We start from the raw sequence: 57,671 nt of genomic DNA, 5'->3' as shown, positions 1-57,671 counted from the left end.
GGCCTGCGAGTCAACCCGCAAGTCAGCAGTTCCGATTATCTGCTCGCCGACCCGGCGCGTCCGTTCAGCCGTCTCGGCGAATGGGACCCGGTGAAGATCGAAGGCGTTATCGATCAGATATCCGGCTTCATGTTCCACAATAACTGTGAGAACGGCGACTTCGGTCTGTTCGACCAAATGCTCTGCACCATCGAAGAACGCTTCGGTGAGCTGCTGCACAAGGTCAGCTGGGTCAGCCTGGGCGGCGGTATTCACTTCACCGGTGAAGGCTATGCGCTGGATGCTTTCTGTGCGCGGTTGAAGGCGTTTTCGCAAAAGTACGGCGTGCAGGTCTACCTGGAGCCCGGCGAAGCGGCGATCACCAACAGTGCCTCGCTGGAAGTGACGGTGCTCGACACCCTCTACAACGGCAAGCACCTGGCAGTGGTGGACAGCTCCATTGAAGCCCATTTGCTTGACCTGCTGATTTATCGCCTCAACGCCAAACTGGCACCGAGCGACGGTGAACACACCTACATGGTGTGCGGCAAGTCGTGCCTGGCCGGGGACATCTTCGGCGAGTACCAATTTGAACGTCCGCTGGCCATCGGCGATCGACTGTCATTCATCGATACCGCGGGTTACACCATGGTCAAGAAAAACTGGTTCAACGGCCTGAAAATGCCATCCATCGTGGTGAAGCAACTCGACGGAACGGTCGAAGTGGTGCGCCAATTTGGTTATGAAGACTACCTGTCCAGCCTTTCGTAAACGGACAGATAAAGGAGAGTAAAAGCAATTGAAAAAGAACGTTCTTATCATTGGTGCAGGAGGTGTCGCTAAGGTGGTGGCCCACAAGTGCGCACAGCATAACGATGAACTCGGTCGTATCGCTATCGCGTCGCGCAACATCTCCAAATGCCAGGCCATCATCGATAGCGTCAAGGCCAAGGGTAGCCTCAAACAACCCGCCGACATCAAAGCCTTCTCGCTGAATGCGCTGGATGTCGAGGCGACCAAGTCGCTGATCCGCGAAACCGGATCACAGATCGTCATCAACGTCGGTTCCGCGTTCCTCAACATGTCGGTACTGCGTGCCTGTATCGATACCGGCGTAGCCTACCTGGACACTGCCATTCACGAGGAGCCGGGCAAAATCTGCGAGACGCCGCCCTGGTACGGCAACTACGAGTGGAATCACCTCGAAGAGTGTAAAGAAAAGAACATCACTGCCATTCTCGGTGTGGGTTTCGACCCAGGCGTGGTCAACGCCTATGCTGCACTTGCGCAGCAACAGTATTTCGACCGAATTGAATCGATCGATATTCTCGACGTCAATGCCGGTTCCCATGGCAAGTATTTCGCCACCAATTTCGATCCGGAAATCAATTTCCGTGAGTTCACCGGACAGGTGTGGAGCTGGCAGAACAGCCAGTGGACCAGTAACACCATGTTCGAAGTCAAGCGCACCGACGACCTGCCAGTCGTAGGGTCGCAGAATCTGTACCTGACCGGTCACGATGAAGTGCACTCGCTGTCGAAGAATCTGGACGTGCCCAACGTGCGCTTCTGGATGAGCTTCGGCGAGCACTACATCAACGTGTTCACCGTACTCAAGAACCTCGGCCTGCTGTCCGAGCAACCGGTCAAGACCGCCGAAGGCCTGGAGGTTGTGCCGCTGAAAGTGGTCAAGGCCGTGCTGCCTGATCCGAGTTCGCTGGCGCCCGGCTACACCGGCAAGACCTGCATCGGTGATCTGGTCAAAGGCACCAAGGATGGCCAGCCGCGTGAAGTGTTCATCTACAACGTGGCCGACCACGAGGAAGCCTTTGCCGAAACCGACAGCCAGGGCATTTCCTATACCGCCGGCGTACCACCAGTCGCTGCTGCCCTGCTGGTCGCCCGCGGCGAGTGGGATGTGCAGCGTATGGCCAACGTCGAGGAGCTGCCGGCTGAGCCGTTCCTCAAGGCACTGGATGTAATGGGTCTGCCGACCCGCATCAAGGACGAGAATGGAGACCGCCCCTGGAACGGCGACGCCTAAGGCTCGCAACATTCAGGGGTGCTTCACTGCCTGCTCCGAAAACGCCGCTCATTGAGCGGCGTTTTTGTATGTATTTCTGAACATTATTGCGCTGGCTTCTTGTTCCTGACCGGTGACCCGACCTGTCGCCTCAACACTGCGTGAACTCAAGCCTTGGCTATTTCCGGCGTCAAAAGCCATTCGGCGCTGTCGTTCCAGACATCCATGTGGGTGATCTTGCCGTTGCGCACTTCGAAGCGATCCAGATAGCGATTACCGGAAAAACTGCGGCCATCGGACCACTCGCCATACAAGGTACCGTTGGAATACACCACGGTGTGATCACCGCGATCCATCCAGTCGAAGTTGCCCAAGGCTTTTTTTACCCAGGCATAACGGGAACCGTTGAACGCCGTGATGGCCTGTGGGTCAGGCATGACCCGGCCGCCGGTGAAAGTGATCTTCACATCGGCACTCATGAAGGTTGCGGCCCTGACGGGATCGGGCGCCATGGAGGCCTCGAGAAAGCTGCTAACAATCTGCACGTCTGTATTTGCCTGCGACATCGTCGAATCTCCTGACTGACAATTGATAAGCACTGGATCGACGCCTCTGCTTAGTGCAGGGCGCGTTAATTTGGCGCGTTTAGTTCAAGTTATTTGTGCCCCGTCACCCGGTTTTACTGGGGCGGCTGACTGGCATCCTACTTGCTAGCAATAATTATGCAAATGCTAGCAATCAGGAGAACGATCAATGGCCTTCCCGCTTTTAAACCTGCAGCGTCTTGTGTTTCCCGTGGCTGCCGCAGTCACGCTCAATGTGGCTTTGTTTGGTGGTGCCCAGGCGGCCGAGCCTCCGATCAAGGTTGGTCTGGTCGCAGCCCTTTCGGGTCAGTCGGCGAAGTCCGGCGAGGCGCTGACTCGCGGCCTGACCATCGCCATCGAGGAGGTCAATGCCAAAGGTGGCGTGCTCGGCCGACCACTCGAGCTGGTGCGCCGCGACGACGAAAGTAATCCGTCCAAAGGCATGCTGGCGGCGCGCGAGTTGGTTCAGCGCGAGAAAGTCACCGTGCTCTTCGGTGGGCTGGACACCCCGGTTTCACTGGCCATCGTGCCTTTGGCCAACCAGCTGAAAGTGCCCTTCATGGGCATCTGGGCCGCCGGCACGAAAATCACCGAAAACGGTGCTGCGGATAACTATGTGTTCCGCGTCTCTGCCGTCGACGAACTGGTGGACGAAGCGCTGGTGAAATACGGCGTCGAGAAAGGAATGAAGAAGCCGGGGATGATCCTCATCAATAACCCGTGGGGCGAATCCAATGAAGCGGGCTTCAAGCGCGCCCTGGAGAAACGCGGTCTGGCCAATGCCGGCGTCGAGCGTATCCAGGACAGCGATCTCGATGTGGTGCCTCAGCTCACTCGCCTTAAAAACGCCGGCGCCGACACCCTGCTGATGGTCGGCAACGTCGGCCCATCGGCGCAAGTGGTCAAGTCTCTGGATCGCATGGGGTGGGACGTGCCGGTGGTTTCACACTGGGGCCCGGCCGGTGGCCGCTTCGGTGAATTGGCTGGCCCGAACGCTTCGCGGGTCCACTTCGTCCAGACCTACGTGTTCACAGAACACAACAGCGCCAAGGGCGATGCAGTGCTCGCCGCACTGAAAAAAACTTATCCGCAGATCAAAGGCCTGGCCGACGTCACGCCCGCCGTGGGCATTGCCAATGCTTACGACGCTCTGCACTTGAGTGCTCTGGCCATTGAAAAGGCAGGCAATACCGATGGCCCTGCCGTGCGCAACGGCTTCTATGCGATCGAGGGCTATGACGGCCTGATCAAACAGTACCAGCAGCCGTTTACGGCACAAAAACATGACGCGCTGGGGCCGGACGACTATCTGTTCACTCATTTCGTCGACGGTCAGATCGTTCCACTCAAGCCCTGAGGAGTTCGCCATGTTCACCGCCGCCATCGTCACCGGCCTTGGGCTAGGTAGTATGTACGCCCTGCTGGCGCTGGGTTTTCACCTGACCTACGTGGTTTCACGCACCGTCAACTTCGCTCAAGGCAGCGCCATGATGGTCGGCGCCGTGCTGGGTTACACCTTTTGCATCACCTGGGGATGGTCGATGTGGCTGGCACTGCCGGCAACGCTGATCCTCAGTGCGCTGTATGGCCTGGTGATCGAGCGCTGGCTGGTGCGGCCGTTTCACAGTCGTGGTTCTCAGGCTTGGCTGATGGCAACGGTGGCCGGCGGCATTCTGGTCGATAACCTGGCGTTGTTCACCTTCGGCAAGGAGCCTCGGCAATTCACCAGCAGTCTGCTCAACGTCAATGTCGAGCTGGCAGGCGCCAGTGTTGGCGCGCTGCAACTGCTGATCCCCTTGGCCGGCGCAACCATCGCGCTCGCGCTATTTCTGGTGCGGCGCTATACCCGGTTGGGCAAGGTGCTGGAGGCCTGCGTGCAAAATCCACGTGCGGCCATGCTGATGGGTATCAACGTCAATCGGGTGGTTGCCATCGCGTTTGCCATCTCAACCGTCTTCGCGGCCCTGGCGGGTCTGCTGATTGCGCCCCTGTTCAGCGTCAATGCCGAGATGGGTTTGCTGTTCGGCCTCAAGGCGTTCGCCGTGGCGATCCTTGGCGGGATTACCAGCGCCGGAGGGGTCTTTGCCGCCGGCTTGATATTCGGTCTCTCGGAAGCGCTGATCACCCTGTATTTCGGCTCGGCCTTCACGCAGATATTGACCTTCGCCCTAGTGATTCTGGCGTTGGCGATCCGTCCAAACGGCCTGTTCGGCAGTCAGGCACTGGTGAAAGTATGAATGACTTCAAAACGCTGCTCGGCCCGGTGTTCATCGCGTTGTTGGCGCTGCTATGCGTTGTCATGGCGTTCACGCTAGACAGCTATTCCCTGTTGGTCTTCACCCTCTGCGCGCTGGCGGCAGTGGTCGGTGTAGGGCTGAATATATTGATTGGCCTGAGTGGCCAGATCTCCTTCGGCCATATCGCGTTTTATGCCATTGGCGCCTATGTTTCGGCACTGCTGACCATCGCGGGCTGGCCGTTGTGGCTGGCGATGCCGGTGACGGCTGTCGTCACTGGGCTGATCGGCGCCTTGCTGGCGATTCCTGCGTTGCGTGTCAGCGGTCCTTATCTGGCGATGATTACCATCGCTTTTGCCTTCATCGTCCATCACAGCCTGATCGAATGGCGTGACGTTACCGGCGGTTCCAACGGTTTGATGGGCATTCCGTTACCGCAGTTCGCCGGACTCGATCCGGCCATCCTCCTGGCACTGCTGGCCACTGCCTTGATGATCGGCGCCCTTGCGTTTTATCAGCGTCTGCGCCACAGCGGTTGTGGCAAAGCCATGCTCGCCGTCAAGGCATCGGAGATTGCCGCCCGCTCGCTGGGGTTCAATCCGGTTCTGAGCAAGACCCTGGCCTTCGCCCTGTCGGCCGCGCTGACCGGTCTGGCGGGAGCTGTGCTGGCGCCACTGTTGATGTTTATCAACCCCGAATCCTTTCCGTTCTCGCAATCGATCCTGTTCGTGCTGGCCGTCATTGTCGGTGGCAGCGGGACATTGTTCGGCCCTTTACTGGGGGCGTTGCTGATTGTGCTGGTGCCGGAATTACTTTCGGATTTCGCCGAATACCGCCTGTTGATTTTCTCGACCTTGCTTCTGGTGGTGTTGTGGATCGCCCCCAACGGCTTATTGGGTGCGCTCGCTCGTCGCTGGATCAAACCCACGCACTTGGTGCCACCAAACACGATCAATCAAGCGAGGCTGGCCGCGCATCTGCAAAGTCGAGGGGCTTCGAGCGGTTTACGCGTCACCGACATCGGCATTCGCTTCGGCGGCGTCCAGGCCGCGCAGCACGTCAATCTGCATGCCCCCGCCGCCAGCATCACCAGCATTATCGGGCCCAACGGTGCAGGCAAAACCACGGTGCTGAACATGATCAGTGGCTTCTATACGCCTGACAGTGGCCAGATCGAACTGCAAACCGCCCTCGCTGGTTTACCCGCCTGGAAAACGGCCCGCGCCGGGATTGCGCGCACTTACCAAACCACTCAGTTATTCGGCGATATGTCGGTGCTCGACAATCTGCTGGTGGCCATGCAGAAAGGCCGCCTCGGATCACCGTTCAGGCTGTGCAGTGCCGAGCAGCGCGACCTTGCGCTGGATCTGCTGGCATTGGTCGGCTATCGCGGCGCGGTCAACATCGCCGCCGAGGACTTGCCCCACGTGGATCGTCGTCTGGTGGAAATTGCCCGGGCATTGGCGACCGCGCCGGCGGTGCTGCTCCTCGACGAACCCGCCGCTGGCCTGAGCCGACGTGACACCGATGACCTGGCGCTGCTGCTGCGCAAACTGGCGGATTTCGGCTTGACGGTCATTCTGGTCGAGCACGACATGGCGTTGGTCATGTCGGTGTCCGAACGCCTGCTGGTGCTGGACGCGGGCAAGCCCATCGCCTTCGGTACACCGGCCGAAATCCGCCAGAACAAACAGGTCATCGCTGCTTATCTGGGCGGGACCGACTATCAGGCGACGCCCCGTGAACAGACTTGGGATGGCAGTCGCGACGCACGCTTGTACGTCAAAGATCTGGTGATCGATTACGGCGCAGCGCCGGTGGTCAACAAGGTCAACCTCGTGGTCAATCCCGGTGAGATGGTGGCGATCCTTGGCGCCAACGGCGCGGGTAAATCGAGTATCTTGCAGTGCCTGGCCGGGCTGCATCGGGCCGCCAGCGGCAGCATCCTGCTGGACAACGAAAACATTGAGATGGCCAGCGCCAGTGGCATCGCCGGTAAAGGTCTGGCACTGGTTCCGGAAGGTCGCCAGGTATTCCCGTACCTGACAGTGCGCGACAACCTGTTGCTGGGTGGTTATTCGCGGCGCGAAGCGTTCGACGCCGATGCCGAAATCGAGGCGATCCTGCGGCGCTTTCCGCGTTTGCGCGACCGCATCGACAGCCCGGCGGGCCTGTTGTCCGGTGGCGAACAACAGATGGTTGCCGTGGGACGCGGCTTGATGGCCAAACCCAAAATACTGCTGCTCGACGAACCGTCGCTGGGCCTCTCCCCTGCCATGATCGGCGAGCTGTACGACGCCTTGGCAGCCCTACGCGACGATGGTGTGACCTTGTTGCTGGTGGACCAAATGGCCAACCTTGCTTTGCAAGTCGCCGATCGGGCGTACGTGCTGGAAACCGGCTGCATCGTCAAATGCGGGAGCGCCGCACAGTTGCGCGGCGACGACGAACTGGCCGCCGCGTATCTGGGCGAAGGAGTCAGCGCATGAGTGCCCTGAAAATCATCAATGCACGCGTCGGCGAAAAGACCTCTGCGGACGCGGTGTTGTACATCGAGAATGGCTGTTTCGTCCCGGCCTTTCACCCGGCCACTACCGCATGGGAAACCCTCGACCTGCAGGGCCGCCTGTTGCTACCGGGGCTGGTCGAAACCCATATCCATCTGGACAAGGCGTGCATCATGCAGCGCTGCCATTTGCAGCAAGGCACGCTGGCCGAAGCAATTGCCCAGACTCGGGCGGCGAAAGCCGAATTCACCGAGCAAGACATCTATCTGCGCGGTGCACAGGTGCTGGACAAGGCGATTCTGCAGGGCACCACCTTCATGCGCACCCACGTCGAACTTGACCCGCAAATAGGACTGATCGGCTTCAATGCGATTCGACGCCTGCAGACCGATTACGCCTGGGCGATCACGCTCCAGATCTGCGTATTTCCTCAAGAGGGACTGCTCAACAACCCGGGCACCGAAGCCCTGCTCTGCCAGGCGCTGGAGTGTGGCGCCACGGTGCTTGGTGGCTGCCCCTACATGGACAGTGATCCTCTCGGGCAGATTCAGCGCCTGTTCGAACTGGCTGTAACTTACGATTGCGATCTGGATTTGCACCTGGATTTCGATCTGAATCCTGACGGCATGACCGTCATGGAAGTTGCCCGCTGTACGCAACTGCATGGCTGGGGCGGTCGAGTGACCATCGGCCATGTCACCAAACTGTCGACGTTGCCTCGCGAACAGTTGATGGAGTTGGGCCGGCAGTTGGCGGACGTTGGCGTGCAGGTCACTTGCCTGCCCAGCACCGATCTGTTCCTGATGGGGCGCGATGCCTTTCATAACAAACCACGCGGTCTTGCACCCTTGGCTCAACTGCATGCCTGCGGGGTGACCTGCTCGGTCTCGACCAACAACATCGGCAACCCGTTCACGCCCTATGGTGACGCTTCGCTGATTCGCCAGGCCAATCTGTTCGCCAACGTCAGTCAGATGGGCACTGTGCCGGAGTTGCTGCAATGCCTGTCATGGGTGTCCAGTGAATCGGCGCGCCTGCTCCGCCTGACGGATTACGGCCTTCTACCTGGTTGCCGTGCAGATTTCATCGTCTTCGACGCGCCTTCACCGGCAGCGGTGATTGCCGAGATCAGCCCGCCGTTAATGGGCTACAAGGCTGGGCGCCAAACGTTCAGCAGGCCAGCAGGGGTATTACTCAAGCCATAGCGTGGCTTGCGGCAATATTTCAGTCGCTCAACGCCTGCTTGAGGTTGAACTCTTCAGGCGCTGATTCTTCCAGAGCCAGTTGCCCTTCCAGCTCGTCCAGGTGTTCGATCATGACCTTGACTGCCTTGGCGTTATCGCCCGCTTCCAGCGCCGTGATGATTTCCTGGTGCTCATCGGACGCGCAGGACGGTACGTCGTTACGCTGATACAGCGCGACGATCAACGAACTGCGCACCATCAGGTTGGCGAGGATATCGCTGAGCACGGTATTGCCGCAGAGCTCGCCCAGCATCAAGTGAAACTCACTCAATTCCCTGACGATGGCGCGGCGGTCGGTGTCGTTGGTGGCTTTGCGTTCGTTGTTCATGTGACTGGCCACGCGCTGGCGCTGTTTGCGCATGACCGCCGGGGTGATCGCTTCGACAATGGCCCGCTCGATGGCCCGCCGAGCGCTGAATATATCCTTCGCCTCGCGCGCGGTTGGCTGAGCCACCATGGCGCCTCGGTTGGCTTCGATGGTCACGACTTTTTGCATGGCCAGACGCTGCAATGCGACCTGCACATGATTGCGGTTGGCTTGCAGCGTTTCGACGATCTGCGCTTCGATCAATCGCGTGCCAGGCGGCAGACGATGCTGGGCGATGGCCTTGTACAACGCATCGACGATGCGCTGGACCTCAAGCTGTTTGGCGGTGACTGTGGTCAAGCCCATCCTTTCCTCTTTTTCAAAAAAGGCCTCATCCCGTCGCGCAAAACGGCTGACGGTAAGTAATGGGCGGCATTATCCGCCAGCCGCCCGGGCGGCGGCAAACCTTGTGACCGGCAGCTCAGCTCGATTGACCGAGGCTGACGCCCTCCCCCCGGGGATCGTGCATGGCACTGCGGTGATCATCGGCGCCAATCGCGATGATCCCGGCGTGGCCGGTCATGGCGCTAAGTGCCGGAATCACTTCCACCTCGTGGCCCAGTGCGGCGAGTCCTGTGATCGTCGACTCGTGGATATCGCCTTCCAGCTTGAGGTTGTCGGTGCTGTCGAAAAAGCTGCGGCCGAGCAGAAAGCGTGGCGTCTGCAGTGCAAGGTCAATGGGTTGCTGATAGTCAATCAACTGCGTCGCCAGGACCATTTGCGTCTGTGGCTGGCCATCGCCTCCTTGCGTCCCGAAAAACCAGCGACGCCCGTCGTCGGCCAGGTAGCAGGAAGGGTTCAGGGTATGCGCCGGCCGCTTGCCCGGCGCCCAGCCGTTGACATGACTGGCGTCGGCATTGAACCCGGCGGCACGGTTCTGCCACAACACGCCGGTATCGCCCATAACGCAGCCGGAGCCGAAATCATGAAACAGGCTCTGGATCAGGCATGCAGTACGCCCTTGCTCATCGGTTGCGGCCATCCAGACGGTGTCGGCGGGACGACCGGGTTCGTTCCAGGGCGCCGCACGCTGATCATCAATCGCCTCCGCATAGGCTTGAATCTGCGCCGCGTGCAGGCTTGAGGTGAAATCCCGCTCAGACGTCAGCGGATCGCACAATTGCGCATTGCGGCGCAGCAGACTTTGTTTGATCGCTTCAACCAGGTAGTGATAGTAGAGCGCGCTGCCATTGCCGACGTCGGCCAGTGGCTTGTGTTGCAGCGCGGCCATGGCTTGCAAGGTATAGAGTCCCTGACAGGGCGGCGCGACGTTGTACAGCGTGCCCTGGCGATAACGCACGGAAATCGGTGCGGCTTCAAGGGCTCGGGTCTGAGCCAGGTCGGCGGCCGTCAAGCCGCAACCCAAGCGGTCAAATGCAGCGCCGAAGGCTTGCGCGAGTTCGCCGTGATAAAAGTCTTCAACACCGTGCCGCCCGAGATGGCGAAGGGTATTGGCCAGTTCTGGCTGGCGCAGAATGTCGCCCTCACGCAACCAGCGACCCTCGGTCTTGCACAGGTGATGGAGACCCGGTAGTTGCTCGATCAGCGGCTGGCGCAGGGTCTGCCAGAACAATTGCGATTGTGAGACGGGCGTGCCCCGCCCGGCCATGAATGCCGCGTCCTCCAGCAAATCGGCCCAGCCCAGTTTCGAGCCCCACTCATGCCGACTGATAGTCGCCGCTGTCTGCCAGCTGGCCAGGGCACCCGCCGTCGTGGCGACCGAAGCCGGTCCACGCAGGCTGATCTTGCCGGCCTCTGGCAAGCGCTGCCCGGCCTGCCCGATCCCTACAATGGTGCGTACCTGACGATCATGGATCATCCACAGCGCATCGCCGCCCAGCCCGGTCATGTGCGGAAAAACCGCTGCAAGCATGGCGCTGGCCGACAACATCGCGTCGATCGCGGTGCCTCCCGCGTCGAGAACCCGCATGCCGGCAGCACTGGCTTCAGCATGAGGTGTACAGATAACCGCGCGGCGCGACGTGGCAATCATAATCAAAGGCCTCTCATATTTTGCTAGCTATAAGTCAATTTATTGCTAGAAAAGCAATAAATGTGCCGGCTTAGCGAGCCTGAAAATGATGCAGCCGCCGCGATGTTCAAGCCTGGAACGGTCTTAACCGTCAGACTCAAACCTGATAGTAATCTCGATACCACTTCACAAATTGCGCCACCCCTGCTTCAACCTCCACCTGCGGAGAAAAACCGATCCATTCTGCCAGCGCCGAAACATCGGCCCAGGTATTGATGACATCGCCCGCTTGCATCGGCATAAAGTTGCGCTGAGCCTTTGTGCCCAATGCCGTCTCCAGGCAATCGACAAAATCCAGCAGCGCAACCGGGCTGCCGCGCCCTATGTTGAAGATCCGGTTGACGCCTTTGCCCTCCTTGTCGGCTACCGGAGGTTTCGGACACAGCCGCACGATGCTTTCAACAATGTCATCGACGTAGGTAAAGTCCCGCGCCATTTGACCATGGTTGTAAATATCGATCGGACGGCCCTGCAGGATCGCTTCGGTGAACTTGAATAGCGCCATGTCCGGTCGGCCCCATGGCCCGTAAACGGTAAAAAAACGCAGCCCGCTGGCCTTCAGCCCGTAGAGATGGCAGTAACTGTGGGCAAGTAATTCATTGGCGCGTTTGGTGGCGGCGTACAGGGAAACCGGTTGCTCGACCGCGTCGTCGACACTGTAAGGCTGCTTGCTGTTGGCACCGTACACCGAGCTGCTCGACGCGTAGATCAGATGCGCAGGCTGGTAATGTCGACAGGCTTCCAGCACATTCAAAAATCCCACCAGATTCGATTGCGCGTAGGCATCCGGGTTATCCAGTGAGTAGCGAACACCCGCCTGGGCGGCCAGGTGGACGACCTCGGTGAAACTGTGCTCATCGAACAGCGCCATCAAGGACGGCTTATCGACAATATCCATCGTGTGGAAACGGAAACCTTGCAGCTCGCTCAACTGCTTGAGGCGCGCCTGTTTGAGCGCCACGCTGTAATAATCGTTGAGGTTGTCGATGCCTATTACTGTGTGGCCGTCCAGAGTCAATCGTTTGACCGTGTGATATCCAATAAAGCCCGCAGCACCTGTCACAAGAACGGTCATAGTCCCTGCTCCAATCAACTCAATAGGTGATTACTTATAGCGTTGATCGGGAAACGCAGTCCAGACTTTATAATAACCCCCAACTATGGGGATTCGTCTGTTGATCTTGCCTATTAGCCTTCACCTTGAAAGACGAAAAAATTCCGAGCCATCCGTCAGAAATAAATACTCAATAAAAACAACATGATGTAATCGGCCGAATTCACTATTGGATCAATGGCGTGTTTTTTGACAAGGAACGTTTGACAGACCGTGAAGACTGGCCGATAACTACCAAGGTCTCGTCGAACAAGGCGCGAGCGCTAATTTACTCGACAGCTGACATTTTAGAGACAACTACTTAGCTACCTATCATAAACGCTGCGATATGCAGACCGTGCGGTAGCTTTGTCTCTGGAAAAGTTAGACGGTTAATCGCTCCTAGTGCGCTGCACAATATAGCGTCACGCCCTGACGTCACGCACTTTAATGAAACCTTATGTGATTCATTATTGAAACACCCTTGCGTTACATCATAATAAAAACACTCTTCTGCCAACGGTCTCTTCTTAGCCCACCATTGAGCTACTGCCTGCATAAACTTTCGATCATTACAGAGTTTACCAGCATGCCAGCAACCAGCTCAGATCGACCTAATTGGTACTTATTGCAATGCAAACCACGTCAGGATGAACGTGCCCACCTCAACCTCCTGCAACAGAATTATGTGGTCTACCACCCCCAGCTAGTCAGTGAACGCGTCATTCGCGGGAAACGACAGCGGGTGTTGGAATCCCTCTTCCCCGGATATTTGTTTATCCAACTCAGCCGCAACGACAATTGGGCGCCCTTGCGTTCCACTCGCGGTGTCAGTCGCATTGTCGAATTCAACCATGGTCCTGCGACGGTGGCAGAGCATGTCATCGAGCATTTGCGTGGGCGCTGTCTTGAATCAGAGTCGGACGCGGACGAAGCGCTCAAACCCGGCGAGCATTTACAGATCATCAGCGGCCCACTGTCGCCACTCGAGGGCGTGTTCGTTGCTGCGCACGGTACCGACCGGGTGATGATCCTTCTGCAGTTTCTCAACCGGGAACAATCTGTCTGCTTGCCACTCAGCGTTCTTGAACGTCAACAACCCAGCTATCAAACCTACAACTAGCTGCCTGCCTTTATATGCCTTTTCCTCAGGAGCTATAACATGGCCTTGATGTCACGTTGCCCTGTTGTACTGATGACGGCCTCTCTTTATTCCGGAATGGTCTGGAGTATTGAACCGCAAGCGATAAATGTTTACGGATTCGACTTTACTCCGACTTTTTTGTTTTCAGAAAGTTATGACGACAACTTTCGCGAGTTGGAAAACAATACGCAGTCTTCCATGATCACCAAGTTGGCGCCCTCCTTCGAACTCAAAGCCGAAGATCGCAACAGCGCCACTCGGCTGATCTGGCAGCCCACTCGCTACATCTATCACGACGAAACGGATGCCTCGAACACGGCACAACGCGTGCGTGCGGACAGCGTCATGGAGTTCACCGACCGGCATCGGCTGAAACTCGAAGCCGAATATCGGAAATGGGAGCGCACGGAATCGACGGCAGTCGAAGGCGTCAACGACAAGCTCAACAACAAAAAGGTCGGTGGCCTCTACACCTTCGGCGCGAAGAGCGCTGACAATCAACTCGAGTTCGGGGCCAATTACGCCGAACTGCGTTACGACAATGCCGATGGCATCAACGACGACAAAGAACGTAATACCACCGCACTCACCAGCACCTGGTACCACCGCATCGGCAGTAATACCCGAGGCCTGCTGGAATATGACCACACCAACTTTGATTACCAGCAAGCCAACAGTCCGCGCAGCAGTAAATCAGATGCCGTGTTGGCCGGTGCCGTATGGGATTTCACGGCTCGCACCACGGGCAAAGTCCGCCTCGGTTATGAGCGAAAGAACTTCGACAGCGACGAATCCAATGACCTCAACAACCCCACCTGGCAAGTGGATTTGCAATGGAAGCCGCGAACTTACTCGACGTTTACCTTTGTCGCTCGCCAAGCCCTCGCCGAAGGCGACGATGGCGCTGAAGCCGTGAAGTCGACGTTCACCCAGGTGGGTTGGCGTCATGGCTGGACGGAACGCATCACTACGGTGGCACAAGCCGGGGTTGGGCGTTATGTCTACGAAGGTCAAGACCGAACCGACAATCTTCAGGACTACAACCTGGCGGTGGTGTACGCGATGCGCCGATGGCTGGATATCGAACTCGGTTATCGCTTCCGCGACAACGATTCTGATGCCGACAATGAAAGCTTCAGCCGCAACGTGTTTCAGATCAGCTTCAACGTCAGCCTTTAAGAGGGTCTCGACATGAACACACACACCTTTGTCTTGTTGTTCGCGCTGGTTTTTGTCCCTTCTGCGTATGCAGCAGACCCCAGCACTCAATACAAACTGGCTGCTGGTGATGTCTTGCGCATCATCGTGTTCGGTGAGCCGGAGTTGAGCCTGAAAAAGATCCGTCTCAGCGACGCTGGCACCTTTTCCTATCCTTTTCTGGGCGAGATTTCCGCCAAGGGACTCACCCCCGGCCAAGTCGAAAAAATCATTGTGGACGGGCTTAAACAGGGTTACCTGATCGACCCGAAAGTCAGCCTGAGCCAGATCGAATACCGTTCGTTCTACATCAATGGCGAAGTGAAAAAACCCGGCAGCTATCCATTCGTGCCAGGCCTGACGCTAGAGAAAGCCATCGCATTGGGCGGTGGCTTGACCGAGCGGGCCTCAATCAAGCGCGTGACCATTTTGCGCGGTGACGGTGGTTCGACCCTCACCGATGACGTTACGCGAAACACCACGATTGCCCCCGGCGACACCATTTCCATTGCACAAGGCTTTTTCTAATCATGGACAACAGCCCTAGCACCTACGTCGAACGTCCTCTTCAAGCGCATCTGCATCAGCAGTACAGCGAAGACAAGGACACCATTGATCTTTTAAAGCTCTGGAGGGTGATCTGGCGTGCCAAATGGAGCATCGGATGGCTGGTTCTGGTGAGCGGTCTGCTGGCGGCCGTGGTGGTCTCGACCATCACCCCGCAATACATCGGCAGTACCACGTTGCTGTTCAACGATAAAACGCCTCCGCTGATGTCCTTCCAGCAAGTCAAGGATTCAGGCGGCAACGCCACGGATTACTTGCAGACCCAGCAAGCGCTCCTGCAATCGCGGGATCTTGCCGAACGCGCGGTGAAAAAACTCGGCCTGACGACTCACCCGGTCACCGACCCGCGCCAGCAACCGAAGCCCTGGTTCACTCCGCGCCAATGGCTGACCAATCTTGATCTCGAGCAGTGGGTTCCGGGGCTGGGCATGTTGATGCCGCTCAAAGATGTGCTGACCGAAGAAGACGTCTTCAATCAGGTCACGCAGAACCTCATGCTGCACACCAGCGTCAAGTTCGTCGGCAAGAGCCAATTGCTCGAAATCGAGGTCGAGCTGCCCGACCCTGATCTGGCGGCCGCAGCAGCCAATGCGCTGGCCCAGGGTTTTACCGACAGCCAGCTCGACACCAGCGAGAAGTCGTCGCAAACCACCACGGCGTGGATGAACACAAGGCTGGTCAAGCTGCGTGACAACTTGCGTGCGGCCGAGAAAAAGCTTCAGGGCTACCGCGAAGAGCAAGGTCTGGTCGACGTTGGTGGGGTTGCCACTATCAGCGCCAACGAACTGGAAATGACCGGTAATCGCATGGTTGACGCCCGTCGTAATCGCGCTGAAGCCGAGAGCGAGTACCGCCAGGCGAAGTCTCTGAGCAATGGCGATCTAAGTCGGCTCTCCAGCGTACCGGCCGTCTTGAGCAACCCTTTGGTGCAGAAATTTCAGGCGGACCGCGCCTTGGCCCAGGCCAAGGTTGATGAACTGGCGGGACGCTATGGTCCAAAACACCCGAGCCTGGTGTCTGCGCAGTCCGAATTGCGCACCGCCACCACCAGCCTGCAATTGCAAGTCCAGCAAGTGGTGGCCGGTATTGAACGGCAATACCAGCTCGCGACGGCCAGTGAAGCTTCGCTGCGCCAATCCTTCAACAGCAACAAGGCGCAAATCCAGGACATCGCTCGCAAAGAGTTCCAGTTACGCGAGTTCCAGCGTGAGGTCGACAGCTCCCGCGCGCTCTATGAAACGTTCGTCACCCGTTTGAAAGAGACCACGGCCACCGCCGACATGGACTCGACCAAAGTGCGCATCGTTGACCCGGCCATTGTTCCAGTTGAAGCGAGCAAGCCCCGTAAAACTTTGATTGTCGGGATCGTCGGGTTGATCGCTGCGGTGATCGGCGTTGCTTTGGCGCTGCTCTTCGAGAGCCTGAGCAATACCTTCAAAACCGACGAATCGATCGAAAGCGCACTTAACATTCCGCTGCTCAGCGTCGTGCCGTTGGTAACGAAGAAAACTCGCCGGCAACTGGCGCGCTTGTTCGAAGACAACGACAACCCGCGTTTTTCCGAGACCATTCGCAATCTGCGCACCTGGCTGATGTTGCAAAGCAGCGAAATGCCCTCGCAGGTGGTACTGGTGACGTCGACCGTTGCCGGTGAGGGAAAAAGCACCATTGCCAACAACCTGGCCAGTTCACTGAGTTCGCTGGAGCGGGTGCTGTTGATCGATGCTGACATGCGTCAGCCAACCCTGGCGCTGAACTTCGACTTCCCACCGGACAGTCCGGGACTGGCGAACGTCATTGCAGGCACCGCCAGGCTCGAAGACTGCATCGTTTCGGTGGGCAACCTGGACATGCTGCCGGCCGGGAAGGTTCTGCCGCCTTCGCTGGATATGTTCGCCGCGCCGCGCCTGCCTTCCCCTGCCACTTCACCGAACGCGTTGCAGCCGCCACCACAGGATTTGCTCAGCTCGCCGCGCATGGCGCGCATGCTTGAGGTACTCAGATCGCGTTACCGCCACATCATCATCGACTCACCCCCTGCGGAGATGATCAGCGACGCGTTGTTGCTGGCCAAGCACTCGGATGCGGTGATCTATGTAGTCAAGGCCGACAGCACGCCCATTAGCCAAGTGCAAAGGGGCCTTGCCATGTTGCAACAGAGCCATGTGCCGGTATTTGGCACCGTGCTCAATCAGGTGGACCTGCGCAAGGCGCGCAAGTATGGCCACCACCACTCCCGGGCGTTCTATAACTACGACTTCGCGCCCAGGTAACGTCGGGCGAACAAGCCTGCCGTTGCCCCCGTTCTGCCATCACACAACCGCTTCACCTCTGCCGAACTACGGAACAGCCTTCAGGAGACACCTCGTGTCTGCCTGATTAGCGCTGATGGATGACTGTTGCCTGAGGTTAAGCCGATGACACCGCTCTATACCGCTCATATGACGCAACGCCGTGGCCTGACATTCTGGGGCCAGTGGCTGTGTGCGCTGTCGCTGGTGACTTCGCTGCTGATGCTGCTCGTGTATTGGCGCGTCGGCAGTCTGACCAGCGAATACCGCATCCTGATCATTCTGACGGTGCTCGGTTCAGTGCCGATTTACAGCCTGATGAGGGTCTACCACAAACGCCATGGCCTGCTGGTCGGGCTCGGCAGATTGCTCGCCGGCTGGTTGATCCTGCTGGCCGTGCTCGCGGCGATTGCCTTCATCACCCAGACCAGTGCGACGTTTTCGCGCCAGGTGATCATTGTCTGGGCGGTGCTGGGTTTCGTGGTGCAGGCGGCGAGTTTTCTGCCCCTTCATTATTTGGCCCGACTGCACTCGCGCAAGGTCTGTAACGAGCGTCGTTCAGTGATCATCGGCACCTGCCCGACGGCCCATGAGTTGGCGAAAAAACTCTCCAGGCCGAATCGCGCGCTGGTACTGGGTTTCATCGCCGCCGCCGATAACAGCGGCCCGGCCCCGAGCATTCTGCCGCTGCTCGGTCACGTTGACGCGATCCGCGAAATCATCACGCGCCTGGAAGTGCGCCGCGTCTACGTCGTGCTGACCATGGCGCATGCCGCCACCATCGAAGCGCTCTACATCGACCTGCTGGACATGAATGTCGACGTGGTGTGGATCCCGGATTTCGGCAGCATGGTGTTGCTCAACCATTCGATCTCGGAAATCGAGCGGATGCCGGCCATCTACCTCAATGAAAGCCTGATCAGCTCGCATCCGGCCAGCCTGTTTTGCAAAGACTTGTTCGAGCGCAGCCTGGCCACCGTGGCGATTATTCTGCTCAGCCCATTGCTGTTGGTGGTGGCGGCAGCGGTCAAGCTGACCTCCGCAGGCCCGGTGCTGTTCAAGCAGAACCGCCACGGTTGCAACGGTGAAGTGATCAAGGTCTGGAAGTTTCGCTCGATGCGCGTCCACGACGACCACGAGGTGCGCCAAGCCACCCGTGACGATGACCGCATCACCCCGATCGGACGCTTGCTGCGCCGCAGTTCCATCGACGAATTGCCCCAGCTGTTCAATGTCCTGTCCGGGCAGATGGCCCTGGTCGGCCCGCGCCCGCATGCCGTCACTCACAACATTTACTACACCGGCAAAGTCCGCGCCTACATGGCCCGCCATCGTCTCAAGCCGGGCATCACCGGGTTGGCCCAGATCACCGGGCATCGCGGCGAAACCGAGACGGTGGAAAAGATGCAGCTGCGCGTCGCCCAAGACCTCAACTACATCAACCAATGGTCGCTGTGGCTCGACATAAAAATCCTCATCAAGACGCCCTTCACGCTGTTTTCGAAAAACATCTACTGACCCCTGCCCCAGCTCTACAGCCCCCCCTGCCCTGCGTTGACAACCGTCACGACGACCTGAGGTTTGACCATGAATGTGAGCGTATTCGGTATTGGTTACGTGGGCCTTGTTCAAGGCGCCGCACTGGCCGAGGTTGGGCATAACGTGCTCTGCGTCGATGTCGACGCTGCCAGGGTCGAGGCGCTGAAGGAAGGCGCGCTGCCCATCTACGAGCCGGGTCTGAAAAACCTTGTGCGGGACAACTATCAAAGTGGCCGGCTGCGCTTCGGCACTGATCTCGCCGAGGCCGTTCACCATGGCGATGTGCTGTTGATTGCCGTCGGCACACCGCCAGACGAAGACGGTTCGGCAGACCTCAAATACGTGTTGAGCGTGGCGCAAACCATCGCGTTGAACATGGATCGGCACCACATCATCGTCAACAAATCCACGGTGCCGGTCGGCACTGGGGACGTGGTGCGTGAGCGTGTCGAGCAGGTACTGGCCGACAACAATCGCAGCGACCTGACGTTCGACGTGGTCTCCAATCCGGAATTTCTCAAGGAAGGATGCGCGGTCGAAGACTGCATGCGGCCCGACCGGATCATCATCGGCACCGACAGCCCGCGTGCCGAAGAAGTCATGCGCGAGCTGTATGAACCGTTCAATCGCAGCCGCGAAAAAATCATTGTCATGGACGTTCGCAGCGCCGAACTGACCAAGTACGCCGCCAACTGCATGCTGGCGACGAAGATCAGCTTCATGAACGAAATGGCCTGCCTCGCCGAAAAACTCGGTGCCGACATCGAGAATGTCCGCCACGGCATCGGCTCCGACCCACGCATCGGTTATCAATTTATCTACCCCGGCCTCGGCTACGGCGGCTCGTGCTTTCCCAAAGACGTGAAAGCGCTGATACATGCCGCCACCAGCGTCGACATTGACGCTCGGGTACTCAAGGCCGTCGAGGCGCGCAACCAGGAACAGAAAACCAGCCTGTACAGCAAAGTGTTCAATCACTTCGACGGTCACCTTCGCGGCAAGACCTTTGCCCTCTGGGGGCTGAGTTTCAAACCCAACACCGACGACATGCGCGAAGCCCCCAGCCGGGTATTGATGGAGGCCCTGTGGCAGGCCGGCGCCAACGTTCAGGCGTTTGATCCCAAAGCCATGGAAGAAGCCCAACGCATTTATGGCTCGCGCGATGACCTGACGTTGGCAGGCACCAAGGAAGCGGCACTGAAAAATGCCGACGCGCTGATCATCGTCACCGAGTGGCAATCGTTTCGGGCACCGGACTTCGACCTGCTCAGTCAGCGGCTCAAACAGCCGTTGATCTTCGACGGACGCAATCTGTTCGATCCACAGCGTTTGAGCAAACGCGGCTTCACCTACGTTTCCGTGGGGCGGCAGACCCCCTCAGTCATCTGAAAGGAGCCGCGCCATGTTCAAGCTGGAATTAGTCGGGCAGTACTCACCGAAATTACTGGAGGCCAACCAGGCCTACTCCTTCATCAACTTCGCCTCCATCGGCAGCGTGTTCGGGCAGACCCCAAGCACCATCAACTATTTTTGCGACGGCATGCTGATGTCGACCTTCATGTCTCGCGTAACCGGCAAGACGATCGGCCGGGTCAGCTTTGACTTCACCTCGATTGCCGATCTTGTACTCGGCAGCGCTGAGCAACTGGGCAAGCGCGTGTATTTCGTCGGCGCTCGGCAAGTTGAACTGGATCTGTTCATCAGCAAGATCAAGAGCCTCTACCCGCAACTGGCCATCGCCGGTTATCACAACGGCTACTTTGATACCTCGCAGGCCGAGGCCATTCAGGCCGACATTTGCCACAGCGAAGCGGACATCCTGATCGTTGGCCTGGGCGCGGGACTGCAAGAACAGTTCGAACAGGATGCGTTGCGCGCAGGCTTTCGCGGTGTCGCCTTCACCTGTGGCGGGTTCATTCGCCAGGAAGCGCTGGCCACGCGGCAGTACTACCCGGCGATGATCAATCGCCTGCACCTGCGCGCGTTTTATCGAATGTATCGCGAGCCTCATACGATCAAACGCTACCTTATCGATTACCCCAGCAACTTTGTGCACCTGTTGACGATGCTCGCTCGGCACAAAGTCGCCATCAGCGTTGGGGAATGACTATGCACATCCTGTTCATTCTCAAAGATTTCAAGACCGGCGGCGGCGTCGAGCGGGTACAGCAACGGTTATCCGAGCAGTTTCACAAGGATGGAAAGCGGGTGAGCTTTTTCGTCATGAACGGTGAAACGCCGGACACTGACGGCGATCAACGCCACAACAGCGGCGGTGGCAACGGCATCGTCGGGCTGCTCAAATCAATCGTCCTGTTGCGTCGGCTCATTCGTCGCGAGGGCGTCACTCACCTGATTTCCGCCAAGGAACAGGCCAACGTCTGCACCTGGTTCGCCACCTTGGGCAGTGCCTGCAAAGTCATCTATAGCCGGCACGTCACGCTCGATTGCACTGAGCAGAAAACCAGCCCTTCAAGCCTGCGCCTGCTCTATGCCTTGTACTTGTGTGGCAGCGGAAAAGTGGTGACGGTCTCCACGGCATTGCGCCAGTCTCTGGCCGACTTACTGCCATGGGGTCAGCAGCGTGTTTGCTATTGCCCCAACGCGGTCATCACCGAGCAACTGTTTCAAGCCTCACACGCGCCGCTGCCCGCCGGGTTACCCGACGACTACTGGTTGGGTCTGGGCCGGTTGACGGAACAGAAAGGTTTTCACCTGCTGCTCGATGCCTACGCCATGGCGCTGCACCGCCAGGCGCTACCCGATCTGGTGATCGCTGGCGACGGGCCGTTGCGCGGCGCACTGATCGCTCAGGCGCAGCGGCTGGGCATCGCCCACCGGGTGCACTTTACCGGTTTCCTGAGCAACCCCTATTCACTGCTCAGGCAAGCACGCCTGTTCATTCTGAGTTCCCTTCACGAAGGCATGCCGACCGTATTGATCGAGGCGTTGGCGTTGGGGACTCCCGTGCTGGCATGCGACTGCGAGACGGGTCCCAGAGAACTGCTGGACAACGGCCAGCTCGGCCAACTGGTCAAGGTCAACGACATCCCGGCATTGGCCGATGGAATGCTGCGAAGCCTGACATCAACCGATCACGTGGCTCCCAGCGAAAAAATGGTCACTGACGCCCTCCGCCAGTACACCAGCCAGCACGCGGCGCAGGCGTATTACCAGGTGTGGAACCAATGAAAAAATTGCTGATTATCCTGCATGACCTCAGCGCGGGCGGGGCTGAAAAAATGATGACGCGCCTGGCCGGAGCATTGGTCGACGCCGGCAATGACGTGACGCTGTTGATGCTCACCGGCGGCGGCATCAATGCAGCGCACCTCGACCCACGCGTCAAAAAGGTTGAACTGCGCAGTCCGCGCAGCTCTCGTGCGGTGCCGGCGCTCGCGCGATTTCTTCGTGCCAATCGCTTTGACGCGCAACTGGCGGCGCTCACACACGTCAACGTCGTGGCGATCGCCGCTGCCATGCTGTCCGGCACGCTGGCGCGGCTGCACGTCAGCGAGCGCAATGCCTTTTCCCATGACAAACACGTTAATCCCGACTTCATGGTGCGGGCCGCCTATCTGGTGGCCCCGCTGCTCTATCGGCTTATTCCCAACCCGGTGATTTGCGTGTCGCGCGGTGTCGCCCAGGATCTGGTCGATACCACCATCGCGCGCCGCCAGGACGTAACCATTGCCGACAACCCGGTGCTCGACAACAACTTCCGCGAGAAGCCACCGGGCCTGCCAAGTCACCGCTGGCTGCTGGAAAAGTCTGGCGCGGTGATTGTCGCCGTGGGTCGCCTGGCGTCGCAAAAAGGTTTCGACACCTTGATTAAAGCGTTCGCCGCGTTGCCGGATACCGACGTACGCCTGATCATTTTTGGTGAAGGCGCACTCAGACTTCGACTGCTTGAACTCGCACGCACATTGGGCGTCGCCGATCGCGTCGACCTGCCGGGTTACACCAGTGATCCCTTGGCAGAAGTGGCGGCGGCCGATTGCTTTGTGCTGTCGTCGCGCTTCGAGGGCAGTCCCAATGCGCTGGTAGAAGCCTTGTCCACGGGCACGCCGGTGGTAGCGACCCGCTGCCCCCATGGCCCCCAGGATATTTTGATCGGCGGCCTGGTGGCACCGCTCGTCGCTGTCGACGACCCGCTCGAGCTGGCGCAGGCGATTGCCTTGCAACTCGCTACACCGCGGGATCTACAGCGCCATTCGCGCCTTGAAGCAGCCGCCCGTTTCATGAATGCCAGCGCGGTGCAGACTTACCTCGACGCGTTGCTCGGGAGCCCAACATCATGAGCACACTGGCGATCAGATACTCGACGTTACGCGATGGCTTCACCCTGTTCGGCGTGCTGTTTTACATCCAGGTGATCACGTTTGTCCTTGGGCTGGGCGGCGCATTCAGTTTCGGTGACGTCGATAAAGACCTCGAAGGCAGCGTCGCCAACCAGGTCTGCGGCCTCATCACGCTGCTGGTGCCGTTGTTCTTCTTCATCCGCAACAAGGTCTTCCTCAGCAAAACCTTTTACCGCAGTAACTTCTTTCTGCTGGTGTTCATGGCTTGTGTGATCGCCTCTATTGGCTGGTCCTACGACCCGATGCTGACGTTCAAGCGGGTTATCGCGATGCTCAGCGTGGTCTTTTTTGCCGGTTTCATTGCCTATAACTACCCCCTCGAAAAAATCACCTACATGCTCGGTTGTGCCATCGGCGTGGCGGCGTTGGTTGGCTTGATACTCGCCGTGGTCAGGCCTGACCTCGCGTTCTTGTCCGGTGGTATTCGCGACGGCGCCTTCAAGGGGATTTTTGCCGAAAAAAATGCCGGTGCACGGCTCAACGCGATCGCCATCCTGCTGTTGCTGCCGATGATCCGCCAGGGCAACCGCTGGGCCCTCTTCTGCTCGTTTTCTTCGCTGATCGCCATCCTGCTCGCCCAATCGGCGACCGGCGTAGCACTGATAGTGTCTGGCACGGTGAGCTACTGGTACTTCCTCACTCTGATTCGCTTGCGTATCAATCGCTCGCAGTGGCTGTTCTTCGGTTGCACGCTGGTGTTTCTGCTGGTTTGTCTGTTGCTGTACAACCACCTTGCGTGGCTGCTGGAAATCGCCGGTCGCGATCCTTCTCTCACTGATCGCACGTTGATCTGGGAGCTGCTGGCGCCATTTATCGACCAGCAGTGGCTCAAGGGTTACGGCTTCGGCGCCTTCTGGGCCAGCCCCGACGCGGATGCTTTCATCACTCGCTGGGGCTACATCGGCAACGCCCACAGCGGCTACATGGAGACGCTGCTCAACGGTGGTTTTATCCAGTTGACTGCGCTGGTGCTGCTGCTGGGCGAAGCGTTATTCAAACAATACCGCGCTGTGACGGCGAACCAGTCCGCACAGTTTCGTGCCAGCGCTTTGGTGATCATCGGCTTGTTCGCCGTCACCAATTATGTGGCGTACGTGATCCCCAACTACCGCTCCGCCGAGTTTTTGGTGTTCTGCACCCTGGCGCTGTCCTTCCGACATCACTGCGCGATATTTCCCGAGTTATCACCGGCCACCCTGCGTCAGCGTCCGTCTGGCAGGGCATTACCGCGTGATTCAGCCAAGGCGTAACAGAAGGAGAAACACCCGTGATAAACCAAGCCTCCCCTTCACCGCATACCGTGTGCGTCGTGATCCCGATGTACAACGGCGCCGACAGCATTGAGCAAACGCTGGTATCCCTGGCCGAGCAAACCCGACTGCCCGATCACGTCATCGTTATTGACGATGGTTCCACCGATGACGGGCCACAACGGGTCAAAGACTTCGCGGCGCCGTTTCGCCTGACGCTGTTGCAGCAAGCCAACGAAGGTCAGGCCAGCGCCCGCAACCATGGGATTCGGCACTCTCAAGAGACGTTTGTGGCGATGCTCGATGCCGATGACCAATGGCGCCCGCAAAAGCTGGAGCTGCAACTGGCGCTGTATGACGAGCTCAGTCTTCAGGGACGGCCGGTGGGGCTGATCGACTGCTACTGCCAGGTCAACTACAGCGACGGCAGGCGGCAACTGGACAACATCCGCAAGAGCGGCATGCACTTCTACGATTTCATCCACGCCAACGTCCTCAACGGCGTATCCGCCGCGCTGGTCAAGCGCGACGTGATGATGCAACTCGGCTGCTTCGATGCCGGCCTGCGTTATTGCGAGGATCGCTTCATGTGGACCCGAATCGCTGAACACTGGGAGATCCACACGGTGCCGCAGGTGTTGCTGGAGCGCACGATCAACAGCGGCAACATGACCGCGCAACCGAAAAAGCACTACCAGAACAAGATCAAGTTCGTCGAAGTCTATCTCGCCCGCTATGGCGCGCAGCTCAGCAAGCAGCAACAGATCGATTTCGTGCTGGCCAACCACACCGACTTTCTCAATACCTTTTCCCGAGGCGGCTGGCATGGCGAGGTGATCGATGTGTACCAGCGAATGCTCAAGCATTCCTGGCAAACGCTGTTCTTCGACCACGGCAAACCAACCCTGCGTTACCTCTATGCCCGCGCCAGATCCTTGCGCAAGCCAACGGTGTCAACCACCGCTCATTGAACCGGTATCCGCCATGGCCAATCGACGCCTCATTTCCCTGGGCTGGATCTTCACCGAAAAATTCGGCCTGATTTTCCTGTCGATGATTACCTTTGTCGTGTATGCCAGGCTGCTGTCGCCCGCCGAACTGGGGGTCGGCACGATCATCATTGCCATCGTCGAGTTGGTCGGTCTCATCTACTCCTCGGTGCTGGAAGATCCGCTGGTACGGCTTGAACGACTGGAAGATAAACACATCTCTACCGCGTTCTGGGCCTCGGTACTGGTCAGCCTGGTCTCCATCGTCGTCATCTCGGGCGCGGTGATGCTGTATACGCCCGACCCGATGCTGCAAGCGATGACGGCGGTGGCCTCGGTGAAAATCCTCTTCACCATGATGGCGCGTGTCTATGTGGCGCAAATGCGCCGCAGCGGCAACTTCAAGACGCTGGCGTCGCGCACGTTACTGGGCAAAGTGTTTGGTGGCGTCGGCGGCATCGCTGTCGCGCTTTGGGGATGGGGGGCCTGGGCGGTCATTGCCCAGGTGCTGATCATGGAGTTCGTGTCGATCATCGTATTGATGCGCTCAGACCCGCGGCGCATAGCCTTTTACATTGACGGTCCGTTCTTGCGGGAGCTGTTGAAGGCCGGCACACCGGTTGCCATCAACGCGCTGAGTACACAAACACTCCAGCGCGGGGTCAACGTGGTGCTGGGGATGACGGCCGGCGCGAACGCGGTCGGCATGTTCAACATGGCAATGCGCATCATCGATCTGCCACGCACGGCGATTTATAACGGCCTGCTGAGCTATGCGCTGCCGGTGTTCGCCCGGCGCAGCGCAGAGCCATCGCGACTGCTCGGGATCATTGGCGACTCCACTGCCGTCAGCGGCTTTCTGTTGACGCCCCTGTTCATCGGAATCGCGCTCACGGCCAACGACCTCATCCTGTTGATATTCGGCGCCAAGTGGGCCGAGGCCATTCCCTTGCTGCAAGTACTGGCCTGCACGGCGGCAATTGGTAACACCGCCATGTACGCCACCACCGCACTGGTTGCGGTCAATCGCAGCCACCTGACGATCAAGGCTGAAGTGGTCACCACCGTGCTGGCGCTGGCGCTGGTCTACGGGTTCGGCAGCGTGTACGGCGGCATGGCCGCGGCCATCGCGTTGCTGGCCAGGATGCTGTTGATCACACCGCTGCAAATCCGTGGACTCAACGAGGCCATTGGTTACGGCTGGGGTCGGTTCTTCGACTCCAATTACCGCAGCGTGATCGCCTCACTCGTCATGGCCACGACCGTCGTGTACGTGTCACCGCTGCAAGGTTTTCAAGGTTACCTGCACCTGATCTGCAACATCGTGGTTGGCGCGCTGAGCTATGCCGTGGCGTATAGCGTCATGCACCCGCGCTGGCCGCAAGAATTCAAATCGGTTTTCACCTCCCGCTGAATTCAGTCCCTTAGACAGGAAGAGCTCACCATGCGCAAAACTACGTTGATTACTGGCGGGGCCGGTTACATCGGCTCGCATACCGCTTTGGCGCTCATCAATGCCGGACACCATGTGTTGGTGCTCGACAACCTGAGTAACAGCTGTCGAGAGTGCATCGCGCGCCTGGAGCAATTGACCCTGAGCCGGGTCGATTTCATCCATGGCGACATCCGTGATTCGGCCGTGCTGGACGACATTTTCAGCCGCTATGACATCGAGGCCGTGGTGCATTTTGCCAGCCTCAAATCCGTTGCGGAAAGCGTGCGCAAACCGCTGGATTACTACGCCAACAATGTCGCCGGCACGCTTGACCTGTGCCGGGCAATGGCTCGCCATAACGTCTTCCGACTGGTGTTCAGCTCATCGGCCACAGTCTACGGCGAGCCCACTCGCACACCGATCGCCGAAGATTTCGGCACCGGCAAACCAGTCAATCCCTATGGCCGCACCAAGCTCATGATCGAAGAGTTGCTCACCGATCTGTGCCATTCCGATCCACGCTGGAGCATCGCGTTGTTGCGCTACTTCAACCCGATTGGCGCTCACGAAAGCGGGATGATCGGCGAAGACCCCCGAGGCCGCCCCAACAATCTGTTGCCGTGTCTGACGCAGGTCGCGATTGGCCGGATTCCCGAACTCACGGTGTACGGCAACGACTATCCCACCGTGGACGGCACCTGCGTGCGCGACTACATCCACGTGGTCGACCTTGCCATCGGCCACCTCAAAGCGCTTCAAGTGTTGCAGTACAACAACGGCATCAATGTCTGGAACCTCGGCACAGGCATCGGCTACAGCGTGCTGCAAATCATCCAGAGTTTCGAAGACATCACCGGCATTACCATTCCGTACCGGTTTGTACCGCGACGCGAAGGTGACATCGCCAAATGCTGGGCCGACCCCGGCAAGGCCGGACGGGAGCTGGGCTGGACCGCGCAACGCGATCTGCAACAGATGATTGTCGATACATGGCGCTGGCAGTCGTGTAATCCGCAGGGATATCAGTCGTCATTCGAAATTCCAGCGCTGGTTGCCGTTAAATGACGTTCAAAGGATTGCTGCCGTTGCTGCTGCTGTCGGTTTCGATGGTGTGCAACGCCGCACCAGCGCCTCCCGGTGCCCCCACCACCGGGCTGGTGCTGTGGCTGGACGCGGACGATGCGTCAACAATGACCCTGGATGCGCAGAACCGGGTCCAGCGCTGGAATGACAAATCCGGCAAGTCCAATCACGCGACAGTCGACAATGCTGCCTCGCCGCCACAGCGGATGGCAAACGCCCTGAATGGCCATTCCGTCGTGCGTTTCAGTGGCGCGTCGGCGTTTCAGGGCAAAGCCCTGCGCAGCGCCAAAGGCCCGGTGACGGTATTGATCGTGTCTCGCCGATTGCCCGAACAAGCCGAGGTTGATCCCTGGCAACGCTTGTTCAGCTCAGGCCCGCAAACCGCCCAAAACGATAACGTCTTGCCGAATTTCGCCATCAGCCTGCAACAGACCACGGCGTATGCGCCGACCGTTTCCGTCCTTGAGCTTTACGATGTGCCGATCGGTCCGTATGCAATCGGGCGCAGTGCCGTGGGTGAGTCTGATAACTTTCGCGGCGACATCGCCGAAGTGATGGTGTACGACCGTGCGTTTGCCTCACTCGCAGAACGCCAGCGTGCCTTTCAGTACCTGGCGGAAAAATGGTCCGTTGCCATTCCCAAACAAGCCGATACCTGGACCCGAGTCGGACCACTCGGCGCACTACCGACCCGGACCCGCGCCAATCTGCCGTTGTCCGACCAGGCCAATGCCGGTCAGTGGACGCTCAACAGGAAGCTGTCCGACGACTTCAACGGCAGCACCCTCGACCGCACACGCTGGCACGTCAACAACGCCATCGGGAACGAGTCGCTCGGACGCAAACCGGCGCTTTACACGCCGAACAATGCCTCCGTCAGCAATGGCAATCTGAACATTGTTTTCCGCAAGGAAACCTTGCCGCAGAAGTACGTCAAACTCGGCTTCAAGGACTACACCTCAGCGATGGTGCGGACAATTGAACGCGGTTTTTACGGATACTACGAAGCCCGTGCCAAACCCATGAACTCCGCAGGTTCCAGCGCATTCTGGCTCGCCTGGACAGGCATGCTCGACAACGCCACCGAGATCGACATCTTTGAAATCGCCGGCAAGACCAAAGACGCGGCCCTGGACCGCTCGTATCACATGAATGCCCACCTCTGGGCGACGCCACAAAGCACTGAACATATCGACAATGGCAGCATCTGGGTCAGTCCGTGGCGCCTGGCGGATGCGTTCCATATCTACGGCTTCGACTGGCAGCCCGACACCCTGCGCTGGTACGTCGATGGCGTGCTGGTCAGGGAGTCGAAGAACAACTACTTCTTCTTCCCGATGGAGGTGAACTTTGACAGTGAGGCCATGTGGAAATGGTTCGGGGTGGTCGACGATGCTGACCTGCCCTCCACCTTCGAAGTTGACTACTTCTACATGTGGCAACGCAGTCCATAACCGTCTCACGGAGCCTGGATAGTCCATAAGCAGCCCTTGCTGTAACAGCTTTCGCCTTGGGTCGAATTTCACTCGCCAGAGTCGTCAGTTTTCAATCAGCGCTAACAAGTCTGGAGCGCCTATACATGAACGACCGACGATTGAAGGAATTGGATTTGCTGCGATTCCTTGCTGCGATCGCCGTAGTGTTTTTTCACTATGCTTTTCGCGGCTATGCAAAGGGCGACATGTCTGTAATGCCTTACCCGTTATTGGCTGAGCCCGCCAAGTACGGGTATTTGGGCGTCGAACTTTTTTTCATGATCAGCGGATTCGTCATTCTGATGACCGCGTCGAGCAATAACCTCAAAGTTTTTTTCATCTCCCGCGTCGTTCGGCTCTGCCCGGCGTTCTGGGTGTGCTGCACCCTGACTTTTCTTTTTATCCTCGCCATCGGCCAGCCACGATTTACGGCCACTCTTTATCAATACCTTATCAACATGACATTGCTTGGCGACTTGATGGGTGTCGAGCAAATAGACGGCGTTTACTGGTCACTGTTTGTGGAAATCAAGTTCTACCTGATGATCTCCATACTGTTGGGCTTCAAAAAAATAGAGAAAATCGAACCCTGCCTCGTGCTTTGGCTACTGGTCTCTGCTACAGCAGAAATACTCGTATTTGAAAAACTGCGTTCGATCTTGATCACCGACTACGCGGCGTATTTCATCGCAGGTGCCACGTTCTACCTCATATGGGCGAAAGGATTCACAGTTGCCCGGATTCTCCTCTTGCTGGGGGCATTGGCATTGGCCTGTTTCACCGCCATAGCATGGGCCGAATCGATCGAAAGCAAGTATTCGACCGAATACGACCCTCTGATTATCTGCGGCGTGATTTTCCTGTTTTTCATGACGTTTCTTTTGATTGTGACCAACAAAACAGCGGCCATAGGCAGGTTGAACTGGACCGCATTAGGGGCACTGACTTACCCGCTTTACCTGTTACATCAAATGATCGGGTTCATGATTTTCAACATTGCTTATCCGGCTGTGAATCCGCATCTGCTGCTGTGGGGAACCCTCATCCTGATGATTGGTGCGTCGTGGCTCATCCACAAAAAAGTAGAAACGCCGATTGCCAGATTCATGAAAAGATTCCTTTCCTTCTCCCTCAATCGTGTCAGAGCTGATAAGCCAGCCAGTGAAGAACCTGCGCGACTGACCGAACCTTTACCCCGAAAACACCGTCCGAGCTAAGGCATCAATGCTTATCGCTCGCCACGAGGTTTCCGTTTGAAAGCTGCCATCGTCAAAAAATACCGTCTGATCATCAAGACCATGGGCTATGTCGGTTGGGCCTTGTTCTGGCTGTTGCTCTGGGACATCGCCGTCACCGTGGACTTCATGCTGTTCCTGAACGCCAAGATGAACCTGCCGCTGATGCCCCTGACGTTGCTGGGTTCGGCGCTGGTGGTGCTGATCAGTTTTCGTAACAGCAGCGCCTACAACCGTTGGTGGGAAGCGCGGACGCTGTGGGGCACGATGATCAATAACTCGCGCAGTTTTGCCCGCCAGGTCCTGACGTTGCTGGATGACCCCGACAGCGAAGTCAATCCGGTCAAGTCGACCCTGTTGCGACGCCATGTGGCGTATGTGAACTGCCTCGCGGCGCATCTGCAGGGTCAGCCTTGTCCGGAGGAAGTCCGGGCGTTCATTCCCGCCGATGAATTCGCCCGCAGTGGCACCACCAACAACTTTGCCAACGACATCCTCACCGGTTCCGCCGCCCTGCTCGCCAGGGAATACAAGGCTGGACGCCTGGACAGCATTCGCCTGGCACGGCTGGAGTCGACGCTGGTGGAACTCTCCAACAGCCAGGGCGGCATGGAACGCATCGCCAATACCCCGCTGCCCTACCCCTATGTGTATTTCCCGCGGCTGTTTATTTCGCTGTTCTGCCTGATCGTGCCCGTAGGTCTGGTGGAATCCCTGGGCTGGTTCACTCCGCTGGCTTCCACCGTGGTGGGCTTTATGCTACTGGCCATCGAGCGCATCGGCACTGACCTGCAAAGCCCGTTTCGCCACAGCGAACACCAGATCCAGATGGAAGCCCTGTGCGAAACCATCGAGAAAAACCTGCAATCGATGCAGCGTGACTCTTTGGGTGATGTGCGCAGGTTTGAAGAGCACGCTTGAAGTGGGGAGTGATCAGCAGACTTATTTGTATCGTCCAGACTTGGAATTGCCGGACACGCCCGCATAACAATGGCTACACCCAAAATTCCCGAGAGGAAGCACAGACCATGACCAGCCAAACCGAAACTGCCATCCTCGCTGGCGGCTGCTTCTGGGGCATGCAGGACCTGCTGCGGCGCTATCCCGGCGTGCTGCAAACGCGCGTCGGCTACACCGGCGGCGAGGTGCCGAACGCCACTTATCGCAACCATGGCAACCACGCCGAAGCCATCGAGATCGTCTTCGACCCGGCGGTGATCAGCTATCGGCAGATCCTTGAGTTCTTCTTCCAGATCCATGACCCGAGCACGCCCAACCGTCAGGGCAACGACCTCGGCCCCAGCTACCGCTCGGCGATCTATTACCTGAACGAACAGCAACGCGACATCGCCGAAGACACCGCCGCCGACGTCGACGCTTCAAAGCTGTGGCCAGGCCGAGTCGTCACCGAAATCGAACCGGCGGGACCGTTCTGGGAAGCGGAACCTGAGCACCAGGATTACCTGGAACGTATTCCGAATGGCTACACCTGCCACTTCATTCGCCCGAACTGGAAGCTGCCAAAGCGCGGCTGAGAGCAGGGTTGCCCACCTCGACGAGTGAAACGTTGAGGTGGGGCAGATTTTTCAAGGAAGATCATGACAGACATGTCGGGTTGGCGATGATTAAGAGGCCGAAAAGCGCGCCTAAAAACCTACACACTGATTCCTACCTCGTTCTTTCGCTAGATAAAGTGCTTTATCAGCTTGCGTAAGCAGTAAGTTGGACGTGTTTGTCGGGGTGAATTGATGAACAGAAAATCCGATGCTTATCGTTAAATAGCCCGTGCGCGAAGAGGAGTGCGCAATTCTCAAGTCGCGCACACGCTGACACAGTGAGTTCACGTAAACAGATGACTGATCCATCGTCATGCCGCTGGATAAAATCACAAACTCTTCGCCCCCGTACCTGGCAACAAAATCAGAGCCCCTCTGGAATGATTTACTCAAACCATTCGCCACACCTATCAATGCTTCATCACCTGCTTGATGCCCATATATGTCATTGAATGACTTGAAGTCATCAACATCAATCATGATCAGCGTGAGCGCCTCACTGTTCCGACAAGCGATCTTGTATTGAATCTCAAACTGACTATCAAAGAAGCGCCGATTATAAACCCCGGTAAGCCCGTCTTTTATCGATAGCTGCTCGAGATGCGATTTTGTTTTTTCGAGGGAGTGAATTTCGTCATTGAGTTGCTGCTGCAGAATAACTCGCGATGTGACATCTTTTTGTATCCCTATAAAATTGCTGACCGCTCCCGCCTCGTCATGAATTGGCGATATGCTCAATTCATTCCAGAACATCGTTCCGTCCTTCCGATAGTTTCGCAACACAACCAGACAATACTCCCCGTTTGCAATGGCGTGGTGAACGACCTCTAATTCAGGTTGTTCACGATCATCTCCCTGTAAGTACCTACAGTTAATATTTATGGATTCTTCGAGAGAATAGCAGGTCATGCGTTCAAAGGCGGGATTGACAAAAATCAACGGATTGTCATCTCTGCAGTTGTCGGAGATGGTGATTCCATCGCGCGAATCCATGACAGCCTGTTTAAGGATTTCAATGTCCATATAGGCCTCACCGCCAGCATGAATAAACAACCCGCAGCCAAGATTATTAAAATAGTTTTTGCTTCTTCAGTGTAGTTGAAAACCATCTTGGCGCTTTATTGCTTTGGAAATAGCGCATTTTGACTCAAGTAAATACCCTGCTGAACTGACATCCCATCGTGATGTGTCACTTGGCGATCCATCGGCTCATCTTGAAGCCACAGTAGCGGGCTCAGCAGCCTTCAAAGCGTTTCAGGGAGAAAGACGAGAGGTCCAGGTCGGTCGAACCGCGCATGCACCACTGCGCAAACGCCTCGCCCAGTGCGGTGGAATGTTTGAAGCCGTGGCCGGAGCAGGCCGACACGAACGAGGTGTGTTGCAGTGACGGATGCTGGTCGATGATGAAGTGGCGATCCGGCGTCACCGTGTAGGCGCAGACCGCAGACTTGATCACTTTGGAAGTCACGCCGGCGATGCGGCCGTGTACCTGGTGTGCATACATGTCCTGCTCTTCGGCCGTCGAGACGGTGCGGTCGATCGTTTGCGGCAACGAGGCGGTGTGGTACTGGGCGGTGGCGATCTTCATGCAGCCTTCGCCGGACAATGCGGGGAAGCCGTAGTTGATTTTGTCGTCGCCATGGCCGTGGGTGAGGATGAATGTCGGCGAGTGGCCGACCAGCCCGGCGTGCTCCTCCAGTTCGAACCAGAACAGCTTTTGCCGGTAGACACTCAGCAGATTTTCAAACGGTTTACCGAGCAATTCGCCACTCCAGTTGCCTGCATTGATCACCAGTTTTTTGGCCTGCAGCGTGCGCTGGTCAGTGGTGACAGTGACGCCCTGCTCGTCCGATGTGATCCCGGTGACCGTCTCGCCTTTGTACAGGGTCGCGCCGTGTCGTTCGGCCAGTTTGAGCTGCACGTCGATGCAGCGCTCGGGTCGCACAAACCCTCCACCGGGCTCGAAATAGCCGATGGCCGAGTCATGCACGTGGGCGAATTGCGGGAAGCGCTGGCGAATCTGTGCGGCGGACAAGACTTCGTGCTCGATACCGTAGGCCTGCGCCAAACCGATGGTGCGCAGGGTGAAGTCGGTTTTGTCGTTTGGGTCGAACTCGGGGCTTGATGTCAGTACCAGCAGACCTGATTGCTCGAACAGAGACTCCCCCGTCAGCACTTCAAGTTCGCGCCAGATCCGGTGGGAATTGCGCACAATCGGTACGTATTGCGCCCCCTCTCCGACCGAAAGCCGAGTGATGCGCGTATCGCCATGGCTGGAGCCAAGGTTGTGCGGCGGGTAATGGCGGTCAATACCGACTACATCCACACCGGCCTTCGCCAACTGATACACGGTGGCGGCGCCCATGGCGCCCAGGCCCAATACCACTACGTCACACCGCTCCGACATCATTAGCCACCTATCAAAAAAGCGCCAGTTGAGCGGTAAACCGATCGCGAATCAAAGATTAAATGAGCATATGCATATGCCTGATCGTGTCACCGATCCTCTCCGTCAGTTGCCGTACGTCGGCTAATCGAAGGTTTCTGATCGCAATTTTAACACTGTCAAAACTGACGATCCTTCTGACATAAACAACGCTTTCACCGACCTATGGATAATTGCATCGACCCTATGCGGAACGCCCGGCTGCCCTTCTCGGCGCGTGCTTAAGCAGCGAACTACGCTTCACTCAGAAATAGTGATTTAACTAGGTAGTTACCTATCTATATACTGCGCGCCTCATTTCAACGGGACATTCAACGTGAAGCAGAGTCAACGCCTCTCGGGCATATCAAAATTCATTCTGGTAGGGCTGGGCGTGATCATCGCCCTGCTCGGCTTGGCGCTTGCTGCTGGCGGCGTGAAATTGGTCAGCCTGGGAGGCTCTTGGTACTTCCTGGTGGGTGGTCTGGTGATGACAGTCTCCGGCCTGCTGATTGCTCGCTTCAAACCGGCCGGTGCGTGGTTGTTCGCGGTGTTCCTGATGGGGACCGCGATCTGGGCAGTGAGCGACGCAGGGCTGCTGTTCTGGCCGGTGTTCTCGCGCCTGTTCATGTTCAGCGCAGTGGGTCTGGCCGTCACGCTGGTTTACCCGTTGTTGAAACGTGCCAACGGTAGTGTTCCGGGGCGTGGTGCTTATGCCCTTGCTGCGGTACTGGCGGTCGGTCTGGCCGTAGCCGCTGGCAACATGTTCGTCGCTCACCCGACTGTTGCTGCTACGGGCAATGGCCCGGGCATTACGCCGGTCGAGCCGGAAAAAGCCCAGAAAGACTGGGCTCACTACGGCAATACTGAAGGCGGCAGCCGTTTCGCCGCGCTGGACCAGATCAACCGCAACAACGTCGACAAGTTGAAAGTAGCGTGGACCTATCACACCGGTGATGTCGCCGTGAGCGACGGCAACGGTGCCGAAGACCAGCTCACCCCGCTGCAGGTCGGCAACAAAGTGTTCATCTGTACCCCGCACAACAACCTGATCGCGCTGGATGCCGACACTGGCAAGGAACTGTGGAAAAACGCCATCAACGCGCAGTCGAAAGTCTGGCAGCGTTGCCGTGGCATGGCCTATTTCGACGCCACTGCCGCAGTCGCCAAGCCGAGCAGCTCGCCAGTCGCAGAGGCCCAGCCAGCGCCAGCCGCCAACTGCCAGCGCCGCTTGCTGACCAACACGATTGATGCGCGCCTGATAGCCGTCGATGCCGACACCGGTGAGTTCTGCCAAGGCTTTGGCAATAACGGTCAAGTCGACCTCAAGGCCGGTCTGGGTGATGTCCCGGACAGCTACTATCAATTGTCGTCCGCACCGTTGATGGCAGGCACCACTGTCGTGGTTGGCGGCCGGGTTGCCGACAACGTGCAAGCCGATATGCCGGGCGGCGTTATTCGTGGTTTTGATGTGATGACCGGCGCCATGCGTTGGGCGTCCGACCCGGGTAATCCGCAGGATAAGAAGGCACCGGCAGACGGCAGCACCTATGTGCGCAGTACCCCGAACAGCTGGGCGCCCATGTCTTACGACGCGGCGACCAACACCGTGTTCCTGCCGATGGGCAGCTCTTCCACCGACATTTATGGTGTCGAGCGCAGCAAACTGGATCACACCTACGGCGCTTCGATCCTGGCGCTGGACGCCAACAGCGGCGAAGAAAAGTGGGTATTCCAGACCGTTCACAACGATCTCTGGGACTTCGACCTGCCGATGCAGCCGAGCCTGATCGACTTCACCAAGGACGGCAAAACCGTACCGGCGCTGGTCATCGGCACCAAGGCCGGGCAGATCTACGTACTGGATCGCGCCACTGGCAAACCGCTGACCGACGTTAAAGAGGTACCGGTCAAAGCGGCGAACATTCCTGACGAGCCTTACTCGCCAACCCAGCCAAAATCGGTGGGCATGCCGCAGATCGGTGCCCAGCACCTGACCGAATCGGACATGTGGGGCGCGACGCCTTACGACCAATTGCTGTGCCGTATCGACTTCAAGTCGATGCGTTATGACGGCTTGTACACCGCGCCGGGCACCGACAAATCCCTGAGTTTCCCGGGCTCGCTGGGCGGCATGAACTGGGGCAGCATCTCGACTGATCCGGTGCACGGTTTCATCTTCGTCAACGACATGCGTCTGGGTCTGTGGATTCAGATGATCCCGTCGCAAAACAAGGGCCAGGCCACTTCCGGTGGCGAAGCATTGAACACCGGCATGGGCGCCGTACCCCTCAAAGGCACACCTTACGCGGTGAACAAGAACCGCTTCCTGTCGGTCGCCGGCATTCCTTGCCAGGCGCCGCCGTTCGGCACACTGACCGCCATCGACATGAAGACGCAAAAAGTCGCCTGGCAGGTTCCGGTCGGCACCGTTGAAGACACCGGTCCGCTGGGTATCCGCATGCACCTGCCGATCAAGATTGGTCTGCCAACTCTGGGCGGCACCCTGTCGACTCAAGGTGGCTTGATCTTTATCGCCGGCACCCAGGACTTCTACCTGCGCGCGTTCAACAGCGGCAACGGTGAGGAAGTCTGGAAGTCCCGTCTGCCGGTCGGCAGCCAGGGCGGCCCGATGACTTATGTTTCGCCAAAAACCGGCAAGCAATACATCGTCATCACCGCCGGTGGCGCTCGTCAGTCGACCGATCGTGGCGACTACGTGATGGCTTACGCCTTGCCGTAAGCCGCCATGCCCATGGTGAACATGGGCATTTCATTTATAGCGCGGCACCTTAGGGTGCCGCGTTGCTTTGCGCTATCGCTAAAATTTCAGCTGGAAGATTCACATGTTTTTGCCTGTTCGCTTTTCTCATGTCGGCTTGCTGTTGGGCCTGACCTGCAGTGCTACCCTGCCCGCTTTCGCCGATGCCGATTCGAACCTGATGACCCGCAACACGCTGACCGGTGATTGGGGTGGCCTGCGCCACCAGATGGACGAAGACGGTATCAAGTTCACCGGCGACTACACCGGCGAAATGGCCTACAACGCTGACGGTGGCCTGCACCGTTCGGCCCGTTACTCGCAAAACATCAAGCTCGGTGTGCAGTTCGATCTGAGCAAACTGTATGGCGTCGACAACGCCGGCAAGGTGCAACTGAGCATCAACGACCGGCGCGGCAACAGCGCTTCCGAGGATCTGGTCGGCAACCGTCTGCCGATTCAGGAAAACTACGGCGGTCTCTACACCCGCCTGACCGAACTCAGCTACGAGCGCACGCTGTTCACTCCGGCGCTGAACGTCAAGCTCGGTTACATGGCCATGGGCAACGACCTCGGCGGCCTCGACAGCGGCATTCTCTGTAACTTCATGAACGCCGGCTTCTGCGGGCACCCGCTGAACATGTCCGGCGGCAGCGGCTGGACCAACTATCCCAACGCCCATCTCGGCGTGCGTGTGAAATACGACCTGTCGCCTGAGTGGCAACTGCGTGTTGCCGCGTTCAATGTCGACCCGGACAGTAACGGCAACTCCAGCCGCGCCTGGCACTTGGGCCCGAAACACACCACTGGCACCGTGGTGCCGATCGAGCTGGTGTACAAGCACGCGGGTGAGCTGCCCGGCGAATACAAGGTCGGCTACTACTACGACAGCTCCGACGTAAAACGCATCGGCAGCGACAAGGAAGTATCCGGTCGTGGTGGTCATTACCTGCTGGTCGATCAGGCCGTATGGAGCTCGAAATCGTCCGAAGGACGCAGCTTGCACGCCTTCGGCCAATACTCGGCTGCCAGTGAAGCGGCTTCGCCATTCAGCAAGTGGTACGGCACTGGCGTGGTTCTGTACAAACCGTTCGAAGGTCGCCCGCGTGACACCGTTGCCCTGGGCTATGGCCGCGCCGTGCCCAACCCGCGCAGTCGCGACGTGCTGCAAGACGCTGCGCTGAACAATGGCACGGCGTTCCCGAACCTGGACAGCGCCGAACAGTTGATCGAGCTCGGTTACGGTTATCAGGCCACGCCTTGGCTGACCCTGCGCCCGAATCTGCAATACATCATCGAGCCGGGGGCGTTTTCCGGGCAGGATATCGACAATGCGCTGGTGTTTGGCTTGCAGGTGAAGGCTGCGCTCTGAGCATTCCCCCTATCAGTCCCCTCTCTCTCTGGGCGAGGGTCAGGCTGAGGGCCAATAGAAAACCCGGCCTGAACGCCGGGTTTCTTTTGCCTTCGTTTTAACTTGGCTAAGGGTGCTCACTCGACACCGAGTTGTTCGCATCCACATCGCTCATGTCTTCATCGACCGCCGCTTCATCGTCCGCCGGCAACGGGTTCGAAGACTCATCTCGGCGCGGATCATGGCCGGTTTCATTGTCCGTAGTGCGCGTCACTTCCTGCTGCGACGTGTTGCCTGGCGCTTTCTCATCAATTTCCATGCTGGCTCTCCTACCAAGGCGCGGGAAGTCCGTGCTTAAGGTTGAGAGGCAATCAGGCGTGGCGAGTGCCGGGTATTGGACGAATGGTGACCTGCTTCTGGCATCCCTCCGTGCATTCACCCCTGGCTTGCGGCAAATATGGCCACCTCAAGAAATTTGAACCGCTTTTAGACGCGCTCGCCTAAACGCTGAATGCACGTGCGAAATTAACGGGCGCCCGGATTGAACTCACCGTGCGCCCTTCCCGCTCACACCTGATCCATCGCCTCGATCACGCCATTGTCTTCCCCCAGAAACCCGCCGCTCTGATGCTGCCAAAGCCGCGCATAGACGCCGTTTCTCTCAAGCAGTTCGCTGTGCGTTCCCTGTTCAATAATGCGTCCTTCGTCCATGACGATGAGCCGGTCCATCGCCGCAATGGTCGACAGCCGATGGGCGATCGCGATCACGGTCTTGCCTTGCATCATGTCATCGAGGCTTTCCTGAATTGCCACTTCGACTTCCGAGTCCAGCGCGCTGGTGGCCTCGTCGAGCAACAGGATCGGCGCGTTCTTGAGCATCACCCGGGCAATCGCAACCCGTTGGCGCTGGCCGCCCGACAGCTTGATGCCCCGCTCACCTACAAGCGTGTCGTAGCCGCTATGGCCCTGCCGGTCGCTCAGTTGGCTGATGAATTCATCGGCCTGGGCACTGGCGGCGGCGCTGCGGATTTGCGCGTCGGTCGCATCGGGACGGCCGTAGGCGATGTTGTCGCGAATGGAACGGTGCAGTAGCGAAGTATCCTGCGTGACCATGCCGATGGCGCTGCGCAGGCTGTCTTGCGTGACGTGCGCGATGTTTTGCCCGTCGATGCGAATCTCGCCGCTGTCGACGTCATAGAAGCGCAGCAGCAAGTTGATCAGCGTGGATTTACCGGCACCGGAACGACCGACCAGACCGATTTTTTCGCCCGGGCGGATGTTCAGGTTCAGGCCATCGAGCACCTGACGTTCGCCGTTGTAGTTGAAATGCACTTTGTCGAAGGTGACTGCGCCGCCATTGGTCACCAGCACGCCGGCATCCGGCGCGTCCTGCACCTTGGCGCCTTGGGTCAGGGTCGCCATGCCATCCTGAACGGTGCCGATGCTTTCGAACAGCGAGGTCATTTGCCACATGATCCAGTTCGACATGCCATTGATCCGCAACGCCATGGCGGTGATCGCCGCCACGGCACCGGCGCCGACATCACCCTGGTGCCATAGCCACAGCGCATAACCTCCGGCCGACATGATCAGCCCTACCACCAGTGCCTGATTGACGATCTCGAACATGCTGACCAGACGCATCTGGCGAAACCCGGTGAGTTTGAAATCTTCCATCGCAGCGCGGGCGAAGTGCGCTTCACGATTGGAGTGGGAGAACAGTTTTACCGTCGTGATGTTGGTGTAAGCGTCTGATATACGCCCGGTCATCATCGAGCGTGCATTGGCCTGCTCCTGCCCGACTTTGCCCAAGCGTGGCACGAAGTACCACATGGCCAGCGCGAACAAAACCGCCCAGCCAATGAACGGCAGCATCAGTTTCAAAGCGAAGCCGCCGGCCAGCGCGATGATCGCGATGAAATACACACCGATCCCGGGGATGATCTCGATCATGGTGAACAGCACGTCGCGCACTGCCAGTGCCGTCTGCATCACCTTGGTCGTGACCCGCCCGGAAAACTCATCGGAAAAAAACGAAAGGCTTTGTCGCAACATCAGCCGGTGGAAGTCCCAACGCAGCCGCAACGGCAGGTTAATCGCCAATATCTGGTGCTGCACCATCGTGCGCAGCGCCACCAGCCCGACACTGGTCACCATGACAATGCCCATGCCCCACAGCACGCGGCTCTCCTGCGCCGCGGCTTCACCGCCGGCCTGCCAGGTCGAGAGCAGATCCACGACCTGGCCGAGGAAGGAAAACAACCAGGCTTCGTAAATCGACACACCGGCACTCAGCAGCGCCAGCACCAGGATGTAACCGCGAGCACCCCGTGTGCAGGCCCACAGAAAACGCGCCAGACCGTTGGGTGGCGGTGGTACCTCGTCAGGAGGAAAAGGGTCGAGTCTTCGTTCAAACGCACGAAGCATGGTGATCTCCAAAACTTTCAAGTTGAGGGGATTCTGCCATTGAATGGTTAGGGAGAGGGCTTTGTGAAAAAGTGTGCGTTTAAATGGGGACAAGCCACGCTTCTGAATGTGGTCTGTACTTTGAATTGCAAATGAAGGTGGCGTCCGCTGTTGCGAACGCCACCTTCATCAATTGCGGGTTAATCAGGCTTTCTTGGCCGCCTCCTCCAGAGCTTTTTCAGCGTTGAACCCGTCAAAGTTCTCGAACACGCCCAAGAAGCCCGGCACGGTCACTTCTCGCGCCCAGTCGCGCTGCAGTTCGCAGTACATTTGCACCCGGCTGATCAGCTTCGCGCCCGCCTGTTCCATCCTGCGCAACGCCGCTTCGTGCGCGGCGAGCGACGTGCCGCCAACCGCATCGACCGGCACATAGACTTCATAGCCTTCCTGGATTGCATCGAGTACCGGGAATGCCAGGCAGGCTTCGGTCCAAAGCGCGGTCATGATGAGCTTCCTGCGCCCGAACGCCTTGACCGCCTGCTTGAACTCGGTGTCCTCCCAACTGTTGATCGAGTACTTCGGCGACTCTCCGCACCTGGCGGTGCTGCCGGTGTCGCATCAAGACGAAGCACTGGTGTAGTGAACGTAATGAACGCTTCATTGCCGACATGACGTGGGATCAGGTCCTTCATGCTCGCCTTATGGGTGCAGCCCTGATGGTTCCAGTCGCGAGACCTTACGGCCTTTGGCGCGACTGGTTAATGACGCGAGCCAGTGAGCATCGGGGTTCGAAGTTGCTGTGGGACAGCATTGCCCTCATCAGTTTTCAGGTGCCCATCTATGCAGCGATCATTGCCTTCAGTGGCGCTTCGGGAGACGGCATGGTGCGCGGCACACTCGGCGCGGCGTTGATGATGTTGTTTCTGGGACGGCCTTATGGGGCGTTTCTGAACGTGGTGCGCAAGCTGTTTGGCTTGCCGCCGGGTGGCGATAAGCTGATGTCGTTGAATAGTTGAGGGAGCGGCATCGGGTTATCGCCCCCTGGCGGCATACTTCACGTATTGAGGCGTCGCCACTGACTCGGTGAAACCTTCTCCCACTGCCGAAAAGCCCGGTAGTAGGAGTTGACGTCCTCGTAACCGAGCAGATACGCCACCTCTTTCAGTTCAAGGGTCGTATCAGCAAGCAGGTGAAATCCGACTTGGCGCCGGGCCTCGTTGAGCAGCATGCTGAATGTCGTACCCTCTGAGGCTAATCGTCGTTGCAGCGTCCGCTCGCTCTGCAATAGTTCTTGGGCGAGATACTGCAAACTTGGCCGCCCCGCTGCCAGGGCTCGTTTCAGCACTTCAATGACCTGCTCACAGAATCCAAAGGGCGCTTCGATCTCTCGGATTGCGGCACTAAGGCCGGGCGTCATCATGTGCAGCACTTCCGGGTTGTGCTCAAGAAACGGTAGATCGATGTCGGTGGCGCTTACAGTCAACTCGTCACGGGTTGCGCCGTAGCGAATGGGGCAACCGAAGTAACTTGAATGGGTTTCCAGTTTTTGCCTCGGCCGTCTCAAGCTCAATGCAATGGGCTCAATGTGTTTGCCAGTGCCTCGTCGACCCAGTTCCAGTATCAAAGCAAAACACGCCTCCACCGAGAGATAAGGCGCCGGCCCCGTGCCAGAAGGCCACACAATCGTGAATGACACATTGCCCTTGTGCTCGTCGATGCAAATTTTGTCGGGACTGCACAAGCGCTGGAAGCGAGACAACCTCGCAAGTCCGTCGCGAAAATCAGCCGCATATAACGCCGCGAGGAACGCCAGTTTGTGTTTCGCACTGGGGGTATCACGGACCATTTTTATCGCAAAGGCAGGGTCTGCAGAAATCGCCTCGATGGCGTTCCAGACGGCAAAGAGCTGAGGCGTGCTGACAAAGGCAGATTCGTTCAGGTGAAGGTCATGGGGCAACTGAGCGTGCTGTTGAATCAACGCGGGATCGACTCCCAGTTGCTCTATCGATTGCCAGAATACTCTGGGCAATTTACACCGCTCGGTGCTGGTATGAAGGTGGGACATTTATATGCTCCGAGCCGCAAGTGAGCGGCAGCGCGTAACGCAACGCTCCATTAATGGCGCGTTAAGCAAGTATTCTGGCGCAAACCGCCCAAGGGGTTATGCAGCGTCGCTCTTACCATTGTCGTCAACGAACCGAGCCAAGAGGAGCTCACGATGACAATGACGTTCTATACCAATCCCAATTCTCGCGGCCGCATGGTGCGCTGGATGCTCGAAGAAATCGGCTGCACGTATGAATCGGTCATCTTGGATTACCAGTCGACCAGCGAGTCTGACCGTTGGGGAGGTGCTGCGCTGGCAGCGCCGACGGTGGCCGACCCTGATGATCCACGCGTAGTTTTTTTTCGCGATGTGAACCCGATGGGGAAGGTCCCTGCACTCGTGCATAACGGGCAAACCATAACAGAAACGGCCGCCATCTGTGCGTATCTGGCTAATGCGTTCCCCGAAGCGAACCTGGCTCCTGCAGCAGCGGAGCGGGCGGCCTACTACCGATGGATGTTTTTCGCTGCAGGCCCCCTGGAGCAGGCCGTGACCAACCACCGCGCGGGCTTCAACCCAACGCCGGATCAGGAGTTCTTCTTTGGCTACGGGAGCTACGAGCGCACCGTGGACCAACTCGAACGCGCCGTGTTTGCTAATCCGTTCATTGCCGGAGAGCGCTTCTGCGCTGCCGACGTTTATGTTGGTTCCCACATCGGCTGGGGGCTTGGCTTGGGCACCTTGCCACACAGAGCAGCGTTTCTCGCTTACGCCGAGAAGTTAATGAGCCGCGATGCCTACAAACGTGCGGTGGCGAAGGATGAAGCGCTGCTGGGCGCCATGGGCTGATACTCAACATGGAGCCTTCCCAAAGGCGTCAATGGTCGGTAGCAGTCAATCGCAGCGGGCAGCTATCGACCCGAGCGGCATGATGGCCGAAGAGTATGCAATAGACTTCCCGGAAAACTCAGCGAGGCTTAGTAATGTCGACCAACCTGCCCGACTTCACCACGCGTTTGCTGATCGACGCGGGAATTGAAAAAGGCATGCGAATCCTGGACGTGGGCTGTGGTTCGGGTGATGTTTCTTTTCTGTTGTGCGATCTGGTGGGAAGAGACGCAGAGGTCATCGGAGTTGATCATGACGCCCAAGCCATCGCCACTGCACGCCAGCGCGGCGCAGCACAAAACCACCCTTCACTGACATTTCTCCAGTGCGAGCTTCTAGAGCTGCAGGACTCTATCGGTACGTTTGACGCAATCGTCGGACGGCGCGTGCTGATGTATCAGAAGGATGCGGTGGCATCGATCCGTGCGCTGTCGAAGTATTTGCGCCCCAATGGCATCGTGGTCTTTCAAGAACACGACACGACGATGGTGCCTGCAAGCCTGGACCCTTTCCCTCTGCATAAAAGAGCGCAATCCTGGATACAAGAAATGATTGCTCGTGAAGGGGCCGACCTACACATTGGTTTCAACCTGCATGGCATTTTTACTAAGGCAGGCTTGACCGTCGAAAGCGTTCGGGCCGAATGTCTTATACAAACACCAAGTACTCCTTACGGCCTTGGTTACATTGTTCGAGCCTGCTTGCCGCGAATCGCTGCACTAGGGGTGGCCAGTGCAGAAGAGGTCGACATTGAAACGCTGCAAGAGCGTTTGGATCAGGAGCGCTCAGCCTCTTCTGGCGTCTACATCGGCGATGTGATGTTCGGAAGCTGGGCGCGGAAAGCATAACTTGCCCCCCGCCAATGCCACCCCATCACAAATACCACCGATACTCCCGCGCACTGATCTCCTGCATAAACGCCAGATGATCCTGGCGTTTATTCTCGCAATACACATCCACGAACTCGCTACCCAACCCTTCGCGCAGTTGCGGTTGATGCTGCATCGCCCTCACCGCTTCAAACATCTCTGTCGGGAAGCCTATCCCGCTGTTGCGATCCTCATTCAGTGGCGCGATCGGTTCTTTTGCCGAAGCCAACCCATGCTCCAACCCCACCAGAATCGCGGCCAACACCAGATACGGATTGGCATCCGCGCCAGCCAGTCGGTACTCAATGCGCAAGTTCTTCTCGTCCGACTCGGGAATGCGCAAACACGCATCGCGATCTTCAAAGCCCCAGCTTGCTTTGGTGGCGGTGTTCACCGTACCGCCCAATCGCCGCATCGCATTCTGATTCGGGGCGAAGATCGGCATGCTGTGCGGCAACAGTTCCAGACACCCCGCAACTGCATGGCGCAGTGGTTGCTGTTGATTCGCCGCCAACAGATTATTGCCGGCCGCGTCATAAAGGCTGACATGCATATGCATGCCGCTGCCCGGATGCTGCAAGTACGGCTTGGCCATGAAACTGGCACGATAGCCGTGTTTAAGCGCGACGCCACGGGTGCTGCGGCAAAACAAAGCAGCCCAGTCCGCTGCACGTAAGCCATCGTCGAGGTGGCCGAAATTGATTTCGAACTGGCCCGGCCCCAATTCCGCCGTGATCACGGTGGCGTCGATGCCCTGAGCGCGTGTTGCTTCGACCATTTCATCCAGCACCGGCGCGAAGCGTGACAAGCGCTCGATGTGCATGTTCGGTTGGTCATCGGCGTCGTCGGTCAGGTCGTCGCGGGGGAATTGCGGCAGGCCGTCGCGCAGTTTTTTGTCGAACAGGTAGAACTCCAGTTCAAACGCTACGACCGGGTGAATGCCTTTGCGTGCCAGTCGGTTCAGCACTTGAGCGAGGACTTCGCGGGGTTCGAATTCGATTGGTTTTTCCGTGCCGTCAGAGGTGATCAGCATCTGCCCAAGCGGCTGGACTTCCCAAGTCACTGGTTTCAGTGTGCCAGGCACCAAGCGGCGCACCGCGTCCGGGTCGCCGTCGTTGAAGCAGTAATCGCCAATCTTGAACAAGCCGCCCTGCACGCCGAGCAATACACAGTTTTGCGGCAGTTTGAGCGCGCTGCCGGCGGCGACTTTTTCGAGCATGTCCACGGGATAGCGCTTGCCGTAGAAGTGCCCGGGAATGTCCAGGGAGATCAGGTCGACATAACGCACCTCGGGGTAGCGTTGGCGAAACGCACGCACTTCAGCCAGCAAGCCTGCGCAGACAGCGTCCATCGTGTTCATCCTTTTATTGTTATCAGGTGTAGACCCACAGCACGCGGGTGAGCTGATCGGTGAGGTTGCCGTAGCGGCAACGGGTGTGGCTGTCGAACTGGAAGCTGTCGCCGGCCTTGAGCGTCGCCGGTTCTTCGTCATTGCCCAGCCACAGGGTCAATTCGCCTTCGAGCACGTAACCGCCCTGCTCCGAGCTGTCGCTCAGGTGCCGGTCGCCGCTGCTGGCGCCGGGTTCAAGGTGACTTTCGAGCATGGAGAATGAGGCGCGGATCTGCGGCGACACCAGAATGTCGGTGATGCCGTTGGCGTAATACAGCGTGCGGCGTTCGTCCGGCCGGGTGACCCACGGCAACTCTTTGGCTTTAGGCAGGCTGTAGAAATAGGTGGTCGGCACGCCAAAGGTTTCGCTGATTGCCGTCAGGTCCGCCACCGTCGGCCGCGACAAGCCGCGCTCGACTTGCGAGAGGAAACCCACCGAGCGGCCGATCTTGTCGGCGAGTTCCTTCAGGGTCCACTTCTTGTGCTTGCGCAGGTCGTGGATCAGGATCGCCAGCGCGGCGATTTCTTCTTGCTTGTTCATGACAGGGGTTCCAAATCAGATGCTGTCGCGCAATCGATACCAGGCCTTGCCAATGGCTTCCAGCGGCGCCGCAAGGTATTTGCCGCCGGGAAAACTGCCATTACTCAAGCCTTGGTACAACGCCAATTCATCCGCATCGCCGAGAATGGCGTCAGACACCGCGCGAGCCGCTGCCAGTGTCGGCAGCACGCCATGCCCCGAATAACCCTGCAGCCAATAACGATTGCCCTCGCCGCCAACATCCGGCGTGCGGTTCAGGGTCAGATCAATGTGCCCGCCCCAGGCGAACTCCACCTCGACACCTTTGAGCTGCGGGAACACTCGCTCGAGAAACGGCCGGGTCGCCGCTGTGATGTCTTTGGGCATGCCACCCAAGTAAGTGCAGCCGCCGCCGAACAGCAAGCGGTTGTCCGGCGTGCGACGGAAGTAATCGAGGACGAATTGGTTGTCAGTGACGCAGACGTTGCTCGGCAACAGTGCGGTGGCTTGCTCCAGAGTGAGCGATGCGGTGGCGACTTGATAAGTGCCAACCGGCAAGATGCAACTGGCGAGTTTGGGGTCGAGTTCATCGAGATAGGCATTGCAGGCGAGTACCAGTACATCGGCTTTAATCGAGCCACGCTCGGTGTTCACCCGAAAACCTGCGCCCTCCTCCTGATAACTCAGCGCTTTGCTTTGTTCATGGATACGCCCGCCGACCCGCTCGATGGCAGCCGCGAGACACAAGGCAAGTTTCAACGGGTTAAGGTGCGCGCCTTCCGGGTCATAGAGACCAGCCTGATAACGCTCGCTGGCCACCCATTGCGGCAGCTCTTCGCGTGGGATGAATTGCAATGCATCGTGGCCCCACTTATGGCTGGCCTCATGTTGCCACTCGGTCAACAGGCTCACGCGACGCGGCATCACCGACGTCCATAAATGCCCCGATCGATAATCGCAGTCGAAGCCATGGCGTCCGGGCAATTCACGCAATTCCCGGGCCGCCCAACGCATGCCGTCCCACAGCCGCTTTGCCCGCTCATGACCCAGCGCGGCTTCCAGCGGCGGCATGTCACAAGACCAACCCAGAATCGCTTGCCCACCATTACGCCCAGAAGCGGCCCACGCCACGCGACTGGCTTCCAGCAGCGTCACGCGCTTGCCGGCCAACGCCAGGCGCAACGCGGTGTGCAGCCCGCTGAAGCCGGCGCCGATGATCACTACGTCGGTGTCGTGTTGCCCTTCCAGCGCGGGTCGATGGCTAAGAATATCGGCGCAACTGTGGGCGTAGTAACTGTCGACATGGCGCTGGGATTGCTGAAACATTCACGGCCTCATGAAATTATCTTTTTATAATTTCATGAAAATCTACAGCGTTAATTTCATGCCGACAACCCCCGCCTAACGGATAAAGGGTAGTTCCACCCTTGCCACCAGCCCTGTCCCCTCGCGATTACTCAGCGTCAACTCGCCGCCCTGCTCGCGCACGATGGCCCGCGCCGCCGACAGTCCGAGGCCGACCCCGCCGGTGTCGCGGTTGCGTGAGGCTTCGAGGCGGAAAAACGGGTCGAACACTTGCTCCAGCGCCTCTTCAGGAATACCCGGCCCCTCATCGTTGACTTCGATGCGTATCGAGTAATCAGTGCGGCTCAAGGCGACGCGCGGGTTGTGTGCATACTTCACCGCGTTTTCCAGCAAGTTGACGATCACCCGCTTGATACCCAGCGGGCGACCTCTGTACACCAGATGCGCGGGGCCGTTGAAGTCGACAACGATGTGTTGGTCGCGGTAGTCGTCAACGATGGTTTGCAGCAGCTCGGACAGGTCGAACGCGGTAGTTTGCTCGCGGTGCGTGTCTTCGCGGAAAAACGCCAACGCAGCGTTGATCATCGATTGCATCTCTTCGATGTCGCGAATCAGTTTGCCCTGATGATCAAGGTCCTCCATGAACTCACTGCGCAGACGCATCCGTGTCAGCGGCGCGCGCAGGTCGTGGGAAATGGACGCCAGCATGTGCGTGCGCTCGCCGATGAAATGCTGAATCTGCGCCTGCATGGTGTTGAACGCGACGATGGCCTGGCGTATTTCCTCGGGGCCTTCGACATTGATCGGTGGTGCGCGTAAATCCCCGCCAAAGCGTTTCGCGGCGTTGGCAAACCGTTGCAATGGTTTGGCCAGTTGGCGTGTGGCAATCCAGGCGACCAGCACAGTGGCGATCAAACCCAGAGCAATGATCACTGCGATCCGCGTGCCGATGTCCAGGCCCCAGGAACGCTCGGGCGGTGAGAATGCCAACCAGCTGCCGTCATGCAACTGCACCAGTGCGGCATAGCGTGCCTGCGGGCTGTCCTCTGGCCAGTCGTGCGGATTGAACGCTTGAATGTTGCGATCATCGCCCAGCAACTGATGCAGCGCCGGCACCCTGCTCGCTTCGACCTGCGTGCCGACCGCGGGTAATCCGAGGTCGCTGCGTTGCGCGCTCCACGCCACCTGAAGCGCGGGACTGGTCGCCGCCGCTGCGAGTTGCGGGCGCAAATTGGCCGGCGCCGCCTCGATGACTTTGCTGGTCGCGGCAATCTGTTCCAGCAGGCCGGTGCGTTCGATGGGCGGACGAGCCCAAATACCCGCGACCTGCACAAACAGGGCATTGAGCGCCAGCGAGGCGAGCATCGCCGCGACGATGGTCAGGGCGATCCGCCGACTCAGGGTGTCGCGGCGCAGCATCCGGCGAATCATCAGCGACTGACCTTGGCGCTGAACATATAGCCGCCGTTGCGCACGGTTCTGATCAGGTCCGGTCGCTTGCAGTCCGGCTCAATCTTGCGCCGCAACCGGCTGACCTGCACGTCGATGCTGCGATCAAAAGCGTCGTGACCCTGGCCGTGGGTCAAGTCGATCAGTTGCTCACGGGTAAGGATGCGCTGCGGATGATCCAGAAACACCACCAGCAAATCGAACTCGCCGCCGGACAACGGGATCATCACGTTTTCCGGGGAGCGCAATTCGCGGCAGGTGATATCCAGATGCCAACCGGCGAAGGCGATCACCGGCCTTGACGGTTCGAGCGGCGTCTTCTGGTCACCGGCACGCCGCTGCAAGGCGCGCACGCGGGCCAGTAATTCCTGAGGGGCGAACGGTTTGGTCAGGTAGTCGTCCGCGCCGAGTTCCAGACCGACAATGCGATCACTCAGCTCGGCCATCGCCGTCAGCATGATGATCGGAATGCCCATCTGCGCCCGGACTTTCTGGCACAGGCTCAGGCCACCTTCACCGGGCATCATTACGTCAAGAATGATCGTGTCCGGGCGCTGCCGCGCGATTGCCGCCCACATCGCCTCGCCATCGGCAGCGACGTCGACTTCGTAGGCGTGCTGGACGAAGAACTTCTTCAGCAGGGCGAGAATTTCCACGTCGTCGTCAACGAACAGCAGTCTGCTCACGGTCACAGGCTCCTCAGACCAGAAAAGAGCGCATCTAAAACCATTCCGACGCTCAGGTCATTTATTTCAATCGAGCAACATTCCTTCACCACGGACATCAACCGGACATCGTCCGGCAAAATCCCTGGGGCACCCTGCACGCATTCCAACTCAGGGGGCTTTTCATGAAGGTTTTACATAGCCGCTACACCGCCGACGGCCATAACGCCAAGTATCCGTTGATCCTAAGCCAACGCACCACGGCGCCCACGGAGGATACGCCGATCCTCTTTCAGGAGTTCTGCCTGGGGCTGGCCAGCGATCAGAGCCGCATTGTCCTGCGCCGCTATTTCGAACAGTACAGCCCGGCCAACGCGCAATGGGTGGAGTATGCCCATTCGATTCCGACCGCCGAGCTCATCCACTGGATCATGAGCCACGGCCAGTTGCACATCGAGTGTTCGCAAGACACCCCGCCAAAGCACAAGGAATCCCATTGATGAGAAGCCATTGCCTGATGACGGTGTTGTGTACGGCATCCCTGAGCCTGTCGGCTTGCAGCAGCCAAAAGGTCGAACATACCGGGTTTCTGCACGACTACAGCGTATTGAAGGAGCGCAAGTCGCCGTCGGGACAGGATGTAATGGTCTGGGTCAGTCCGGCATTGGCCAGAGGTCGTTACACCCAGGCCTATCTGGCGCCGAGTCAGTTTTACCCCAGCGTAGAGCCGACTGACCGGATTCCAATGAGCACGCTCTCCGGTGTGACTGACTATTACGATGCGGCCCTCAGGCACGAATTGGGCAAGGTGCTGCAACTGGTGTCATTACCCGGCCCGAATACGCTGATCGTCAGGCCGGCTATCACCCGGGTCAGTGCCAGCACCCAAGGCTTGCGATTTTATGAATGGCTGCCGGTCACGCTGGTCGCGGCCGGGGTAAGCACTGCCGTCGGGATCCGCGATCAGGACAGTGAAATTTTCACGGAAGTGTCGTTCGAGGACGGCTCGACCGGGGAAGTCGTCGCAGAGGTCGTGCGCAAGGGCACCGGCATGCCGCTGGAGAACGACAAACAGGTGCTGACGGCCGATGACGTGAAAATGGTGCTGGAGGGTTGGGCCAGCGACCTGGGGCAATCGTATGTGGCGATTCGGCGTTAGTGCGCCCGTTTTCTCGTCTACCGTGATGTGCAGCTATCTGCATAACACGGGCCACGACTGATGATGAGCAACTTCCCTATCGTTGCAACGGTGCTCTCGATGATTCTGGGGCTGTCCGTCACTCGGCTGCTGCTTGGCGCGTTGACGGTATTCCGCATCCGCCGGGCGGCCGCGCCGGATTGGGTGGCGTTGGTCTGGGCCATTACGTTGTTCGCCACCCAACTGGACTTTTGGTGGGCGGTCAATTCGCTGCCGCAGATCAAGTCGACATTTTCGTTCGCGGAGTTTTTGTTACTGGTGGTATTGGCGCTGTCGTTGTTTGTCTCGTCGGCGCTGTTGCTGCCGAGCCGCAGTGAGGATGAGCAGAACGGCCTGCGGGTCTATTTCGAGCAGGATGGTCGCTACGCCCTGCTCTCGTTGTCGACTTATCTGTTGCTCGGGCTGATCGTCAATGTCTTTCTGTTTCAAGCCTCACCGATTGCGCTGTGGGGGGTGTTGGATGTGTTGATGATCATTCTTCCGCTCTGCGCCTTCGCGGCGAAATCACGCGAGACTTATACGACCATTACCCTGATTTACCTGCCGATCTGTGCGCTGGACATCGTCGTTTCGCTGACGAATTAGGCGTTGTTTCAGAAGACAGATCAAAAGATCGCAGCCTTCGGCAGCTCCTACACCGGCCTATGTAGGAGCTGCCGAAGGCTGCGATCTTTTGATCTAAACAGCCGCGTTTAAAAGACACCTTCAGACACGCGTCCGAGGCTACACGACCTTGCGTAATTGCCTACAGCTACGCCAGAATCCGCCGGCTTGTGCGCCTTGGGGGTGGGGCCTATTGTTGAGCCGTCGCTGATTTCTCAGTGATCGGGTTTAGCAGCCCGGCAATTCTCAAGGCACGCAGGTTCCGCTACGTTATGGCGGCTTTGCGTGGGGCACTTCGGTGCGCCGGGATCCTTGAGCCTGGTCTGCTAACCCGCGTACAGCCGCCACCTCTTCGTTTAGCAGCGATAGCTGACGGCTCCATTTTTCTCAAGGAGCTTCACCATGATCAAACCAACACCTAACCCGCCCGAAACCGACCCCACTTCCCCCTACGAATCCCTCGATTCGAAAAAGCTCAACGAAGCCGCAGACCGCGCCCTCGATCACTATCTCTGCCCACCTGGATCCACGCCGCCTCCACGTAAAACCCGCAGGATGTACGCCGTGACCGCGGACTTCAAAAACGAGGAATTGCTGGCCGATGCCTGCGGAACTCTGGCTTCGGCAAGAACCATCGCCAATGACTTCGCTCATCTCGTACCCGCGTCGCAGCGCAGGACGTTGCAGGGCATTGCGCAACTGATCATGTTGGGAGAGCTGGCGGTGAATCGGGTGCTGGATAATCTGGAGTTGCCGGGCTGACCTCGATGTGGTGAACAGGGGCTGAGCTTTTCGGTGTCAACTCCGGCCCCTTCGCGAGCAGGCTCGCTCCCACCGTTGACCGCGCTCCAATGTGGGAGCGAGCCTGGTCGCGAAGGCGACCACACAGTCCCGCCTGTCTTCAGACATGAAAAAAACCCGCCGCCCAGTTAAATCGGGACGGCGGGTTTTGTTGTTTTCGCAAGGCGAGATCAAAAGATCGCAGCCTTAAACAGCGACGTTTAAAAGACACCTTCAGACACGCGTCCGAGGCTACACAACCTTGCGTAATTGCCTACAGCTACGCCAGAATCCGCCGGCTTGTGCGCCTTGGGGGTGGGGCCTATTGTTGAGCCGTCGCTGATTTCTCAGTGATCGGGTTTAGCAGCCCGGGTTTTCTCTAGACGCACAAAGTCCGTTGCCGTTATGGCGGCTTTGCGTGGGGCACTTCGGTGCGCCGGGTTCTAGAGTCCTGGTCTGCTAACCCGCGTACAGCCGCCACCTCCTTCGTTAGCAGCGAACGGTGGCAGCTTCACTACTCTAGAGGCTTTACCCATGATCAAACCAACACCTAACCCGCCCGAAACCGATCCCACCTCCCCCTACGAATCCCTCGATTCGAAAAAGCTCAACGAAGCCGCAGACCGCGCACTCGATCACTACCTCTGCCCTCCGGGGTCAACGCCGCCTCCACGTAAAACCCGCAGGATGTACGCCGTGACCGCGGACTTCAAAAACGAGGAGTTGCTGGCCGATGCCTGCGGAACTCTGGCTTCGGCAAGAACCATCGCCAATGACTTTGCCCATCTCGTACCCGCATCGCAGCGCAGGACGCTGCAGGGCATTGCGCAACTGATCATGCTAGGGGAACTGGCGGTAAATCGGGTGCTGGATAATCTGGAGTTGCCGGGCTGACCTCGATGCGGTGAACAGGGGCTGAGCTTTTCGGTGTCAACTCCGGCCCCTTCGCGAGCAGGCTCGCTCCCACATTGGAGCGCGGTCAACGGTGGGAGCGAGCCTGCTCGCGAAGGCGGCGTCACAGTCACCACCTGTATTCAGACATGAAAAAAACCCGTCGCCCCGTTCAATCGGGACGGCGGGTTTTGTTTTTTTCGGCAGTTCCGGCAGTTCCGGCAGGGAAAAAAGCAGTTAGCGGTGAATTATTTCGTGTCCGCATGTATCTGAGCCAAAGAGCACGCGCCATCAAAGAGATGGCATCGAAGCGGCAAATGGATCAGCAACAGAGAAAACCCGGATGAAATCACGTAAAAACAGCGTCAAACCGATCGGCCTGAAAGACATCACCATCGTCGACGACGCGAAGATGCGCAAAGCCATCACGGCGGCGGCGCTCGGCAATGCCATGGAATGGTTCGACTTTGGGGTCTACGGCTTTGTGGCCTATGTCCTCGGCAAGGTGTTTTTCCCCGGTGCAGATCCCGGCACGCAAATGATCGCCGCATTGGCGACGTTCTCCGTGCCCTTCCTGATCCGGCCTTTGGGCGGACTGTTCTTCGGTGCATTGGGTGACAAATACGGGCGGCAGAAAGTCCTCGCCGCGACCATCGTCATCATGTCGCTGAGCACCTTCGCCATCGGTTTGATTCCGTCCTATGCCTCGATTGGCATCTGGGCGCCGATCCTGTTGTTGCTGGCGAAAATGGCCCAAGGCTTCTCGGTCGGTGGCGAATACACCGGCGCCTCGATCTTCGTCGCCGAATATGCACCCGACCGCAAACGCGGGTTTCTCGGTAGCTGGCTGGACTTCGGCTCGATTGCCGGTTTCGTGCTGGGTGCCGGTGTCGTGGTGCTGATTTCCACGACGCTGGGCGAAGCCAAGTTCGAGGAATGGGGCTGGCGTCTGCCGTTCTTCCTCGCCCTGCCGCTGGGCATGATCGGCCTGTATCTGCGTCACGCCCTCGAAGAAACCCCGGCTTTCCAGCAGCACGTGGAACAACTCGAACAAGGCGACCGCGAAGGTCTGGCCGGCGGCCCGAAAGTGTCGTTCAAGGAAGTCGCCACCAAACACTGGCGCAGCCTGATGACTTGCATTGGCGTGGTGGCCGTGACCAACGTCACCTACTACATGCTGCTCACCTACATGCCGAGTTACCTGTCGCACAACCTGCACTACAGCGAAAACCGTGGCGTGCTGATCATCATCGCGATCATGGTCGGCATGTTGTTTGTGCAGCCGCTGATTGGCTTTGTCAGCGACAAGATCGGCCGCAAGCCTTTCATCGTCGTCGGCAGTATCGGCCTGTTCATCCTGGCCATTCCGGCATTCATGCTGATCAACAGCGGCAAGATCGGCCTGATCTTCGCCGGCCTGCTGATGCTGGCGGTGCTGCTGAACTTCTTCATCGGCGTGATGGCCTCGACCCTGCCGGCGATGTTCCCCACCCACATTCGCTACAGCGCACTGGCAGCGGCATTCAACGTTTCGGTGTTGATTGCGGGTCTGACCCCGACCGTCGTGGCCTGGCTGGTGGAAAGCACCAATGACCTGTACATGCCGGCGTATTACCTGATGGTGATTGCCGTGGTCGGCCTGGTCACTGGCGTGACCATGAAAGAAACCGCGAACAAACCACTGCGCGGCGCGGCTCCGGCGGCTTCCGATCTTGAGGAAGCGAAGGAGCTGCTGCAGGAACATCACGACAACATCGAGCAGAAGATCGAAGACATCGACGCTGAGATCGCCGAGTTGGAGGCCAAGCGCAAGAATCTGGTGCAGCAGCATCCGCGGATTAACGAGTAAGACAGTGAACCTGCGGCGGGTGCTACCTCGCCGCAGGCCTCACTGTTCCTTCCCTTCCTCGACCTCGGCCAACGGCCGTGACAGATCAATTCCAGGACGCCACGCCTGTATCGTCCATGCGCCTCTCGAATCGGAGAAGCCTCCGTCGCCAGTCGAATAACCGCTATGTTCACGATTACTCCGCGCGCAGCATGGTGTTAAATAGGCGCCAGTCTTAACCTTGTCGCGTAAAGCCGTGCAACGAGAACCGATATGAACACCCCTTTCAAGAAAAAAGCCGCCCCCCTGCAAACGGCGGTGACCGCATGATCGAAGTCACCGAAGTTTCCATTGCTCAACTGCGCGCTGCGCTTGAATCCGGCCAGACCACCTCGGTTGAATTGGTGCAGGGCTATCTGGCCCGCATTGATGCCTACGATGGCGCCGACACCCCGACTGCGCTGAACGCTGTTGTGGTGCGCAATCCCGAAGCGCTGAACGAAGCGCAAGCCTCCGACGCCCGCCGCGCCAAAGGCGAAACGCTCAGCCCGCTCGATGGCATTCCTTACACCGCCAAGGACAGTTATCTGGTCAAAGGCCTGACGGCGGCGTCTGGCAGCCCGGCCTTCGTCGATCTGGTCGCCTATCGCGACGCCTTCACCATCGAGCGCCTGCGTGGTGCCGGGGCGATTTGCCTGGGCAAGACCAACATGCCGCCGATGGCCAATGGCGGGATGCAGCGCGGGGTTTATGGCCGCGCCGAGAGCCCGTATAACGCCGATTACCTCACTGCTCCATTCGCTTCTGGTTCGTCCAATGGCGCCGGCACCGCCACTGCCGCCAGTTTCGCCGCATTTGGTCTGGCTGAAGAAACCTGGTCGAGCGGTCGTGGCCCGGCCTCGAACAATGGTTTGTGCGCCTACACGCCTTCGCGCGGGGTGATCTCGGTGCGCGGCAACTGGCCGTTGACCCCGACCATGGACGTTGTGGTGCCCTACGCCCGTACCATGGCCGATCTGCTGGAAGTGCTCGACATCGTTGTCGCCGAAGACCCGGACACCCGTGGCGATCTATGGCGTCTGCAACCCTGGGTGCCGATTCCGAGCGTCAGCTCCGTGCGCCCCGCCGCTTACGCCGAACTGGCCGCCGACGCCAAAGCACTGGCCGGCAAGCGCTTCGCCGTACCGCGCATGTTCATCAACGCCGACCCTGAGGCTGGCACCAGCGAAGCACCGGGTATCGGCGGCCCGACCGGCCAGCGCATCAACACCCGCGCTTCGGTAATCGACCTTTGGAAACAGGCGCGTCAGGCCCTCGAAGCAGCGGGCGCCGAAGTCATCGAAACCGACTTCCCGCTGGTCTCCAACTGTGAAGGCGACCGTCCCGGTGCGCCGACCGTGTTCACCCGTGGACTGGTGTCGAAAGAGTTCCTCCACCACGAACTGTGGGATCTGACCGCGTGGGCGTTTGACGACTTCCTGCAAGCCAACGGGGATCCGAAACTCAATCGTCTGGTGGACGTCGACGGGCCGAAAATCTTCCCGCACGAACCGGGCACCCTGCCCAACCGTGAGGGCGATCTCGTTGCCGGCATGGACGAATACGTGCGCATGGCCGAGCGCGGCATCACGCCGTGGAATGAAATCTCCACCGTGCCCGATGGCCTGCGCGGCCTCGAACAGACCCGACGCATCGACCTCGAAGACTGGATGGACAAACTCGGCCTAGACGCCGTGCTGTTCCCGACCGTCGCCGACGTCGGCCCGGCAGATGCGGACGTCAACCCGGCATCAGCCGACATCGCCTGGAGCAACGGCATCTGGGTCGCCAACGGCAACCTCGCCATTCGCCACCTCGGCGTACCGACCGTCACCGTGCCCATGGGCGTGATGGCCGATATCGGCATGCCGGTCGGCCTGACCTTCGCCGGTCGTGCCTACGACGATTCGAGCCTGTTGCGGCTGGCGGCGGCATTTGAATCGACGGGCAGCAAGCGAATGATCCCGCCACGCACGCCACCGTTGTCGTAACGCCGATATCTCTGTAGGAGCTGCGGCACGCTGCGATCTTTTGATTTTGATTTTAAAGATCAGGATCAAAAGATCGC

The 57,671-nt window shown here is 58.5% G+C and carries 50 protein-coding genes and 1 pseudogene (1 of these 51 running past the window's edge); 36 read left to right on the top strand and 15 right to left on the bottom strand.

Going from position 1 to position 57,671, the window contains the following annotated elements:
• Together IAI51_RS18980 and IAI51_RS18975 are read left to right on the top strand one after the other, a co-directional pair.
• On the top strand, positions 1-750 hold the 3' portion of the coding sequence (locus tag IAI51_RS18980; RefSeq protein ID WP_187679875.1) for a carboxynorspermidine decarboxylase. The gene continues 348 nt to the left of window position 1, outside the view; only the last 750 of its 1,098 coding nucleotides appear in the window; its start codon lies beyond the left edge, outside the window; it ends in the stop codon at positions 748-750.
• Between the two features lie 28 nt (positions 751-778).
• Positions 779-2,023, top strand: coding sequence for a saccharopine dehydrogenase family protein (locus tag IAI51_RS18975; protein ID WP_187679874.1), 1,245 nt, complete (start codon positions 779-781; stop codon positions 2,021-2,023).
• Positions 2,024-2,169: 146 nt separating this feature from the next.
• Here IAI51_RS18975 and IAI51_RS18970 read toward each other — a convergent pair whose 3' ends face one another.
• The gene (locus IAI51_RS18970) at positions 2,170-2,568 is read right to left on the bottom strand and encodes a nuclear transport factor 2 family protein (protein WP_187679873.1); all 399 of its coding nucleotides are present in this window, start codon (positions 2,566-2,568) and stop codon (positions 2,170-2,172) included.
• A 187-nt stretch (positions 2,569-2,755) separates the two neighbouring features.
• Here IAI51_RS18970 and IAI51_RS18965 point away from each other — a divergent pair, with 187 nt between their 5' ends.
• The 4 genes from IAI51_RS18965 to IAI51_RS18950 are packed head-to-tail and all read left to right on the top strand — an operon-like array spanning position 2,756 to position 8,535.
• On the top strand, positions 2,756-3,943 hold the full coding sequence (locus IAI51_RS18965; RefSeq protein WP_187679872.1) for an ABC transporter substrate-binding protein: 1,188 nt from the start codon (positions 2,756-2,758) through the stop codon (positions 3,941-3,943).
• Positions 3,944-3,953: 10 nt separating this feature from the next.
• Positions 3,954-4,823, top strand: a complete 870-nt coding sequence (locus IAI51_RS18960) for a branched-chain amino acid ABC transporter permease (RefSeq protein WP_187679871.1) — start codon at positions 3,954-3,956, stop codon at positions 4,821-4,823.
• Positions 4,820-7,312, top strand: coding sequence for a branched-chain amino acid ABC transporter ATP-binding protein/permease (locus IAI51_RS18955; RefSeq protein ID WP_187679870.1), 2,493 nt, complete (start codon positions 4,820-4,822; stop codon positions 7,310-7,312). The genes IAI51_RS18960 and IAI51_RS18955 overlap by 4 nt, the downstream gene beginning before the upstream one ends.
• Positions 7,309-8,535, top strand: a complete 1,227-nt coding sequence (locus tag IAI51_RS18950; RefSeq protein WP_187679869.1) for an amidohydrolase family protein — start codon at positions 7,309-7,311, stop codon at positions 8,533-8,535. Before IAI51_RS18955 ends, IAI51_RS18950 begins: the two co-directional genes overlap by 4 nt.
• A 19-nt stretch (positions 8,536-8,554) precedes the next feature.
• On the opposite strand, the gene IAI51_RS18945 is transcribed toward IAI51_RS18950, so the two are convergent.
• The 3 genes from IAI51_RS18945 to IAI51_RS18935 all read right to left on the bottom strand — a co-directional run bounded on the left by IAI51_RS18945 (position 8,555) and on the right by IAI51_RS18935 (position 12,048).
• Positions 8,555-9,247: a GntR family transcriptional regulator gene (locus tag IAI51_RS18945; RefSeq protein ID WP_187679868.1), complete on the bottom strand. Its 693-nt coding sequence runs from the start codon at positions 9,245-9,247 to the stop codon at positions 8,555-8,557.
• 115 nt (positions 9,248-9,362) lie between these two features.
• Entirely contained in the window at positions 9,363-10,934 is a 1,572-nt protein-coding gene (locus IAI51_RS18940) for a gamma-glutamyltransferase family protein (protein WP_187679867.1), read from the bottom strand.
• Between the two features lie 136 nt (positions 10,935-11,070).
• The gene (locus IAI51_RS18935; protein ID WP_187679866.1) at positions 11,071-12,048 is read right to left on the bottom strand and encodes an NAD-dependent epimerase; all 978 of its coding nucleotides are present in this window, start codon (positions 12,046-12,048) and stop codon (positions 11,071-11,073) included.
• A 607-nt stretch (positions 12,049-12,655) separates the two neighbouring features.
• Here IAI51_RS18935 and rfaH point away from each other — a divergent pair.
• The 17 genes from rfaH (at position 12,656) to msrA (ending at position 32,167) form a co-directional block, all read left to right on the top strand.
• A complete protein-coding gene (gene rfaH, locus IAI51_RS18930; protein ID WP_187679865.1) occupies positions 12,656-13,189 on the top strand; it encodes a transcription/translation regulatory transformer protein RfaH in 534 nt (177 codons plus the stop codon).
• Between the two features lie 39 nt (positions 13,190-13,228).
• A complete protein-coding gene (locus tag IAI51_RS18925) occupies positions 13,229-14,389 on the top strand; it encodes an outer membrane beta-barrel protein (RefSeq protein ID WP_187679864.1) in 1,161 nt (386 codons plus the stop codon).
• A 12-nt stretch (positions 14,390-14,401) separates the two neighbouring features.
• Positions 14,402-14,935, top strand: coding sequence for a polysaccharide biosynthesis/export family protein (locus tag IAI51_RS18920; protein ID WP_187679863.1), 534 nt, complete (start codon positions 14,402-14,404; stop codon positions 14,933-14,935).
• 2 nt (positions 14,936-14,937) lie between these two features.
• The gene (locus IAI51_RS18915; RefSeq protein WP_187679862.1) at positions 14,938-17,247 is read left to right on the top strand and encodes a GumC family protein; all 2,310 of its coding nucleotides are present in this window, start codon (positions 14,938-14,940) and stop codon (positions 17,245-17,247) included.
• Positions 17,248-17,391: 144 nt separating this feature from the next.
• The gene (locus IAI51_RS18910; RefSeq protein ID WP_262410365.1) at positions 17,392-18,783 is read left to right on the top strand and encodes an undecaprenyl-phosphate glucose phosphotransferase; all 1,392 of its coding nucleotides are present in this window, start codon (positions 17,392-17,394) and stop codon (positions 18,781-18,783) included.
• 69 nt (positions 18,784-18,852) lie between these two features.
• Positions 18,853-20,193, top strand: coding sequence for a UDP-glucose dehydrogenase family protein (locus IAI51_RS18905; protein WP_187679861.1), 1,341 nt, complete (start codon positions 18,853-18,855; stop codon positions 20,191-20,193).
• 13 nt (positions 20,194-20,206) lie between these two features.
• Complete coding sequence (locus tag IAI51_RS18900; RefSeq protein WP_187679860.1) at positions 20,207-20,911, top strand: WecB/TagA/CpsF family glycosyltransferase; 705 nt, start codon at positions 20,207-20,209, stop codon at positions 20,909-20,911.
• Positions 20,912-20,913: 2 nt separating this feature from the next.
• Positions 20,914-21,996 (top strand): glycosyltransferase, encoded by a 1,083-nt coding sequence (locus tag IAI51_RS18895; protein ID WP_187679859.1) that lies wholly within the window; start codon positions 20,914-20,916, stop codon positions 21,994-21,996.
• Positions 21,993-23,105 carry a glycosyltransferase gene (locus IAI51_RS18890; protein WP_187679858.1) on the top strand — a complete coding sequence of 371 codons (1,113 nt, stop codon included), beginning with the start codon at positions 21,993-21,995 and terminating at the stop codon, positions 23,103-23,105. The genes IAI51_RS18895 and IAI51_RS18890 overlap by 4 nt, the downstream gene beginning before the upstream one ends.
• Complete coding sequence (locus IAI51_RS18885; protein ID WP_187679857.1) at positions 23,102-24,415, top strand: O-antigen ligase family protein; 1,314 nt, start codon at positions 23,102-23,104, stop codon at positions 24,413-24,415. The genes IAI51_RS18890 and IAI51_RS18885 overlap by 4 nt, the downstream gene beginning before the upstream one ends.
• Before the next feature lie 17 nt (positions 24,416-24,432).
• The gene (locus IAI51_RS18880) at positions 24,433-25,386 is read left to right on the top strand and encodes a glycosyltransferase family 2 protein (protein ID WP_187679856.1); all 954 of its coding nucleotides are present in this window, start codon (positions 24,433-24,435) and stop codon (positions 25,384-25,386) included.
• A gap of 13 nt (positions 25,387-25,399) precedes the next feature.
• Positions 25,400-26,818, top strand: coding sequence for an oligosaccharide flippase family protein (locus tag IAI51_RS18875; RefSeq protein ID WP_187679855.1), 1,419 nt, complete (start codon positions 25,400-25,402; stop codon positions 26,816-26,818).
• A 30-nt stretch (positions 26,819-26,848) separates the two neighbouring features.
• On the top strand, positions 26,849-27,904 hold the full coding sequence (gene galE, locus IAI51_RS18870) for a UDP-glucose 4-epimerase GalE (protein ID WP_187679854.1): 1,056 nt from the start codon (positions 26,849-26,851) through the stop codon (positions 27,902-27,904).
• Positions 27,901-29,376: a family 16 glycosylhydrolase gene (locus tag IAI51_RS18865; protein ID WP_187679853.1), complete on the top strand. Its 1,476-nt coding sequence runs from the start codon at positions 27,901-27,903 to the stop codon at positions 29,374-29,376. The genes galE and IAI51_RS18865 overlap by 4 nt, the downstream gene beginning before the upstream one ends.
• A gap of 125 nt (positions 29,377-29,501) precedes the next feature.
• A complete protein-coding gene (locus IAI51_RS18860) occupies positions 29,502-30,614 on the top strand; it encodes an acyltransferase family protein (RefSeq protein WP_187679852.1) in 1,113 nt (370 codons plus the stop codon).
• A 36-nt stretch (positions 30,615-30,650) separates the two neighbouring features.
• On the top strand, positions 30,651-31,553 hold the full coding sequence (locus IAI51_RS18855) for a bestrophin family protein (RefSeq protein WP_187679851.1): 903 nt from the start codon (positions 30,651-30,653) through the stop codon (positions 31,551-31,553).
• A gap of 107 nt (positions 31,554-31,660) precedes the next feature.
• Entirely contained in the window at positions 31,661-32,167 is a 507-nt protein-coding gene (gene msrA / locus IAI51_RS18850) for a peptide-methionine (S)-S-oxide reductase MsrA (protein WP_187679850.1), read from the top strand.
• 111 nt (positions 32,168-32,278) lie between these two features.
• Here msrA and IAI51_RS18845 read toward each other — a convergent pair whose 3' ends face one another.
• Together IAI51_RS18845 and solA are read right to left on the bottom strand one after the other, a co-directional pair.
• Positions 32,279-33,211: a diguanylate cyclase gene (locus IAI51_RS18845; RefSeq protein ID WP_187679849.1), complete on the bottom strand. Its 933-nt coding sequence runs from the start codon at positions 33,209-33,211 to the stop codon at positions 32,279-32,281.
• Positions 33,212-33,422: 211 nt separating this feature from the next.
• Complete coding sequence (gene solA, locus IAI51_RS18840; RefSeq protein ID WP_187679848.1) at positions 33,423-34,595, bottom strand: N-methyl-L-tryptophan oxidase; 1,173 nt, start codon at positions 34,593-34,595, stop codon at positions 33,423-33,425.
• A 355-nt stretch (positions 34,596-34,950) separates the two neighbouring features.
• Between solA and IAI51_RS18835 the strand changes: the two genes are divergently transcribed.
• Together IAI51_RS18835 and IAI51_RS18830 are read left to right on the top strand one after the other, a co-directional pair.
• A complete protein-coding gene (locus tag IAI51_RS18835) occupies positions 34,951-37,356 on the top strand; it encodes a glucose/quinate/shikimate family membrane-bound PQQ-dependent dehydrogenase (protein ID WP_187679847.1) in 2,406 nt (801 codons plus the stop codon).
• Positions 37,357-37,465: 109 nt separating this feature from the next.
• Entirely contained in the window at positions 37,466-38,746 is a 1,281-nt protein-coding gene (locus tag IAI51_RS18830; protein WP_410458015.1) for a carbohydrate porin, read from the top strand.
• A gap of 106 nt (positions 38,747-38,852) precedes the next feature.
• On the opposite strand, the gene IAI51_RS18825 is transcribed toward IAI51_RS18830, so the two are convergent.
• The 3 genes and pseudogenes from IAI51_RS18825 to IAI51_RS18815 all read right to left on the bottom strand — a co-directional run.
• Positions 38,853-39,044 (bottom strand): hypothetical protein, encoded by a 192-nt coding sequence (locus IAI51_RS18825; protein ID WP_187679845.1) that lies wholly within the window; start codon positions 39,042-39,044, stop codon positions 38,853-38,855.
• Positions 39,045-39,292: 248 nt separating this feature from the next.
• Entirely contained in the window at positions 39,293-41,152 is a 1,860-nt protein-coding gene (locus IAI51_RS18820) for an ABC transporter ATP-binding protein (protein ID WP_187679844.1), read from the bottom strand.
• Between the two features lie 183 nt (positions 41,153-41,335).
• Positions 41,336-41,707 (bottom strand): annotated as a pseudogene (locus IAI51_RS18815) (isochorismatase family protein); the annotation flags it as partial.
• Between the two features lie 41 nt (positions 41,708-41,748).
• Here IAI51_RS18815 and alaE point away from each other — a divergent pair.
• Positions 41,749-42,147 (top strand): L-alanine exporter AlaE, encoded by a 399-nt coding sequence (gene alaE / locus IAI51_RS18810; RefSeq protein WP_410458014.1) that lies wholly within the window; start codon positions 41,749-41,751, stop codon positions 42,145-42,147.
• A gap of 38 nt (positions 42,148-42,185) precedes the next feature.
• Here alaE and IAI51_RS18805 read toward each other — a convergent pair whose 3' ends face one another.
• On the bottom strand, positions 42,186-43,196 hold the full coding sequence (locus IAI51_RS18805) for an AraC family transcriptional regulator (RefSeq protein ID WP_187679842.1): 1,011 nt from the start codon (positions 43,194-43,196) through the stop codon (positions 42,186-42,188).
• A gap of 153 nt (positions 43,197-43,349) precedes the next feature.
• On the opposite strand from IAI51_RS18805, the gene IAI51_RS18800 reads away from it, so the two are divergent.
• On the top strand, positions 43,350-44,027 hold the full coding sequence (locus tag IAI51_RS18800; protein WP_222944212.1) for a glutathione S-transferase family protein: 678 nt from the start codon (positions 43,350-43,352) through the stop codon (positions 44,025-44,027).
• Between the two features lie 134 nt (positions 44,028-44,161).
• Positions 44,162-44,914 carry a methyltransferase domain-containing protein gene (locus tag IAI51_RS18795; protein ID WP_187679841.1) on the top strand — a complete coding sequence of 251 codons (753 nt, stop codon included), beginning with the start codon at positions 44,162-44,164 and terminating at the stop codon, positions 44,912-44,914.
• A gap of 25 nt (positions 44,915-44,939) precedes the next feature.
• On the opposite strand, the gene IAI51_RS18790 is transcribed toward IAI51_RS18795, so the two are convergent.
• The 5 genes from IAI51_RS18790 to IAI51_RS18770 form a co-directional block, all read right to left on the bottom strand.
• Positions 44,940-46,286 carry a glutamine synthetase family protein gene (locus IAI51_RS18790; RefSeq protein ID WP_187679840.1) on the bottom strand — a complete coding sequence of 449 codons (1,347 nt, stop codon included), beginning with the start codon at positions 46,284-46,286 and terminating at the stop codon, positions 44,940-44,942.
• Positions 46,287-46,308: 22 nt separating this feature from the next.
• Entirely contained in the window at positions 46,309-46,866 is a 558-nt protein-coding gene (locus IAI51_RS18785) for a helix-turn-helix domain-containing protein (RefSeq protein ID WP_187679839.1), read from the bottom strand.
• A gap of 15 nt (positions 46,867-46,881) precedes the next feature.
• Positions 46,882-48,171 carry an NAD(P)/FAD-dependent oxidoreductase gene (locus IAI51_RS18780; protein WP_187679838.1) on the bottom strand — a complete coding sequence of 430 codons (1,290 nt, stop codon included), beginning with the start codon at positions 48,169-48,171 and terminating at the stop codon, positions 46,882-46,884.
• Between the two features lie 75 nt (positions 48,172-48,246).
• Entirely contained in the window at positions 48,247-49,581 is a 1,335-nt protein-coding gene (locus IAI51_RS18775) for an ATP-binding protein (protein ID WP_187679837.1), read from the bottom strand.
• Positions 49,581-50,285 carry a response regulator gene (locus IAI51_RS18770; protein WP_187679836.1) on the bottom strand — a complete coding sequence of 235 codons (705 nt, stop codon included), beginning with the start codon at positions 50,283-50,285 and terminating at the stop codon, positions 49,581-49,583. The genes IAI51_RS18775 and IAI51_RS18770 overlap by 1 nt, the downstream gene beginning before the upstream one ends.
• Positions 50,286-50,449: 164 nt before the next feature.
• On the opposite strand from IAI51_RS18770, the gene IAI51_RS18765 reads away from it, so the two are divergent.
• The 8 genes from IAI51_RS18765 (at position 50,450) to IAI51_RS18730 (ending at position 57,594) form a co-directional block, all read left to right on the top strand.
• A complete protein-coding gene (locus IAI51_RS18765) occupies positions 50,450-50,764 on the top strand; it encodes a hypothetical protein (protein WP_187679835.1) in 315 nt (104 codons plus the stop codon).
• Positions 50,764-51,423, top strand: coding sequence for a DUF3313 domain-containing protein (locus IAI51_RS18760; RefSeq protein WP_187679834.1), 660 nt, complete (start codon positions 50,764-50,766; stop codon positions 51,421-51,423). The genes IAI51_RS18765 and IAI51_RS18760 overlap by 1 nt, the downstream gene beginning before the upstream one ends.
• A gap of 63 nt (positions 51,424-51,486) precedes the next feature.
• On the top strand, positions 51,487-52,047 hold the full coding sequence (locus IAI51_RS18755) for a hypothetical protein (RefSeq protein ID WP_187679833.1): 561 nt from the start codon (positions 51,487-51,489) through the stop codon (positions 52,045-52,047).
• Positions 52,048-52,467: 420 nt separating this feature from the next.
• Positions 52,468-52,827, top strand: a complete 360-nt coding sequence (locus IAI51_RS18750; protein WP_187679832.1) for a DUF6124 family protein — start codon at positions 52,468-52,470, stop codon at positions 52,825-52,827.
• A 552-nt stretch (positions 52,828-53,379) separates the two neighbouring features.
• Positions 53,380-53,739 carry a DUF6124 family protein gene (locus IAI51_RS18745; protein WP_187679832.1) on the top strand — a complete coding sequence of 120 codons (360 nt, stop codon included), beginning with the start codon at positions 53,380-53,382 and terminating at the stop codon, positions 53,737-53,739.
• Positions 53,740-53,885: 146 nt separating this feature from the next.
• Complete coding sequence (locus IAI51_RS18740; protein ID WP_187679831.1) at positions 53,886-54,083, top strand: hypothetical protein; 198 nt, start codon at positions 53,886-53,888, stop codon at positions 54,081-54,083.
• Positions 54,080-55,585 carry a glycine betaine/L-proline transporter ProP gene (gene proP / locus IAI51_RS18735; protein ID WP_187679830.1) on the top strand — a complete coding sequence of 502 codons (1,506 nt, stop codon included), beginning with the start codon at positions 54,080-54,082 and terminating at the stop codon, positions 55,583-55,585. The genes IAI51_RS18740 and proP overlap by 4 nt, the downstream gene beginning before the upstream one ends.
• Before the next feature lie 305 nt (positions 55,586-55,890).
• A complete protein-coding gene (locus IAI51_RS18730; RefSeq protein ID WP_187679829.1) occupies positions 55,891-57,594 on the top strand; it encodes an amidase in 1,704 nt (567 codons plus the stop codon).
• Positions 57,595-57,671: the final 77 nt, after the last annotated feature.

Origin of the sequence: Pseudomonas sp. N40(2020), from assembly GCF_014472415.1 — a bacterium.
Lineage (GTDB): Bacteria > Pseudomonadota > Gammaproteobacteria > Pseudomonadales > Pseudomonadaceae > Aquipseudomonas.
The sequence above is the reverse complement of the archived record's forward strand: the minus strand, read 5'-3'. Positions and strand labels throughout refer to the sequence as shown.

Excerpts from the sequence above, each read along its gene's own strand:
- IAI51_RS18960 (WP_187679871.1), top strand. The coding sequence starts at position 3,954 with ATGTTCACCGCCGCCATCGTCACCGGCCTTGGGCTAGGTAGTATGTAC.
- IAI51_RS18955 (WP_187679870.1), top strand. The coding sequence starts at position 4,820 with ATGAATGACTTCAAAACGCTGCTCGGCCCGGTGTTCATCGCGTTGTTG.
- IAI51_RS18950 (WP_187679869.1), top strand. The coding sequence starts at position 7,309 with ATGAGTGCCCTGAAAATCATCAATGCACGCGTCGGCGAAAAGACCTCT.
- IAI51_RS18750 (WP_187679832.1), top strand. The coding sequence starts at position 52,468 with ATGATCAAACCAACACCTAACCCGCCCGAAACCGACCCCACTTCCCCC.
- IAI51_RS18780 (WP_187679838.1), bottom strand. The coding sequence starts at position 48,171 with ATGTTTCAGCAATCCCAGCGCCATGTCGACAGTTACTACGCCCACAGT.
- IAI51_RS18740 (WP_187679831.1), top strand. The coding sequence starts at position 53,886 with ATGAAAAAAACCCGTCGCCCCGTTCAATCGGGACGGCGGGTTTTGTTT.
- IAI51_RS18895 (WP_187679859.1), top strand. The coding sequence starts at position 20,914 with ATGCACATCCTGTTCATTCTCAAAGATTTCAAGACCGGCGGCGGCGTC.
- IAI51_RS18885 (WP_187679857.1), top strand. The coding sequence starts at position 23,102 with ATGAGCACACTGGCGATCAGATACTCGACGTTACGCGATGGCTTCACC.
- IAI51_RS18790 (WP_187679840.1), bottom strand. The coding sequence starts at position 46,286 with ATGGACGCTGTCTGCGCAGGCTTGCTGGCTGAAGTGCGTGCGTTTCGC.
- IAI51_RS18730 (WP_187679829.1), top strand. The coding sequence starts at position 55,891 with ATGATCGAAGTCACCGAAGTTTCCATTGCTCAACTGCGCGCTGCGCTT.
- IAI51_RS18825 (WP_187679845.1), bottom strand. The coding sequence starts at position 39,044 with ATGGAAATTGATGAGAAAGCGCCAGGCAACACGTCGCAGCAGGAAGTG.
- IAI51_RS18760 (WP_187679834.1), top strand. The coding sequence starts at position 50,764 with ATGAGAAGCCATTGCCTGATGACGGTGTTGTGTACGGCATCCCTGAGC.
- IAI51_RS18800 (WP_222944212.1), top strand. The coding sequence starts at position 43,350 with ATGACAATGACGTTCTATACCAATCCCAATTCTCGCGGCCGCATGGTG.
- IAI51_RS18910 (WP_262410365.1), top strand. The coding sequence starts at position 17,392 with ATGACACCGCTCTATACCGCTCATATGACGCAACGCCGTGGCCTGACA.
- IAI51_RS18925 (WP_187679864.1), top strand. The coding sequence starts at position 13,229 with ATGGCCTTGATGTCACGTTGCCCTGTTGTACTGATGACGGCCTCTCTT.
- IAI51_RS18935 (WP_187679866.1), bottom strand. The coding sequence starts at position 12,048 with ATGACCGTTCTTGTGACAGGTGCTGCGGGCTTTATTGGATATCACACG.
- rfaH (WP_187679865.1), top strand. The coding sequence starts at position 12,656 with ATGCCAGCAACCAGCTCAGATCGACCTAATTGGTACTTATTGCAATGC.
- IAI51_RS18920 (WP_187679863.1), top strand. The coding sequence starts at position 14,402 with ATGAACACACACACCTTTGTCTTGTTGTTCGCGCTGGTTTTTGTCCCT.
- IAI51_RS18745 (WP_187679832.1), top strand. The coding sequence starts at position 53,380 with ATGATCAAACCAACACCTAACCCGCCCGAAACCGATCCCACCTCCCCC.
- IAI51_RS18915 (WP_187679862.1), top strand. The coding sequence starts at position 14,938 with ATGGACAACAGCCCTAGCACCTACGTCGAACGTCCTCTTCAAGCGCAT.
- IAI51_RS18860 (WP_187679852.1), top strand. The coding sequence starts at position 29,502 with ATGAACGACCGACGATTGAAGGAATTGGATTTGCTGCGATTCCTTGCT.
- IAI51_RS18940 (WP_187679867.1), bottom strand. The coding sequence starts at position 10,934 with ATGATTGCCACGTCGCGCCGCGCGGTTATCTGTACACCTCATGCTGAA.
- IAI51_RS18865 (WP_187679853.1), top strand. The coding sequence starts at position 27,901 with ATGACGTTCAAAGGATTGCTGCCGTTGCTGCTGCTGTCGGTTTCGATG.
- IAI51_RS18875 (WP_187679855.1), top strand. The coding sequence starts at position 25,400 with ATGGCCAATCGACGCCTCATTTCCCTGGGCTGGATCTTCACCGAAAAA.
- IAI51_RS18970 (WP_187679873.1), bottom strand. The coding sequence starts at position 2,568 with ATGTCGCAGGCAAATACAGACGTGCAGATTGTTAGCAGCTTTCTCGAG.
- IAI51_RS18890 (WP_187679858.1), top strand. The coding sequence starts at position 21,993 with ATGAAAAAATTGCTGATTATCCTGCATGACCTCAGCGCGGGCGGGGCT.
- IAI51_RS18765 (WP_187679835.1), top strand. The coding sequence starts at position 50,450 with ATGAAGGTTTTACATAGCCGCTACACCGCCGACGGCCATAACGCCAAG.
- IAI51_RS18805 (WP_187679842.1), bottom strand. The coding sequence starts at position 43,196 with ATGTCCCACCTTCATACCAGCACCGAGCGGTGTAAATTGCCCAGAGTA.
- IAI51_RS18905 (WP_187679861.1), top strand. The coding sequence starts at position 18,853 with ATGAATGTGAGCGTATTCGGTATTGGTTACGTGGGCCTTGTTCAAGGC.
- IAI51_RS18755 (WP_187679833.1), top strand. The coding sequence starts at position 51,487 with ATGAGCAACTTCCCTATCGTTGCAACGGTGCTCTCGATGATTCTGGGG.
- solA (WP_187679848.1), bottom strand. The coding sequence starts at position 34,595 with ATGTCGGAGCGGTGTGACGTAGTGGTATTGGGCCTGGGCGCCATGGGC.
- IAI51_RS18900 (WP_187679860.1), top strand. The coding sequence starts at position 20,207 with ATGTTCAAGCTGGAATTAGTCGGGCAGTACTCACCGAAATTACTGGAG.
- IAI51_RS18945 (WP_187679868.1), bottom strand. The coding sequence starts at position 9,247 with ATGGGCTTGACCACAGTCACCGCCAAACAGCTTGAGGTCCAGCGCATC.
- IAI51_RS18820 (WP_187679844.1), bottom strand. The coding sequence starts at position 41,152 with ATGCTTCGTGCGTTTGAACGAAGACTCGACCCTTTTCCTCCTGACGAG.
- IAI51_RS18775 (WP_187679837.1), bottom strand. The coding sequence starts at position 49,581 with ATGATTCGCCGGATGCTGCGCCGCGACACCCTGAGTCGGCGGATCGCC.
- proP (WP_187679830.1), top strand. The coding sequence starts at position 54,080 with ATGAAATCACGTAAAAACAGCGTCAAACCGATCGGCCTGAAAGACATC.
- IAI51_RS18965 (WP_187679872.1), top strand. The coding sequence starts at position 2,756 with ATGGCCTTCCCGCTTTTAAACCTGCAGCGTCTTGTGTTTCCCGTGGCT.
- galE (WP_187679854.1), top strand. The coding sequence starts at position 26,849 with ATGCGCAAAACTACGTTGATTACTGGCGGGGCCGGTTACATCGGCTCG.
- IAI51_RS18845 (WP_187679849.1), bottom strand. The coding sequence starts at position 33,211 with ATGGACATTGAAATCCTTAAACAGGCTGTCATGGATTCGCGCGATGGA.
- IAI51_RS18785 (WP_187679839.1), bottom strand. The coding sequence starts at position 46,866 with ATGAACAAGCAAGAAGAAATCGCCGCGCTGGCGATCCTGATCCACGAC.
- msrA (WP_187679850.1), top strand. The coding sequence starts at position 31,661 with ATGACCAGCCAAACCGAAACTGCCATCCTCGCTGGCGGCTGCTTCTGG.
- IAI51_RS18795 (WP_187679841.1), top strand. The coding sequence starts at position 44,162 with ATGTCGACCAACCTGCCCGACTTCACCACGCGTTTGCTGATCGACGCG.